The sequence below is a fragment of the Streptomyces sp. NPDC050416 genome, assembly GCF_044458845.1.
Taxonomy (GTDB): domain Bacteria; phylum Actinomycetota; class Actinomycetes; order Streptomycetales; family Streptomycetaceae; genus Streptomyces.
This window is the reverse complement of sequence record NZ_JBITII010000005.1, coordinates 396425-452554: the sequence shown is the minus strand read 5'-3', so window position 1 is coordinate 452554 and position 56130 is coordinate 396425. Positions and strand designations below refer to the sequence as shown.

The 56130-nt window shown below is 72.4% G+C and carries 50 protein-coding genes and 5 pseudogenes (2 of these 55 only partly in view); 33 read left to right on the top strand and 22 right to left on the bottom strand.

The genetic code is table 11. The features are described 5' to 3' along the window. The 4 genes and pseudogenes from ACIBL4_RS18720 to ACIBL4_RS18705 form a co-directional block, all read right to left on the bottom strand. On the bottom strand, positions 1–1466 hold the 5' portion of the coding sequence (locus ACIBL4_RS18720; RefSeq protein WP_399411290.1) for a tripartite tricarboxylate transporter permease. Its footprint begins 28 nt before the window's first position; the window shows 1466 of its 1494 coding nt (coding positions 1–1466); it begins with the start codon at positions 1464–1466; the stop codon falls past the left edge of the window. Position 1467: 1 nt separating this feature from the next. Further along, a complete protein-coding gene (locus tag ACIBL4_RS18715; RefSeq protein ID WP_399411288.1) occupies positions 1468–2007 on the bottom strand; it encodes a tripartite tricarboxylate transporter TctB family protein in 540 nt (179 codons plus the stop codon). After that, positions 2004–2987, bottom strand: a complete 984-nt coding sequence (locus ACIBL4_RS18710) for a Bug family tripartite tricarboxylate transporter substrate binding protein (RefSeq protein WP_399411585.1) — start codon at positions 2985–2987, stop codon at positions 2004–2006. Before ACIBL4_RS18710 ends, ACIBL4_RS18715 begins: the two co-directional genes overlap by 4 nt. 191 nt (positions 2988–3178) lie before the next feature. Further along, positions 3179–4803, bottom strand: a pseudogene (locus ACIBL4_RS18705) (alpha/beta hydrolase). A gap of 319 nt (positions 4804–5122) precedes the next feature. Here ACIBL4_RS18705 and ACIBL4_RS18700 point away from each other — a divergent pair. From ACIBL4_RS18700 to ACIBL4_RS18670, 7 genes are read left to right on the top strand one after another with little or no spacing between them, the layout of a single operon-like run. Next, positions 5123–6247, top strand: a complete 1125-nt coding sequence (locus tag ACIBL4_RS18700) for a Gfo/Idh/MocA family protein (RefSeq protein ID WP_399411286.1) — start codon at positions 5123–5125, stop codon at positions 6245–6247. Next, a complete protein-coding gene (locus ACIBL4_RS18695; protein ID WP_399411284.1) occupies positions 6244–7170 on the top strand; it encodes a PmoA family protein in 927 nt (308 codons plus the stop codon). Before ACIBL4_RS18700 ends, ACIBL4_RS18695 begins: the two co-directional genes overlap by 4 nt. After that, positions 7164–7925: a cupin domain-containing protein gene (locus ACIBL4_RS18690; RefSeq protein WP_399411282.1), complete on the top strand. Its 762-nt coding sequence runs from the start codon at positions 7164–7166 to the stop codon at positions 7923–7925. Before ACIBL4_RS18695 ends, ACIBL4_RS18690 begins: the two co-directional genes overlap by 7 nt. Before the next feature lie 57 nt (positions 7926–7982). Beyond that, the gene (locus ACIBL4_RS18685) at positions 7983–9266 is read left to right on the top strand and encodes an ABC transporter substrate-binding protein (protein WP_399411280.1); all 1284 of its coding nucleotides are present in this window, start codon (positions 7983–7985) and stop codon (positions 9264–9266) included. After that, positions 9263–10201: a carbohydrate ABC transporter permease gene (locus ACIBL4_RS18680; RefSeq protein WP_399411278.1), complete on the top strand. Its 939-nt coding sequence runs from the start codon at positions 9263–9265 to the stop codon at positions 10199–10201. Before ACIBL4_RS18685 ends, ACIBL4_RS18680 begins: the two co-directional genes overlap by 4 nt. Continuing rightward, positions 10198–11058, top strand: coding sequence for a carbohydrate ABC transporter permease (locus ACIBL4_RS18675; RefSeq protein ID WP_399411276.1), 861 nt, complete (start codon positions 10198–10200; stop codon positions 11056–11058). Before ACIBL4_RS18680 ends, ACIBL4_RS18675 begins: the two co-directional genes overlap by 4 nt. A 5-nt stretch (positions 11059–11063) precedes the next feature. Then, positions 11064–11657 (top strand): hypothetical protein, encoded by a 594-nt coding sequence (locus tag ACIBL4_RS18670; RefSeq protein WP_399411274.1) that lies wholly within the window; start codon positions 11064–11066, stop codon positions 11655–11657. Between the two features lie 39 nt (positions 11658–11696). On the opposite strand, the gene ACIBL4_RS18665 is transcribed toward ACIBL4_RS18670, so the two are convergent. Further along, the gene (locus ACIBL4_RS18665; protein WP_399411272.1) at positions 11697–12404 is read right to left on the bottom strand and encodes a phosphatase PAP2 family protein; all 708 of its coding nucleotides are present in this window, start codon (positions 12402–12404) and stop codon (positions 11697–11699) included. Positions 12405–12534: 130 nt separating this feature from the next. Here ACIBL4_RS18665 and ACIBL4_RS18660 point away from each other — a divergent pair. Both ACIBL4_RS18660 and ACIBL4_RS18655 read left to right on the top strand, forming a co-directional pair. After that, positions 12535–13192 (top strand): annotated as a pseudogene (locus ACIBL4_RS18660) (class I SAM-dependent methyltransferase). Positions 13193–13349: 157 nt separating this feature from the next. Beyond that, a complete protein-coding gene (locus ACIBL4_RS18655; protein ID WP_399411270.1) occupies positions 13350–14309 on the top strand; it encodes a hypothetical protein in 960 nt (319 codons plus the stop codon). A gap of 3 nt (positions 14310–14312) precedes the next feature. Here the strand turns inward: ACIBL4_RS18655 and ACIBL4_RS18650 are convergent, their stop codons facing one another. Then, positions 14313–16148 carry a glycoside hydrolase family 15 protein gene (locus tag ACIBL4_RS18650; protein WP_399411268.1) on the bottom strand — a complete coding sequence of 612 codons (1836 nt, stop codon included), beginning with the start codon at positions 16146–16148 and terminating at the stop codon, positions 14313–14315. A 144-nt stretch (positions 16149–16292) separates the two neighbouring features. Here ACIBL4_RS18650 and ACIBL4_RS18645 point away from each other — a divergent pair, with 144 nt between their 5' ends. Next, positions 16293–17174: an SIS domain-containing protein gene (locus ACIBL4_RS18645; RefSeq protein WP_399411266.1), complete on the top strand. Its 882-nt coding sequence runs from the start codon at positions 16293–16295 to the stop codon at positions 17172–17174. Between the two features lie 13 nt (positions 17175–17187). Next, entirely contained in the window at positions 17188–18048 is an 861-nt protein-coding gene (locus ACIBL4_RS18640; protein WP_399411264.1) for a ketose-bisphosphate aldolase, read from the top strand. On the opposite strand, the gene ACIBL4_RS18635 is transcribed toward ACIBL4_RS18640, so the two are convergent. Next, complete coding sequence (locus tag ACIBL4_RS18635; protein ID WP_399411583.1) at positions 18038–19171, bottom strand: methyltransferase; 1134 nt, start codon at positions 19169–19171, stop codon at positions 18038–18040. The genes ACIBL4_RS18640 and ACIBL4_RS18635 overlap by 11 nt on opposite strands. 88 nt (positions 19172–19259) lie before the next feature. Between ACIBL4_RS18635 and ACIBL4_RS18630 the strand changes: the two genes are divergently transcribed. The 5 genes from ACIBL4_RS18630 to ACIBL4_RS18610 all read left to right on the top strand — a co-directional run bounded on the left by ACIBL4_RS18630 (position 19260) and on the right by ACIBL4_RS18610 (position 22989). Further along, complete coding sequence (locus tag ACIBL4_RS18630; protein ID WP_399411262.1) at positions 19260–19901, top strand: alpha-ketoglutarate-dependent dioxygenase AlkB family protein; 642 nt, start codon at positions 19260–19262, stop codon at positions 19899–19901. A gap of 36 nt (positions 19902–19937) precedes the next feature. Next, the gene (locus ACIBL4_RS18625; RefSeq protein ID WP_399411260.1) at positions 19938–21179 is read left to right on the top strand and encodes an ROK family protein; all 1242 of its coding nucleotides are present in this window, start codon (positions 19938–19940) and stop codon (positions 21177–21179) included. A 158-nt stretch (positions 21180–21337) separates the two neighbouring features. After that, on the top strand, positions 21338–22228 hold the full coding sequence (locus tag ACIBL4_RS18620) for an NAD(P)-dependent oxidoreductase (RefSeq protein WP_399411258.1): 891 nt from the start codon (positions 21338–21340) through the stop codon (positions 22226–22228). A 19-nt stretch (positions 22229–22247) separates the two neighbouring features. Next, entirely contained in the window at positions 22248–22670 is a 423-nt protein-coding gene (locus ACIBL4_RS18615) for a PPOX class F420-dependent oxidoreductase (RefSeq protein ID WP_399411256.1), read from the top strand. A gap of 172 nt (positions 22671–22842) precedes the next feature. Continuing rightward, positions 22843–22989, top strand: a complete 147-nt coding sequence (locus tag ACIBL4_RS18610) for a hypothetical protein (protein ID WP_399411607.1) — start codon at positions 22843–22845, stop codon at positions 22987–22989. Positions 22990–23000: 11 nt separating this feature from the next. Here the strand turns inward: ACIBL4_RS18610 and ACIBL4_RS18605 are convergent. Together ACIBL4_RS18605 and ACIBL4_RS18600 are read right to left on the bottom strand one after the other, a co-directional pair. Beyond that, positions 23001–23102, bottom strand: a pseudogene (locus tag ACIBL4_RS18605) (hypothetical protein); the annotation flags it as partial. After that, a pseudogene (locus tag ACIBL4_RS18600) lies at positions 23059–23325 on the bottom strand (TetR/AcrR family transcriptional regulator); the annotation flags it as partial. The pseudogenes ACIBL4_RS18600 and ACIBL4_RS18605, both read right to left, overlap by 44 nt. Positions 23326–23481: 156 nt before the next feature. Here ACIBL4_RS18600 and ACIBL4_RS18595 point away from each other — a divergent pair. Genes ACIBL4_RS18595 through ACIBL4_RS18585 form a run of 3 tightly spaced genes read left to right on the top strand, consistent with a single transcriptional unit; the run spans position 23482 to position 27076 of the window. Then, positions 23482–23763, top strand: coding sequence for an SHOCT domain-containing protein (locus ACIBL4_RS18595; protein ID WP_399411254.1), 282 nt, complete (start codon positions 23482–23484; stop codon positions 23761–23763). Then, on the top strand, positions 23760–24518 hold the full coding sequence (locus tag ACIBL4_RS18590) for an ABC transporter ATP-binding protein (RefSeq protein ID WP_399411252.1): 759 nt from the start codon (positions 23760–23762) through the stop codon (positions 24516–24518). The genes ACIBL4_RS18595 and ACIBL4_RS18590 overlap by 4 nt, the downstream gene beginning before the upstream one ends. Further along, a complete protein-coding gene (locus tag ACIBL4_RS18585; protein WP_399411250.1) occupies positions 24515–27076 on the top strand; it encodes an ABC transporter permease in 2562 nt (853 codons plus the stop codon). The genes ACIBL4_RS18590 and ACIBL4_RS18585 overlap by 4 nt, the downstream gene beginning before the upstream one ends. Before the next feature lie 53 nt (positions 27077–27129). Here the strand turns inward: ACIBL4_RS18585 and ACIBL4_RS18580 are convergent, their stop codons facing one another. Both ACIBL4_RS18580 and ACIBL4_RS18575 read right to left on the bottom strand, forming a co-directional pair. Then, entirely contained in the window at positions 27130–27663 is a 534-nt protein-coding gene (locus ACIBL4_RS18580; RefSeq protein ID WP_243381631.1) for an ATP-binding protein, read from the bottom strand. A gap of 183 nt (positions 27664–27846) precedes the next feature. Then, positions 27847–28170, bottom strand: coding sequence for a hypothetical protein (locus tag ACIBL4_RS18575; protein WP_261682162.1), 324 nt, complete (start codon positions 28168–28170; stop codon positions 27847–27849). Positions 28171–28572: 402 nt separating this feature from the next. Between ACIBL4_RS18575 and ACIBL4_RS18570 the strand changes: the two genes are divergently transcribed. Beyond that, positions 28573–29697 (top strand): PLP-dependent cysteine synthase family protein, encoded by a 1125-nt coding sequence (locus tag ACIBL4_RS18570; RefSeq protein WP_399411247.1) that lies wholly within the window; start codon positions 28573–28575, stop codon positions 29695–29697. Positions 29698–29719: 22 nt separating this feature from the next. Here ACIBL4_RS18570 and ACIBL4_RS18565 read toward each other — a convergent pair whose 3' ends face one another. Together ACIBL4_RS18565 and ACIBL4_RS18560 are read right to left on the bottom strand one after the other, a co-directional pair. Further along, complete coding sequence (locus ACIBL4_RS18565; protein ID WP_399411245.1) at positions 29720–30187, bottom strand: SRPBCC family protein; 468 nt, start codon at positions 30185–30187, stop codon at positions 29720–29722. Between the two features lie 64 nt (positions 30188–30251). Continuing rightward, positions 30252–31082, bottom strand: a complete 831-nt coding sequence (locus ACIBL4_RS18560) for a DeoR/GlpR family DNA-binding transcription regulator (protein ID WP_399411243.1) — start codon at positions 31080–31082, stop codon at positions 30252–30254. 281 nt (positions 31083–31363) lie between these two features. On the opposite strand from ACIBL4_RS18560, the gene ACIBL4_RS18555 reads away from it, so the two are divergent. After that, positions 31364–33757, top strand: a complete 2394-nt coding sequence (locus ACIBL4_RS18555) for a hypothetical protein (RefSeq protein ID WP_399411241.1) — start codon at positions 31364–31366, stop codon at positions 33755–33757. On the opposite strand, the gene ACIBL4_RS18550 is transcribed toward ACIBL4_RS18555, so the two are convergent. The 4 genes from ACIBL4_RS18550 to ACIBL4_RS18535 all read right to left on the bottom strand — a co-directional run bounded on the left by ACIBL4_RS18550 (position 33727) and on the right by ACIBL4_RS18535 (position 38471). After that, positions 33727–36162 carry a right-handed parallel beta-helix repeat-containing protein gene (locus ACIBL4_RS18550; RefSeq protein WP_399411239.1) on the bottom strand — a complete coding sequence of 812 codons (2436 nt, stop codon included), beginning with the start codon at positions 36160–36162 and terminating at the stop codon, positions 33727–33729. The genes ACIBL4_RS18555 and ACIBL4_RS18550 overlap by 31 nt on opposite strands. A 227-nt stretch (positions 36163–36389) precedes the next feature. Then, positions 36390–36995: a hypothetical protein gene (locus ACIBL4_RS18545; protein ID WP_399411237.1), complete on the bottom strand. Its 606-nt coding sequence runs from the start codon at positions 36993–36995 to the stop codon at positions 36390–36392. A gap of 174 nt (positions 36996–37169) precedes the next feature. Then, positions 37170–37997 carry an MOSC domain-containing protein gene (locus ACIBL4_RS18540; RefSeq protein WP_399411235.1) on the bottom strand — a complete coding sequence of 276 codons (828 nt, stop codon included), beginning with the start codon at positions 37995–37997 and terminating at the stop codon, positions 37170–37172. 45 nt (positions 37998–38042) lie between these two features. After that, positions 38043–38471, bottom strand: coding sequence for a DUF6643 family protein (locus ACIBL4_RS18535; protein WP_356929377.1), 429 nt, complete (start codon positions 38469–38471; stop codon positions 38043–38045). Between the two features lie 296 nt (positions 38472–38767). Here ACIBL4_RS18535 and ACIBL4_RS18530 point away from each other — a divergent pair, with 296 nt between their 5' ends. Continuing rightward, positions 38768–40072 carry a TerD family protein gene (locus ACIBL4_RS18530; protein ID WP_399411581.1) on the top strand — a complete coding sequence of 435 codons (1305 nt, stop codon included), beginning with the start codon at positions 38768–38770 and terminating at the stop codon, positions 40070–40072. A gap of 35 nt (positions 40073–40107) precedes the next feature. Here ACIBL4_RS18530 and ACIBL4_RS18525 read toward each other — a convergent pair whose 3' ends face one another. Further along, a complete protein-coding gene (locus ACIBL4_RS18525) occupies positions 40108–41301 on the bottom strand; it encodes a glycosyltransferase (protein WP_399411233.1) in 1194 nt (397 codons plus the stop codon). Between the two features lie 39 nt (positions 41302–41340). On the opposite strand from ACIBL4_RS18525, the gene ACIBL4_RS18520 reads away from it, so the two are divergent. Both ACIBL4_RS18520 and ACIBL4_RS18515 read left to right on the top strand, forming a co-directional pair. Then, positions 41341–42126 (top strand): glutamate racemase, encoded by a 786-nt coding sequence (locus ACIBL4_RS18520; RefSeq protein ID WP_399411231.1) that lies wholly within the window; start codon positions 41341–41343, stop codon positions 42124–42126. A 73-nt stretch (positions 42127–42199) separates the two neighbouring features. Continuing rightward, entirely contained in the window at positions 42200–42754 is a 555-nt protein-coding gene (locus tag ACIBL4_RS18515) for a hypothetical protein (RefSeq protein WP_399411229.1), read from the top strand. 12 nt (positions 42755–42766) lie between these two features. Here ACIBL4_RS18515 and ACIBL4_RS18510 read toward each other — a convergent pair whose 3' ends face one another. Continuing rightward, positions 42767–43792, bottom strand: a complete 1026-nt coding sequence (locus ACIBL4_RS18510; protein WP_399411226.1) for an O-antigen ligase family protein — start codon at positions 43790–43792, stop codon at positions 42767–42769. 297 nt (positions 43793–44089) lie between these two features. Between ACIBL4_RS18510 and lnt the strand changes: the two genes are divergently transcribed. The 4 genes from lnt (at position 44090) to ACIBL4_RS18490 (ending at position 49122) form a co-directional block, all read left to right on the top strand. Continuing rightward, positions 44090–45706 (top strand): apolipoprotein N-acyltransferase, encoded by a 1617-nt coding sequence (lnt, locus tag ACIBL4_RS18505; protein ID WP_399411224.1) that lies wholly within the window; start codon positions 44090–44092, stop codon positions 45704–45706. A gap of 67 nt (positions 45707–45773) precedes the next feature. Further along, on the top strand, positions 45774–46253 hold the full coding sequence (locus ACIBL4_RS18500) for an NUDIX hydrolase (protein ID WP_399411222.1): 480 nt from the start codon (positions 45774–45776) through the stop codon (positions 46251–46253). A gap of 54 nt (positions 46254–46307) precedes the next feature. Continuing rightward, positions 46308–47108: a 3-hydroxybutyrate dehydrogenase gene (locus ACIBL4_RS18495; protein ID WP_399411220.1), complete on the top strand. Its 801-nt coding sequence runs from the start codon at positions 46308–46310 to the stop codon at positions 47106–47108. Between the two features lie 73 nt (positions 47109–47181). Continuing rightward, on the top strand, positions 47182–49122 hold the full coding sequence (locus tag ACIBL4_RS18490; protein ID WP_399411218.1) for a helix-turn-helix domain-containing protein: 1941 nt from the start codon (positions 47182–47184) through the stop codon (positions 49120–49122). Between the two features lie 60 nt (positions 49123–49182). Here ACIBL4_RS18490 and ACIBL4_RS18485 read toward each other — a convergent pair whose 3' ends face one another. Then, positions 49183–50568: an MFS transporter gene (locus ACIBL4_RS18485; protein ID WP_399411216.1), complete on the bottom strand. Its 1386-nt coding sequence runs from the start codon at positions 50566–50568 to the stop codon at positions 49183–49185. Between the two features lie 1075 nt (positions 50569–51643). On the opposite strand from ACIBL4_RS18485, the gene ACIBL4_RS18480 reads away from it, so the two are divergent. Continuing rightward, on the top strand, positions 51644–52159 hold the full coding sequence (locus ACIBL4_RS18480) for a hypothetical protein (RefSeq protein WP_399411214.1): 516 nt from the start codon (positions 51644–51646) through the stop codon (positions 52157–52159). A 479-nt stretch (positions 52160–52638) separates the two neighbouring features. Here the strand turns inward: ACIBL4_RS18480 and ACIBL4_RS18475 are convergent, their stop codons facing one another. Beyond that, positions 52639–53073 (bottom strand): hypothetical protein, encoded by a 435-nt coding sequence (locus ACIBL4_RS18475; RefSeq protein ID WP_399411212.1) that lies wholly within the window; start codon positions 53071–53073, stop codon positions 52639–52641. Positions 53074–53250: 177 nt separating this feature from the next. Here ACIBL4_RS18475 and ACIBL4_RS18470 point away from each other — a divergent pair. Then, positions 53251–53790 (top strand): annotated as a pseudogene (locus ACIBL4_RS18470) (cytochrome P450); the annotation flags it as partial. A gap of 32 nt (positions 53791–53822) precedes the next feature. Further along, positions 53823–54521 carry a cytochrome P450 gene (locus tag ACIBL4_RS18465; RefSeq protein ID WP_399411579.1) on the top strand — a complete coding sequence of 233 codons (699 nt, stop codon included), beginning with the start codon at positions 53823–53825 and terminating at the stop codon, positions 54519–54521. A 49-nt stretch (positions 54522–54570) separates the two neighbouring features. On the opposite strand, the gene ACIBL4_RS18460 is transcribed toward ACIBL4_RS18465, so the two are convergent. Further along, positions 54571–55386: a hypothetical protein gene (locus ACIBL4_RS18460; RefSeq protein ID WP_399411210.1), complete on the bottom strand. Its 816-nt coding sequence runs from the start codon at positions 55384–55386 to the stop codon at positions 54571–54573. Between ACIBL4_RS18460 and ACIBL4_RS18455 the strand changes: the two genes are divergently transcribed. Next, positions 55367–55540 (top strand): hypothetical protein, encoded by a 174-nt coding sequence (locus tag ACIBL4_RS18455; protein WP_399411208.1) that lies wholly within the window; start codon positions 55367–55369, stop codon positions 55538–55540. The genes ACIBL4_RS18460 and ACIBL4_RS18455 overlap by 20 nt on opposite strands. 129 nt (positions 55541–55669) lie before the next feature. Beyond that, on the top strand, positions 55670–56130 hold the 5' end (the start) of the coding sequence (locus ACIBL4_RS18450) for an amino acid permease (RefSeq protein WP_399411206.1). 1138 nt of this gene lie beyond the right edge of the window; only the first 461 of its 1599 coding nucleotides appear in the window; its start codon is at positions 55670–55672; its stop codon lies beyond the right edge, outside the window.

Below are 56130 nucleotides of genomic sequence, written 5' to 3'. Positions count from 1 at the left end.
GCCTTCCTCAGCAGCGGCCAGGCCAGCAGCAGCACGATCACCGCGTACACCGTCACCGCGAACGGCGTGTTGAACAGCCCCGTCACACTGCCGTCGCTGATCTGCAGCGCGCGCCGCAACTGCTGCTCGGCGTTCGGGCCGAGGATCACGCCGATGACGGCGGGCAGCACCGGCAGGCCGTAGCGGCGCATGCCGAAGCCGATCAGGCCGATGATCAGCAGGATCACCAGGTCGATCACCTCACCGCCGACCGCGTAGGCGCCGACCGCCGCGAAGAACATGATCCCGGCGTACAGGTACGGCCGCGGAATGCGCAGCAGCTTCGCCCACACCGGCGCCAGCGGCAGGTTGAGCGCGAGCAGCAGCACCATGCCGACGAAGAGCGAGGCGATCAGGCCCCAGACCAGGTCGGGTTCGCGCTCGAAGAGCAGCGGGCCGGGCTGGATGCCGTACTGCTGGAAGGCCGCCAGCATCACGGCCGCGACCGCCGTGGTCGGCAGGCCCAGGGTCAGCATGGACACCAGCGTGCCCGCCGCCGAGGCCGACGCCGCCGACTCCGGACCGGCCACGCCCTCGATGGCCCCCTTGCCCCACTCGTCCTTGTGCTTCGACAGGCGCTTCTCCGTCACGTACGACAGGAAGGTCGGGATCTCCGCGCCGCCCGCCGGGATCGCGCCGAACGGGAAGCCGATGAACGGGCCGCGCAGCCACGACTTCCAGGTCCGGTTCACATCCCCGCGCCCCAGCCACGGACGCCCCACGGGGATCGGCTCCGGCGGGCTGCGCCGCAGGTGCGCCGCCACCCACAGGGCCTCGCCGATCGCGAACAGACCGACCGCGACGATCACCACGTCGATGCCGTCGGCCAGTTGCAGCGAACCGAAGGTCAGACGCTGCTGGCCGGTCATCTGGTCCAGGCCCACCAAGCCCAGAGTGAGACCGATGAGCAGGGAGGCGAGGCCCCGGACGCGGGACGAGCCCAGCACCGACGTCACCGCGATGAACGCCAGCACCATGATCGCGAAGTAGTCCGGCGCGCCGATGTCCACGGCCAGTTCGGCGACCGTCGGGGCGAGCGCCACCAGCAGGATCGTGCCGATCAGACCGCCCGCGAAGTGTCCTACGGCGGCCGCCGCGAGAGCCTGCGCGCCGCGCCCGGACTTGGCCATGGGGTTGCCCTCCATGGCCGCCACCACCGCCGCGCTCTCGCCGGGCGTGTTGAGCAGGATGGAGGTGGTCGAGCCGCCGAACATCGCGCCGTAGTAGATGCCGGCGAACATGATGAACGCGCCGGTCGGCTCGAGCCCGTACGTCACCGGCAGCAGCAGCGCGACCGCCATCGCCGGGCCGATGCCGGGCAGCACGCCGATCGCCGTGCCGAGCAGCACTCCGATGACGGCCCACAGCAGGTTGACCGGAGTGAGGGCCGTACCGAAGCCGTCCAGAAGGGAGTTGAAGGCGTCCATGTCACAGCACTCCCATCAGCGGACCGCCGGGCAGGGGCACGCCGAGCAGGTTGTTGAAGACGACGTAGGTGACCAGGGACAGCCCGGCCGCGATGAGCGGATCGCGGTCGATCCTGCGGCTGCCGAGCGCGAACGCCGCACCCCAGAACAGCAGCGCGCCCGCGACGGGAAAGCCGAGCGGCTCGATCAGCACGGCCGAGCCGAGGAACACCCCGGCGAGCAGCAGCACCGTGCGCCAGTCGGCGGGTTCCGACAGGTCGACGTCCTCGCCGGTCTCGGCCTGGCCCCGGCCGCCGCGCAGCACGTCCACGGCGAGCAGGGCGGCGATCACCAGCAGGCCGGCGCCGACCACGACGGGCACGGTCTTCGGGCCGACCGGACCGCGCTGGGCGATGTCGACGTCCATGGTGAGCGCGTCCGTCAGGACGAGCACGCCCAGCACCAGCAGCAGCACGCACACGCCGAGTTCGGAGTGCTCCTGCAGCCACGAGCGCCGCTCTCTGCGCTCCGCGGGGGGTATGTCGGTGGTCTGCGTCGTCACAGTCCCAGCTCCTTCAGCACCGAAACCACGCGCTTGTCCTCGGCGTCGAGGAACGCGCCGAACTTCTCCCCGGTGAGGAAGGCGTCGTCCCAGCCGTTCTGCTCCAGGGACTTGCGCCATTCGTCCGAACCGTGCAGTTCCTCGAGCAGCCGCACGAGCTTGCCGCGCTCTCCGTCGGACAGGCCGGGTGGGGCGACGATGCCGCGCCAGTTGGTGAAATTCACGTCGTACCCGGCCTCCTTCAAGGTGGGCGCGTCCAGCCCCTCGACGCGCTCGGGGCCGGTGACCGCGAGGAGCCGCAGCTCGCCCGCCTTGATCTGGTCCAGGTACTCGCCGACGCCGGACACACCGAAGGCGACCTTGTTGCCGAGGATCGACGCGAGCAGCTCGCCGCCCCCGTCGAACGGGATGTAGTTGACCCGCTTCGGGGGGATCCCGGCGGCCCGGGCCATCAGCATCGGCGCGAGATGGTCGGGCCCGCCGGGCGAGGAGCCGCCGCCCACCGGGAGCTTGCCCGGGTTCTCCTTCCAGGCGCCGATGAGATCGTCGATCGTCTTGTACGGCGAGTCCTTGGCGACCACGACGACGTCCTGCTCCTCGGTGAGCCGGGCGATCGGCGTGGTGTCGCCCAGCGTCTTGGGCGCGTCGTTGGAGCGGACGGCGCCCACGACCCCGAGGCCCATGGACATGGCGAGCTTGCCGTTGCCGTGCTCGCTCACCAGTCGGCTCAGGCCCACGGTGCCGCCGGCGCCGGGCAGGTTGAACACCTCGATGTTGTGGGTCAGTTCGGCGTCCTCGGCGTTCTTCGCGGCCGTACGGGCCGTGATGTCGTAGCCGCCGCCGGGCGTGTTGGGGACCATGAAACGCAGGCCCGGGATCTGTGTGCCGGTCTCGGAGCCGCTGCCGGTGGTCAGCAGCGGCGGTCCGACGAGCACGAGCACGGCGGCCCCGAGCAGGGCGAGGGGGGTGCGCAGGCGCACGTGTGCCACCACCTGTCGGTACGTCGTTGCGGGTAGGGAAGGCCCTGTGGGGGAGGGTGACGTGGGCCACATGGTGCACCGGCGCCGACAGGCTGTCTCTCTTGCGGAACCAACGGAGGTTCTGGTCTTTGTGGTCACCGGACCGCGGAGGAGGCCGGGGGCTCGCGGCCCGGACCCCGTGAGCCCCCGGCTCAGCGGGCGGATGCCGTGAGCCCCCGGCTCAGCGGGCGGGCGGTGGCGCAGCTCACGTCCCGGGACGGCAGGCGCCCCGTGGCGAGGTACGCGTTGACCGTGTCGTCGACGCACGGCACGCCGTAGACGCCGTACACCGCGTGCTGGTCGGCGTCGGTCACGGTGATCAGCCGCGAGGAGGGCCACATGCCGCGGACCGCCCGGGCGCCGTCGTAGTCGGTGCGCGGGTCCCCGGTCGCGTTGACCAGCAGGGCCGGCAGGTCGTCCCGGATCGCGGTCGGACGCTCGCGCGGCCGGTCCCAGAACGTGCACGGGTTGAGGTTGTTGGTCACGGGCACGAACAGCGGGTCCTCGGCCCGGCTGCGCTGCACATCGCGCCAGTACACCTCCGGGTCGCGCGGAGCGGGGCCGTCGCCGCACAGGATCGCCGTCTGCACGCTGCCGTAGGGGGAGTCGGTGTCCGTGAGCACGAACTCGAGGACCCCGGCGAGCCACGGGGACGGCGTGACCCGCTGCCCCCGCGACGCCCGCAGCATGTCCCGGACGCCCTGCGCGAAGTCCCCGTAGGCGGCGTCGTTGTGCTGCGACAGGCCGTTGAAGGCGACGATCGGCATCACGTGCTCGTCCAGCCGGTAGTCGCCGAGCCGCAGCGGCGTACGGGCCGCGGCATCGCGGACGCGCTCCACGGCCGCCAGCACCTCGCCCCGGGTACGCCCCGGCCCGTACGTCGCCTCGCGGGCGGCGGCCCAGGACGCCCAGCCCTCCAGCGCGCGGCGGTTGGCCCGTTCGACGCCCCGGAGCAGCCTCGGTCCGTACCGGTCCGGGTCGATCACACCGTCCAGGACGACCCGGTCGGTCTGGCCGGGGAACATCGTGGTGTACACCTCGCCGAGGTAACTGCCGTACGAATAGCCCAGGTAGGAGATCCGCCGCTCGCCGAGCGCGGCCCGGACGACGTCCACGTCGCGGGCGGTGTTACGGGTGGTGGCGTGGGGGAGGACATCGCCCGCGTGGGTGCGGCAGCGCTCGGCGAGGTCTTTCGAGAAGGCGGCCACGCGGTCGAAGCCCGCCCGGTCCTCACCCGCCCCGCGCCAGGCCGAGTCGGCCAGCGGCAGTCCAGCGGTGTGCTGCGGCCGACGAAACGGGGATTCACGCCGACCACGTCGTACCGGGCGGCGACGTCCTTCATCGCCTTGCGCACCCACGGCGGGTCGCCGAGGGTCTGCCCGCCGGGGCCGCCGCCGTTGAGCAGCAGCGGACCGACGCGGCGGCCGGTGTCGGTGGCGCGGATGCGGGATATCGCGACGGTGATCGTGCGGCCGCCGGGGTCCGAGTAGTCCAGCGGTACGGTCACGTCGGCGCAGCGGGCGCCCGCCTGCTCCAGTTCCTTGCCGGTCGTGTCGTCCGGTCCGAGCACGCAGCTCTTCCAGGTGAGGCGCTGGTGGTGGTAGCGGGCGAGGGGGTCGGAGCCGGGACTCGCCCCTGCCGTGGCGGGCAGTGCGGTCAGGGCGAGGGCGGCGGCCGTCAGAGCCAGGGCCGGCCTTGTCGCGGTTCCCGGGAAGCGGGATATCACGGGTGGATGTCCTTCCTGTCGCCGATGCCCCCTCGGGACGGGCAGGGACATGCCGGAGAGGAGGGCTCGGTGCGACAGAACGCTAGGGACGGGCCGCGGTTCGATCACACCGGCTGGCAGCCCGGTTCCCGGTGGGGTCAGCACCAGCGTCCATGGTGGTGACAACAACCCGAATCTCATCCCCGAGCTGGGAGAACGCCCGGGAAGACCTTGTGCAGGTCGCTGCAGGGGGGTTGTCCAGACATTCGCTCACGCCTAGGGTCGGCTACCGGGTGCAAGCGCTTTCCAAGGCGCTTTCCAAGGTGCTGTCCCCAGTGCTTTCGAAAGTGCTTCCCCAGCGTGTGTCCGCCGGCCGTCCGAGGAGCGCCGCATGTCCGTGTCCCCAGGGTCTCCCACCCGCCGCCGCGTGGCCGTCGTCGGCACCGGAGCGATCGTCATCGGCAGTCATCTGCCGGCGCTGCGGGCCCACTCCGACCGGGTGGAACTGGTCGCCGCCGTCGACGTCGACCAGGAGCGCCTCGACGCCTTCCGCGAGCTGGCCGGAGACCAGGTCGCCGGGTACACCTCGGTGGACGCGATGCTGGACGCCGTCCGTCCCGATCTGGTCCTCATCGGGACGCCGCCCTCCCTGCACCGCGACCAGACTGTGGCCGCGCTCAAGGCCGGGGCCTGGGTGCTGTGCGAGAAGCCGCTCACCCTGTCGCTCGCCGAGTACGACGAGATCGCCGCCGCCGAGGAGGCCTCCGGGGCGTACGCGGCGGTCGTCTTCCAGCACCGCTACGGCTCCGGCGCGGTGCACGCCCGCGAGCTGATCACCAGCGGCGAGCTGGGCGCTCCGCTGGTGGCGCACTGCCAGACCACCTGGCACCGGGACGCCGCCTACTACGCCGTGCCGTGGCGCGGCAAGTGGGCCAGCGAGGGCGGCGGCCCCACCATGGGCCACGGCATCCACCAGTACGACCTGATGCTGCACCTGCTCGGCGAGTGGGAGGAGATCCGCGCCATGGCCGCCCGGCTCGTCCACGACACCGAGAGCGAGGACGTCTCCACCGCGCTGGTCCGGTTCAGGAGCGGCGCCCTCGCCACCGTCGTCAACAGTGTGCTGTCCCCGGACGAGGTGAGCCGTATCCGCATCGACTGCGCGGACGCCACCGTCGAACTCACCCACCTGTACGGCCACTCCAACGACAGCTGGGTCTACACCCCGGCCCCGCACGTCGCCTCCGACCGCGCCATCGCCTGGCGGACCCCCTCGAACGACGTGCCCAGCTCGCACACCGCCCAGCTGGGCGCCCTCCTCGACGCCTACGACAACGGCACACGGCCACCGGGCAGCGGCAAGGACGCCCGCGCCACCCTGGAGTTCGCCGCCGCCCTGTACAAGGCGGCGTTCACCGGCCGCTCCGTCCACGCGGGCGAGATCGGACCCGGCGACCCCTTCTACGAGGCCATGCACGGCGAGTACCCCGACTGGGCCCCCAAGGAGCGCGCATGAGCATCCGCGTCACCCACACCCACGGCGAGGACATCGCCGTCAGGGCGGCGAACGGCACGGAGATCCTCCGCTACGTCTACCGCCCCGACCCGGATCCCTTCGAGTCCCGCAAGCCGTACGCCCACCCGGTGCGCACCCTGTCCGGCCGGACGGTCACCGGCTACCGGCCGAACGACCACCGCTGGCACAAGGGCCTGCAGATGACCGCGAGCCATCTGTCCGGCCAGAACTTCTGGGGCGGCAACTGCTACGTCCACGGCCAGGGCTATCTGCGCCTGCCCGAGCGCGTCGGCTCGATGCGGCACGACGGCTTCGCGGAGTTCACGGTCGAGGACGACCGCCTCGCCTTCACCGAGGAGCTCACCTGGGTCGAGAACGGCGGCGAGGAGTGGGCGCGCGAGGTGCGGGGGCTGACCGTCCATTCGGTGGACGAGGAGGCCGGCGCCTGGGCCCTGGACTGGTCGATCCGCCTCACCAACGTCCGTTCCGAGCCGCTGGCCTTCGGCTCCCCGACCACCGCCGGTCGTGAGATGGCCGGCTACACCGGACTCCAGTGGCGCGGCCCGCGCGACTTCACCGGCGGCACGGTCTTCGCCCCGGACACCGACGCCGACGCGGGCAAGCTGATGGGCACCCAGGGCCCCTGGCTCGCCTTCACCACCGAGCACGACGACGTCGACGGCCACTCCACCCTCGTCTTCGCGCACGCGCCCGAGAACCTCGACGAGACGTCCGCGATCCATGAGTCGCACTGGTTCGTCCGCTCCGAGCCCTTTCCGACGGTCGCCTTCTCCTGGGCGTTCTTCGAGGAGTTCGAACTCCCGCCGGGCGAGTCCTTCGCCTTCCGGTACCGGCTCGTCGTCGCCGACGGCGCCTGGGACCGCGACCGGGTCGGCACGCACCTGGAGGGCCTGCCGTGGTGAACGACGCCAAGCCCGCCCTGCCGCACCCGTTGCCCGGCGCGATCGGCCTGTCCCATCTGAGCGCCTACGACTGGGAGGCCGCCGACGGCGTCTGCGGCGGCAGCCCGCATCTGCACCTGGTGTGCACCGAGGCGTACGTCGTCACCGGCGGCCGGGGCGCGGTCCAGACGCTGAGTCCCGACGGCTACCGGGACATCCCCCTCGCGCCCGGCTCCCTCGCCTGGTTCACGCCGGGCACCGTCCACCGCATGGTGCAGGGCGGCGATCTGCGCATCACCGTGCTGATGCAGAACAGCGGCTTGCCCGAGGCCGGGGACGCCGTGTTCACCTTCCCGCCCGAGGTGCTCGCCGACCCGGAGAAGTATGCCGCCGCGGCGACCCTGCCGCCCGGCACGGGGCCGGAGACGGCGGCGGCCGCCCAGCGCCGCCGGGACCTCGCCGTGCAGGGCTACCTCGCGCTGCGCGAGGCGCTCGTCGCCGGCGACGACGGCCCGTACCTGGAGTTCCAGCGGGCCGCAGCCCGGATCGTGCGCGACAAGGTGCCCACCTGGCGCGCCCTGTGGCGGGCGGGCGCCCTGGCCACCGCCGAACGCACCGGCGCCCAGCTCGACGCGCTGGCCGACGGCGAACCGGCCTACCTCGGCGAGGCCACCGCCTACGAGGCCGCGCCCACCCGGCTCGGCGGCTTCGGCATGTGCGGCCGGCGCGACGAGTACAACCTGCCCGGGACGACGCTGCCGTACCAGGGGGAGTAACCGCACCGACGAGGGGGGCCTCAACCGAACTCCGAGGAGAAGAGAGGTGACCTCGGCATGCCCGCACACAGGACAAAGGGGTTCTGCGCGTCGGCCGCCGTACTGGCACTGTGTGCCGTGCTGGCGGGCTGCGGAGGATCCGGGGAATCGGCCGGCGGCGGCAAGGTCGTGCTGCGCTACACGTGGTGGGGCAACCCCGACCGCGCGGAACGCACCGAGCAGGCCGTCACACTGTTCGAGAAACAGCATCCGGGCGTCGACGTGACGACGTCGTTCTCCGGCTACGACGCCTACAAACAGAAGCTCGCCACCCAGGCCGCCGGCGGTGACGCCCCGGACGTCATGCAACTGGACTACCGCCAGATCGACCAGTACGCCTCCGGCGGCGTCCTGCTCGACCTGGCGAAGCAGAAAGCCGTCCTGCGCACCTCCGAGATCGACCAGGGCCTGCTCGCCACCGGCCGCGTGGACGACGTCCAGTACGCGATCCCGCAGGGCCGCGGCACCGAGACCGTCGCCTACGACGTCGGGACCTGGAAGAGGTCGGGCGTGCCCCTCCCCGGCAAGAGCTGGACCTGGAGCCAGTGGGCCGACACCATGCGCGCCCTGGCCAAGAAGACCGGCAAGCCCGGGGCGACCGACCCCGGACAGAGCGAGGACGCCTTCGAGGTCTGGCTGCGCGGGCAGGGCAAGGCCCTCTACACGGAGGACGGCCGTCTCGGCTTCACCGCCGACGACCTCACCCGCTGGTGGACCTTCACCGACAAGCTGCGCCGCGAGGGCGCCGTCTCGCCCGCCGAGCAGACCACCCAGCTCGACGGCTCCGTCGAGAACACCCCGCTGGGGCGCGGCACGTCCGTCACCGACGCCAACTGGGACGCCCCGGCCAGCGGCTTCCTCGCCCTCGTCAAGGGCGGCGTCGCCCTCGCGCCCATGCCGTCGGGTGAGGACGGCACCCCCGGCCAGTACTTCAAGCCCTCCATGTTCGTCGGAGTCTCCGCCAACACGGCCCACCCGAAGGAGGCGGCACAGCTCGTCGACTTCCTGGTCAACGACCGGCAGGCCGCGAAGATCCTCGGCGCGAGCCGCGGCATCCCCGTCAACGAGACCGTCCGCGACGAAATCGGCCCGCAGCTCAAGGACTTCGACAAGACCATCGCCGACTTCCAGGCATCCCTGGAGGGCAAGCTCAAGGACCCGCCCCAGGCACCGCCGACGGGCGACAACGCCCTCCAGAGCACCTTCCAGCGCGACTACGACCAGGTGTCCTACGAGCGCATGTCACCCCGCGAGGCGGCCGAGAACTACATCACCGAGGCGAAGGCGGAGCTGAGGTCATGACCACCACCGCGATCCCCACGGAGACGAAACGCGTCCCCGCCACCGCCCCGAAGCGCCGCCCCAAACGCGAACGCGAGGGCGCCGCCTGGGTGTTCCTCTCGCCCTGGGTCCTCGGCGCGGTCGTCCTGACCCTGCTGCCGATGGCCGTGTCGCTGTACCTGTCGTTCACCGACTACGACCTGTTCAACCCGCCGAAGTGGGTGGGCCTGCGCAACTACGTCCAGATGTTCACCGAGGACCCGCGCTACTGGCGCTCGGTAGTGACGACGGTGACGTACGTCGTCATCGCCGTACCCCTGCAACTCGCGCTGGCCCTCGTCGTGGCGCTCGCGCTCAAGGGCATGAAACGCGGCAAGGCCTTTTACCGCTCCGCCTTCTACGCGCCCTCGCTGCTCGGCGCGTCGATGTCCATCGCCCTGGTCTGGCGGGCGGTCTTCAACGACGGCGGCACGGTGGACAACCTGCTCGGCACCGGCGGCTGGGTCAACAAGCCCGGCTGGTCGCTGCTGGCCGTGGCCCTGCTGACGGTGTGGCAGTTCGGCGCGCCGATGGTCATCTTCCTCGCCGGGCTCCAGCAGATACCGGCCGAGCTGTACGAGGCGGCGGCGGTCGACGGGGCCGGGAAATGGCGGCAGTTCCTGTCCGTCACCGTGCCGATGCTGTCCCCGGTGCTGTTCTTCAACCTGGTCCTGCAGACCATCCAGGCCTTCCAGGTGTTCACGCCCGCCTTCGCGGTCAGCGCCGGCAAGGGCGGGCCGGCCGACTCGACCCTCGTCTACACCATGTACCTCTACGACCGCGGCTTCGTCGCCTCCCACATGGGCTACGCCTCCGCCATGGCCTGGGTGCTGCTCCTCGTGATCGGTGTGGTCACGGCGGTGCTGTTCCGCACCTCCCGCTCCTGGGTCTTCTACGCCTCCGAGGGGGACCGATGACCTCGACCGCCGTTACCCACAAGCCCGTCCGCTGGGGGCGGGTCGCCATCCACCTGGGCTGCCTGGCCGCCCTGCTGGTCATGCTGTACCCGCTGGCGTGGCTGCTGGCGACCTCACTCAAGCCCGCCGACGAGGTCATCGCCAGCCTCGACCTGCTGCCCAGCCACCTGGAGTGGTCGAACTACTCCACCGCCATGGAGGGCGTCAACGACGTCTCCATCTGGCGGCTGCTCGGCAACTCCCTGCTGATCGCCGGCGGCGCGGTCCTCGGCAACGTCATCAGCTGCTCGCTCGCCGCCTACGCCTTCGCCCGCCTCAGGTTCCGGCTGCGCGGGCCGCTGTTCGCCTTCATGATCGCAACGATCATGCTGCCGCACCACGCGGTGCTGATCCCGCAGTACATCATCTTCAACCAGCTCGGCCTGGTGAACACCTACTGGCCGCTGATCCTGCCGAAGTTCCTCGCCACCGAGGCGTTCTTCGTCTTCCTCATCGTGCAGTTCATGCGCGGCCTGCCGCGCGAACTGGAGGAGGCGGCCCGGATCGACGGCTGCGGGCCCTTCCGCAGCTTCTTCCAGGTCGTGCTTCCCCTCACCCGGCCGGCCCTGATCACCACCGCCATCTTCACCTTCATCTGGACCTGGAACGACTTCTTCACCCAGCTCATCTACCTGTTCGACCCGGACAAGTTCACGCTGACCCTCGCGCTGCGGTCCTTCGTGGACGCCTCCAGCACCTCCGCGTTCGGCCCGATGTTCGCGATGTCGGTGATCGCGCTGCTGCCGATCGTGCTGTTCTTCCTCGCCTTCCAGCGGTTCCTGGTGGAGGGCATGGCCAGCTCCGGACTGAAAGGGTGAGCGGGATGCGGACACGCGAGCCCGGTGAGGTGTTCGGGCCGCGCATGACGCTGTTCGCGGACGTGCTGAGCGTCGGCCTCGCCACGTCGGTGGCCTGCCTGCCGCTGGTGACCGCACCGGCCGCGCTGTCGACGGCGTGCGCCGTACTCCGAGGCGCCGGACAGGACCGACCCGTCACGGCCGGGCGGTACCTGATCCTGCTGCGGCAACGACTGCGAGCCGGTGACCTGCTGGCGGGGGCCGTCGCCCTGGCGGGTCTGCTGCTGCTCGCGGCCGATTTGGCGCTGGCCGGGGCGGGGCTGCCCGGCGCGCCGCTGTTCGCCGTGATCGCCGCCGCCCTCGGCGCCTGCGCGGCGGTCGTCGGCCTGCGGGCCTGCGCCCGCCCCGAGTCGCTCACCGACTGGCGTGCGGCGGTGCGCGGGGCCGCCCGGGACGCCGTGGCGGACGCGGGCGGCAGCGGACTGGTCCTGCTCGCCGTGGCGACGGCCGCGCTGTGCGCCTGGATGCTGCTGCCCCTGGCCTTCCTGGCCCCGGGACCGCTCGCCCTGGCACTCACGGCCGTCGACGTACGCCGGTCCGCCGCTGTTGCCCTGCGATAGCCAACGCCTGCGACAGCACTGCGTGGACGTACTGCGGCCTCACTCCCGCAGGGCAGCGCCGATGCTGATCCGCGGCCACGAACGGGCCGCCGTGAGAAGCGCCTGCGTCCTGGCCGACGGAGTGGCCGCCGCCGCTGCCGCCGCCAGGGCCGCCGCTGCGCTCGCGATGCCGAGGACCGCGCCCGCGGCCACGTCGCCCGGATAGTGCACGCCCGTGTGGATACGGGAGTAGCCGACGGCGCTCGCGAGCGCCCCGAGCGGCACCGCGGCGGGCGGCAGGACCACGCCGACGGCGGTGGCGAACGCGACCGCCGATGCCGTGTGCCCCGACGGGAACGAGGCCGACGTCGGCATCGGAACGTGCCGGTCCACCGTCACGCGGGCCGCCTCCCGGTCCGGCCGGGCCCGGCGCACCAGGCGCTTGCCGAGCAGATTCGCGGAGGCCGAGGCCACGGCGATCGCCCCGACGCCGGCGAACGCGGCCCTCCTCGGCCGCTTCCCGCCCAGCGCCAGGGCCGCGGCGATGGCGAACGAGATCTTTGAGTGGTCGGCCGCGTGCGACAGATGGCGCAGCGTCCGGTCGAGCGTGGGCGTGGGAGTGGCGGCCACCGCCGCGTACAGGGCGCCGTCCACGGCCCTGAGATCGCCCATGACGGCGCCCAGGAGCCGGCCGGGCCCGCCCGAGGGCTTCCCGTCCGCCGGGAGCGGACGAAGGGCGTCCTCGCCTGTGGTCGTCGGATCGGTCATGTGCTTCTCCCCGCAGTGGCCTTCCCAGCAAGGTACCGGCTCACGCCGGGCGCACACTCGGCGCCCCTGCGAGCCGGTACCTCCCGAGTGCCCACGTCGGGCGACCGAACCCGTCTGCTGAACTGAGGGCATGACGTCCCTGCCGCACCGGGTTCTGGGCGCCCTCGAACGATTCCACGCCGCCCGTCCCTGGGATCACAACGCCCACTTCCACCGCTGGATCCCGCGGCAGCTCCCCAGGCGGGTCGGGAGCGTCCTGGACGTGGGGTGCGGCAGCGGCGATCTCGCCCGGCTGCTGGCCGGCCGGGCCGAGCGGGTGCACGGGGTCGACGCCGACCCGGTGATCATCGCCCGGGCGCGGGAGCTGACCCCCCGGGGCGGTCCCGGTGACGTACACGGTGGCCGACGCGCCGGCCGGGCTGCCCGCCGGTCCGTACGACGTCATCACCTGTGTCGCCGTGGTCCACCACCTGCCGTTCAGCCAGGCGCTCCAGGCCTTCCGTGACCGTCTGGCCCCCGGCGGCACCCTGGTGATCGTCGGTGTCTCCCGGGAGCGGACACCCGTCGACCACCTCCTCGGCGTCGCGTCGATCCCGCTCAACATCGTCATGGCCCTGCTCAAGAACCGGGGCCGCCCGGTGTCTCGCCCCGTCTCCATGACGGCCCGCACGCGACCGGCGGCCATGACCTTCCCGGAGATCGTCCGCGAGGCCCGGACCGTCCTGCCCGGCGCCCGCCTGCGCCGCCGCCTGCTCTGGCGCCACACGCTGGTGTGGCACCGCCCCTGACCCGCCACGGGCGGCAGCGCCGCATGCGCGGTGACGGTGACATGCCCCCTCTTGCAAGCGCGATCGACGCTTGACTTCATACCCCCTGGGGGTATGCTGAGCTGTATGGAGGCCCCGCATAGGAGCGGGAGGCCCCGTTCTGAAGGAGATGCCGGCCATGAACACCGGACTGAAGATCACGACCTTCGCCGCCGTTCTCGCGGCGACCTTCGGCACGGCCTACGGCGTCGGCCAGGGCATCGACCCCGTTGTCGCCGACAGCCCGCCGCGACACAAGGACGAGCACAGCCGGCCGTCACCCCCGCCGGAACAGGCCGACGGCCACGCCGGGCATGAAACGCCCCCGGCCGGCGGGCTCCAGATCTCCGAGGACGGCTACACCCTCGACCTCCAGACCCCGAGCGTCACCGCCGGGCAGCGGGCCGACCTGCGCTTCACGGTCAGGGACGGCGGCGGTCGCGCCGTCACCGCCTATCAGCGCGAGCATGACAAGGAACTCCACCTCATCGTGGCCTCACGCGACCTGGTCACCTACCGCCATCTGCACCCCACCCGGGCCGCCGACGGCACCTGGAGTACCCCCGTCGACCTGCCCCGCGCGGGCGGTTACCGCGTCTTCGCCGACTTCACCCCGGCGAAGAAGGGCGCCCGGAACCTCACCCTCGGCGCGGACCTCGCCGCCTCCGGCCCGTACCAGCCGGAGGAACTGCCCGCGCCGACCGCCACGGCCAGGACCAACGGCTACGAGGTGAAGCTGTCCGGCGCTCTGCGCCCCGGCGAGGCGGGCGAACTGAAGCTCGAGGTCTCCCGCGCCGGCCGGCCGGTCACCGACCTCCAGCCGTACCTCGGCGCGTACGGCCACCTCGTCGCCCTGCGCTCCGGCGACCTCGCCTACCTCCACGTCCACCCGAACGGCGAACCCGGCGACGGAAAGACCAGGCCCGGCCCGGACATCTCCTTCAAGGTCACGGCCCCCAGCGCCGGTTCCTACCGCCTGTTCCTCGACTTCAAGCACGACGGCAAGGTCCACACGGCGGCGTTCACCGTCAGGGCCGGGGGAGCGGCGGCCGGATCCGGTACCCCGGAGGGGCATGCGGACGACGGTCACGGGCACTGAGCGTCAGCCGAGCGCCCGGTCCAGATTGAAGGCGGCGCTGATCAGCGCGAGATGTGTGAACGCCTGCGGGAAGTTGCCCTGCTGCTCCCCGGTGTGGCTGATCTCCTCGGCGTACAGGCCGAGATGGTTGGCGTACGTCAGCATCTTCTCGAAGGCGAGGCGCGCCTCGTCGATACGGCCCGCGTGCACCATGGCCTCGACGTACCAGAACGAGCAGATGGAGAACGTGCCTTCGTCGCCGCGCAGCCCGTCCGGGCTGGACTGCGGGTCGTAGCGGTAGACCAGCGAGTCGGAGACCAGCTCCTCGGTGAGCGCGTCCAGCGTCGACAGCCACTTCGGATCGGTCGGGGCGATGAACTTCGTCAGCGGCATCATCAGCACGGCCGCGTCCAGCACGTCACCGTCCTCGTGCTGGACGAAGGCCCCGCGCGCCTCGGACCAGCCCCGGCTCATGATCCGCCGGTAGATCGTGTCGCGGCACCCCCGCCAGTGCAGCAGATCGGCGGGCAGGCCGCGCCGGGTGGCCATCCGGATGGCCCGCTCGATCGCCACCCAGCACATCAGCCGCGAGTACAGGAAGTTCTTGCGCCCGCCCCGCGTCTCCCAGATCCCCTCGTCGGGCTGGTCCCAGTTCTCGCACACCCAGTCCACCAGCGCGCACACGTCGTCCCACTGGCCACTGGAGATGGGCTTGGCCCACTTGTCGTAGAGGTAGATGGAGTCGATCAGCGCGCCGTAGATGTCGAGCTGGAGCTGGTCGGCCGCCGCGTTGCCGACCCGTACCGGCGCGGAACCCTCGTGGCCCTCCAGATGGCCGAGTGCCGTCTCGGGCAGCTCGGCGCGCCCGTCGATGCCGTACATGATCTGCAAGGGGCCGGAGGGCTTGCCGTCGCCCGGGCTGATGTGTCGGGTCACGAAGTCCATGAACTTCTCGGCCTCGCCGGTGAAGCCCAGCCGCAGCAGGGCGTAGACGCAGAAGGCCGCGTCGCGCACCCACACGTACCGGTAGTCCCAGTTGCGTTCGCCGCCGAGCCGCTCGGGCAGACTCGTGGTCGGCGCGGCCACGATCGCCCCGGTCGGCGCGTACGTCAGCAGCTTCAGCGTCAGCGCCGAGCGGTGCACCATCTCCCGCCAGCGGCCCCGGTACTTGGAGGCGGACAGCCAGCGCCGCCAGTACGCCACCGTCGCCGCGAACTGCTCCTCCGCCTCCGTGCGGGCACACCGGCGGGGCGCCACGTCGCCGCCCACCTTGTCCAGCGCGAACACCGCCGACTCGCCCTCGGAGAGCTTGAAGTCGCCGCGCACGTCCGGCCCGTCCGTCTCCAGCGGCACGGTCGCGGTCAGCGCGAGCGCCAGCCTCTCGGACTCGAAGAGCGCCGTGTCACCGGTCAGCCGGACGGTGTGCGGCCGGGTGCCGTAGTCGAACCGGGGAGCGACGCGGGTACGGAACGGGATCGAGCCGCGTACGCACACCACCCGGCGGATCAGCCGGTGCCGTTCCACCTCGGCGGGCTCGCCGTCGAGCGGCATGAAGTCCTGCACCTCGCCGACGCCGTCCTCGGTGAAGAACCGGGTGATCAGGACGTTGGTGTCGGGGAAGTAGAACTGCTTGGTCCGCGCCGGCACCGCCGCCGCCAGTTCGAAGCAGCCGCCGCGCTCCGCGTCCAGGATCGAGGCGAAGACGCTCGGCGCGTCGAAGGCCGGGCAGCAGTACCAGTCGATGGTGCCGTCCGTCCCCACCAGGGCCACGCTGCGCAGGTCGCCGATCAGCCCGTGCTCGGCGATCGGCAGATACCGCCGGCCGCCCGGCACGTCGTGGTCGCGCGCTGGTCCGCCCATGACGCCTCCTTGGCCCGGCATGCGCCTCAGCCCCAGCTTAGGCGGGCGGCCTGCCGGACGGGCGAGGAACGATTCGCCCTCATGCTTGATATTGCTCGAAATTCGGCGATACCTTGCAGGAACAAACAGAGCGGAGGATGCGGCATGACGCATGTCGAGGACGAGCTCACCAGCCAGCCCGAGTGCTGGGCAGGCGCCGCGTCACGGGCGGCCGGGTCCGCGGAGGTGCTGCCGGCGCCGGGGGAGCGGGTCGCGATCGTCGGCTGCGGCACCTCGTACTTCATGGCGCAGGCGGCCGCCGCCCTGCGCGAGGGCTCGGGCCAGGGCGAGACCGACGCGTTCGCCGCCTCCGAGTTCCCGTACGGCCGCGCCTACGACCGGGTCGTCGCCCTCACCCGCTCCGGCACCACGACCGAGGTCCTCGATCTGCTGGGCAGGCTGAAGGGCCGCACCCGCACCACCGCGATCACCGCCGACCCGGACGCGCCCGTGCGGACGGCAGCCGGCGACCTCGCCGTCCTCGACTTCGCGGACGAACGCTCCGTCGTGCAGACCCGGTTCGCCACCACGGCCCTCACCCTCCTGCGGGCCCACCTCGGCCTGCACTCCGACTCCGCCGTCACCGACGCGCGCACGGCCCTGACGGAGCCCCTGCCCGAAGGCCTCGTCGACTGCGCCCAGTTCACCTTCCTGGGACGTGGCTGGACCGTCGGCCTGGCCAACGAGGCCGCGCTGAAGATGCGCGAGGCGTCGCTGTCCTGGGCCGAGGCCTACCCGGCGATGGAATACCGGCACGGGCCCATCAGCGTCACCACGAGCGGCACCGCGACCTGGATGTTCGGCGAGGCACCCGAGGGGCTGGCGGACCAGGTGCGCTCCACCGGCGGACTGTGGATCGAGGGCCGGCTCGACCCCCTCGCCGAACTCGTCCGCGCCCAGCGCCTCGCGGTCGCCGTCGCCGCCGCCCGCGGCCTCGACCCGGACCGGCCCCGCCACCTCACCCGCTCGGTGATCCTCGCCCACTGACCCTGGAGGCACCGTGCCCCTGACCACCACCGGCGAGCTCGTCACCCGCGCCGCCGCGGCCCGTTCGGCCGTCGCCTCCTTCAACGTCATCACGCTGGAACACGTCGAGGCCGTCCTCGCGGGCGCCGAGTCCGTGCCCGCCCCCGTCGTGCTCCAGGTCAGCGAGAACGCGGTCAAGTTCCACGGCGGGCAGCTGTTCCCGCTCGCCCGCGCGGCCGTCGCCGCGGCCGAACGGGCCGTCGTACCCGTCGCGTTGCACCTCGACCACGTACAGAGCGAGACCCTGCTGCACCAGGCCGCGGAGGCCGGCTTCAGCTCCGTGATGTACGACGCGGCCCGGCTGCCCTACGCGGAGAACCTGGCCGCGACCCGGGCGGCGGTCGACCGGGCGCACGGACAAGGTCTGTGGATCGAGGCTGAGTTGGGGCAGATCGGGGGCAAGAACGGCAGACCCCCGCTGGACGCGCACGCCCCGGGCGCGCGCACCGACCCCGACGAGGCCCGGGCCTTCGTCGCCGACTCGGGCGTGGACGCCCTGGCCGTCGCCATCGGCAGCGCCCACGCCATGACGACCCGCACCGCCACCCTCGACCACGCCCTGCTCAAACAACTGTCGGCCGCGCTGGACGTCCCGCTCGTCCTGCACGGCTCCTCCGGCGTCCCGGACGGCGAACTCACGGCGGCGGTCGCCGGCGGCATCGCCAAGGTCAACATCGGCACGGCCCTGAACATCGCGCTGACCGGCGCGATCCGGGAGTTCCTCGCCGACCGGCCCGAGGCGGTCGACCCGCGCGGCTACCTGACGGTCGCCCGGGAGGCCATGACCCGGACGGTGGCGCGGACCCTCCAGACTCTCGGCGCGGCTACCGCTTGACGGCCTTCAGCACCACGAACTTCGGATCGCTCGCCACCAGCCGGCTGTTGCCGAACAGCTTCCGCAGCTTGACGTGGTAGCCCAGATGCCGGTTGCCGATCACCCACAGCTCACCGCCCGGCCGCAGCGCACGCCGCGCCCCCGTGAACATCCGCCAGGCCGTGGCGTCCGTCGTCGCCTGATGGGAGTGGAACGGCGGGTTGTTCAGGACCAGATCGACACTGCCGGACGGCACGCCCGCCAGCCCGTCCCCGACCCGGAACTCGGCGTGCCCCGGCACCCCGTTCGCCTTGTACGTCGCCTCCGCCGAGGCCACGGCCTGGAACGACTCGTCCACGAACAGCACCTCGGCCGCCGGGTCGGCCAGCGCCACCGCCGTACCGACCACGCCGTTGCCGCACCCCAGGTCCACCACGCGCCGGCCGCCCCCGCCGCTCGGCAGATGCTCCAGGAAGAACCGGGTGCCGATGTCGAGCCGGTCGGCGCAGAAGACACCCGCGTGGTTCACGACCGTGCGCCCCGACGCGGGTCCGATGCCGTCCGGGAGCGTGTAGACGTACGGCCACGGACTGGCGGGCCGCTCCAGGGCGGGATCGGGCGTACAGAAGATCAGCCGGGCCTTCTTCTCGGCGAGCGAGGTGCGGGTCGGGCCGAGGATCCGCTCGAACAACCGCAGCGTCGAGGTGTGGATCTCCTTCACCATGCCCGCGCCCACGACGACCGTCCCCGCGTGCACCGCCGGCGCCAGCCGCAGCAACTGGTCCTCCAGCAGCGCCAGGCTCTTCGGCACCCGCACGAGCAGCACGTCGACCTGGCCGGGCGGCGGATCCTGCGTGGTGAGCAGCCGGACCGCGCCGGGCTCGACGCCGTGCCGCGCGAGATTGGCCCGGGTCGCCTCCTGGGTCAGATGGGAATCCGTGATCTGCGCCGGCCGGTGCTCCGCGAGCGCCGTGACCAGGGCACCCCAGCGGTCCCCGACGACCACGACCGTGCCCGAGAGCGGAATCCCCTCCTGCGCCAGATACCTCAGCAGGTACTCGTCGGAGGCGTCCCAGGCGCGCAGCCTGTCGCGCGGGTCCTCGGGGAAACGGGTCAGCGCGAACTCGCCCCAGGGCGTCGTCATACGGTCGTTCATCGTGCGTCCAGGCTAGCCGAGCCGCAGCTCAGCCCAGGTCGGGGAGGAGAGGCGCGGAGAGGAGAGGATGGGAGGCATGGACGGCGAACTGTTCCCCCGGGCCCGTACGCGGGTGGCGCCGGGCGCGGTGCACGTGCCGGACTGGCTGGATCCCGAGGAGCAGCGCGAGCTGCTGGAGGCCTGCCGCGACTGGGCGCGCCCACCGGCCGGGCTGCGCACCGTCCGCACCCCCGGCGGCGGCACCATGACCGCCCGGCAGGTCTGCCTCGGCCGGCACTGGTACCCGTACGGCTACGCCGGTACGGTCGTCGACGGCGACGGCGCCCCGGTGAAGCCGTTCCCCGCATGGCTGGGCGACCTGGGCCGCCGGGCGGTCCGCGACACGCTCCAGGGACCGGCACCGGCCTACGACATCGCCCTGATCAACTTCTACGACGCCGACGCCCGGATGGGCATGCACCGCGACAGCGACGAGAAGTCGGACGCGCCGGTGGTGTCGCTGAGCCTCGGTGACACCTGCGTGTTCCGCTTCGGCAACACCGAGACCCGCACCCGGCCCTGGACCGACGTCGAGCTGCGCAGCGGCGACCTGTTCGTCTTCGGCGGCCCGTCCCGCCTCGCCTACCACGGAGTCCCCCGGGTACACGGAGGCACGGCACCGCCCGGTCTCGGCCTGACCGGACGGCTCAACATCACGCTCCGGGTCAGCGGCCTGTAGGCCGCGGGCCCTGCGGATCATGGGAGACTCGCCCTCATGAGCGGGAAGGCGGACCCCCGGCCGGCGGGGGATGGGACCACCTCGACGAGGACGCGGCTGGACCGGGGGCGCGCAGCGCTCGGACCCGCGCTGGAGCTCGTGCACACCGGACGCGCGCCGACCCGGGCCGTACTCACCGCCGAGCTCGGGGTGACACGGGCCACGGCCGGAGCGGTCGCCGCCGAACTGGAGGCGCTCGGGCTGATCCGGGTCGACGCCCGGCCCGGCGCGGCAGCGGGCTCGCAGGGCAGGCCCTCGCACAAGCTGGCCGTCGCCGAGGACGGGCCCGTCGCGCTCGCCGCGCAGGTGCACGCCGACGGGTTCCGGGCGGCGCTGGTCGGGCTGGGCGGCCGGATCGTGGCCACCGCGCCGGGCTGCGAGGTCGTCGACGCCGACCCGGCGAAGGTGCTCGCCTCCGTCGTCACGGCGGGCGTCGAGCTGCTGCGGGAGACCGGGCGCCGGTGCGTGGGCGCGGGACTCGCCGTACCGTCCGCGGTCGCCGAACCCGAGGGCCTTGCCCTCAACCCGTTGCACCTGGCCTGGCCCGCTGGCGCGCCCGTCCGGGACATCTTCGCCGAGCAGGTGCGCGCGGCCGGCCTCGACGGACCGGCGTTCGCCGCGAACGACGTCAACCTCGCCGCGCTCGCCGAGCACCGGCACGGCGCCGGGCGCGGCGCCCGCGACCTGCTGTGCGTGGCCACCGGCCACCGGGGCGTCGGCGGCGCACTCGTCCTCGACGGCCGCCTGCACCGGGGCAGTTCGGGCCTCGCGCTGGAGGTCGGCCACCTCACCGTGCACCCCGAGGGCCGCCCCTGCCACTGCGGCAGCCGCGGCTGCCTGGACGTGGAGACCGACCCGCTGGCCTTCCTCACGGCGGCGGGACGCGAACCGGGCCCCGAGGTGTCCCTGCTCCAGCAGTCCATCGACCTCGTCCGCCACCACTACGACGACCCGGGCGTGCGCACCGCCGCCGAGACCCTCATCGACCGGCTCGGCCTCGGACTCGCCGGTCTCGTCAACATCCTCAACCCCGACCGCATCATCCTCGGTGGCCTGCACCGCACCCTCCTGGACGCCGACCCCGACCGTCTCCGCGCCGTCGTCGCCGACCGCAGCCTGTGGGGCCAGAGCGGCGGCGTCCCCATCCTGCCGTGCACCCTCGACCACAACAGCCTGGTCGGCGCCGCGGAACTGGCGTGGCAACCGGTCCTGGACGATCCCCTGGGAGCGCTGACGTAACGGGACGAGGAACAGAGCGTCCGGCTGGACGGGTTCATCGGCGATCAGGCACGGCTCGACCGGCTTGTCCGCGCCGCGACCGGGAAGGCTCGCGCCTGAGCGGGCAGGCTGGACCGCAGGCGGCTCGCCCGCACCGTACGAACGAGGAAGTTGACGTCATGACCGACAAGCTCACCGTGAGCGTCCTGGGCACCGGGATCATGGGCGCCGCGATGGCCCGCAACCTGGCCCGCGCCGGGCACGCCGTCCACGCCTGGAACCGCACCCGCGCCAAGGCCGAGCCGCTGGCCGCCGAGGGCGTGCACATCGCCGGCACCCCCGCGGAGGCGGTCCGGGACAGCGACGTCGTCCTGACCATGCTCCACGACGGCCCCGCCGCCCTGGAGACGATGCGGGAGGCCGCCCCCGCCCTGCGCCCGGGCGCCGCCTGGGTGCAGTCCACGACCGTCGGCGTCGAGGCCATCGGCGACCTCGCCGCCTTCGCCCGCGAGCACGGCCTGGTCTTCTACGACGCGCCCGTCCTGGGCACCCGCCAGCCCGCCGAGGCAGGGCAGCTGACCGTGCTCGCCGCCGGCCCCGTCGAGGGCCGGGACACGGTGACGCCCGTCTTCGACGCCGTCGGCGCCCGTACCGTGTGGGCCGGCGAGGACGGGGCGGCCGGCGGCGCCACCCGGCTGAAGCTGGTCGCCAACAGCTGGGTCCTCGCCGTGACGGCCGCCGCCGGTGAGGCCCTGGCACTGGCGAAGGCCCTCGACGTCGACCCGCGCGGTTTCCTCGACCTCATCGCCGGCGGCCCGCTCGACATGGGCTATCTGCACGCCAAGTCCGGCCTGATCCTCGAAGACCGGCTCACGCCGCCGCAGTTCGCGGTGACCACCGCCGCCAAGGACGCCCGCCTCATCGTCGAGGCCGGTGCGGGCCACGGCGTCCGCCTGGACGTGGCCGAAGCCGCCGCCGCGCGCATGGAGCGCGCCGCCGCCCAGGGCCACGGCGACGAGGACATGGCCGCCGCCTACTTCGCGAGTTTCGACGAAAACCCGTCCGCCTGATCATCCGGGAGGTTCCCCCATGTCCAAGCCGCCGCTGCCACCCGAGACCGAAGCCCTGCTGAGCCGGCCCAACCCGTGCGTCATGGCCACCGTGCGCTCCGACGGCGCACCGGTCTCCACCGCCACGTGGTACGCGTGGAAGGACGGCCGGGTGCTGATCAACCTCGACGCGGGCCGGGTCCGCCTGAAGCACCTGCGCCGCGACCCGCGCGTGACGCTCACCGTTCTCGCCGAGGACAACTGGTACACCCACATCACCCTCATCGGCCGCGTCACCGAGATGTACGACGACAAGGACCTGGCCGACATCGACCTGCTCTCCCGGCACTACGGCGGCAAGCCCTACCCGAACCGCGTCCGGCCCCGGGTCAGCGCCTGGATCGAGGTCGACCGCTGGCACGGCTGGGGAGAGATGAAGGACAACGACCAGGCCGCGGGCTGAAACCGGCAGTCCACGCCGTCGGCTACGGCATCCCGGGGCCGCCGCCCCACCGCGGCCGTCGTGATGTCCGCGCCCAGCAGCAGTTCCGCGGGCGGCACGTCTCGCGGGACCGCGCGGACCGCGCTCACCACCGGCGCCCTCGGGGCAGCCGGTCCCGGCCCGGTGCCGACAGGTGCAGCACCTCGAACAGATCGCCGTCGGCTTCCCGGCCAACGGCCCGGAGCCGGGACGAGTTGGCACCGCCGTCCGCGAACCGCGCGTGCGCACCGCCCCCTTCCTCGTACGCGAGCCGCGCAGACCGCGCTCGCGCGTCAGGTAGCCCTTGAAGCCGAGCCCGTCCCAGCCGTCGAGCAGATGCTCCCGGCGGGCGACACGGTTGCGGATGACCGATCCGCTCCCGGAGCCAGTCGAGCGTCTCGTCGACCGGGGCACGCAGCTCGGCGCTGGCGATCACGTCCGGGGCCATGGTCAGCCGGCCGATCGGGCAGCCCTACAGCACGTCCCGCCGGCGCCGTAGATACGCCTCGACGCGCTCGTACGGCGTTCCCGGGTCGTCGAGTACTCCCGCGTCGGTAGCTCACATCTCCTCGGCCGTCCGCCGGATCGCGGCCAGAGCGAGGTCCGGCCTGCCCTCCTGCCCGGCACCCGCGCGCTGCGAGGTGCTCATGGCCGCACCCGTGCCCCGCCCGTCTACTCCCCGCGAGGTACGCGCACTGCCTCTGGCCGTACGACGACCGGGGACCCCGCGCGGGGCGACGCTCGGAAGCGACAGACAGGACATCGCGGCAACGCTTCCGAGGAGTTGAACGACATGCAGACCCTGGCGAACTTCGGTGACGGCGGCCCCGGCCCCTGGATCCTGCTCTTCCCGGTGATCTGGGCCCTGGTCATCGGCGGCGGCATCGCGCTGCTGCGCCGCACGGTGTGGCGCGGCCGCCGCGGCGGTCCCTGGCGGCATCCCCCGGCCGGGAACGACTCGCCCATCACCGTGCTCGGACACCGCTTCGCCTCCGGCGAGATCGACGAGGACGAGTACTGGCGCCGGCTGTCCGTGCTGAACGAGGAGTTCGGCCGCAAGGGAGGTGAGGCATGACCACGACGACCGCCACGACGACCACGCGGCCCGCCGCCCGGGTCGTCGACGCGGTGAAGGTGTACGGCGGTGGCGACACCGCCGTACGCGCCCTCGACGGCGTGACCGTGAGCTTCCCGGCCGGCCGCTTCACCGCGATCATGGGGCCCTCGGGCTCCGGCAAGTCCACCCTGATGCACTGCGCGGCCGGCCTGGACACGCTCACCTCGGGCACCGCCCGCATCGGCGACACCGACCTGGGCGGCCTCGACGACCGCCGCCTCACGCTGCTGCGCCGCGACCGCGTGGGCTTCGTTTTCCAGGCGTACAACCTGGTGCCCACCCTCACCGTCGCGGAGAACATCAGGCTGCCCCTGGACCTGGCGGGCGGCCGGGGCGACCCGGAGTGGATCGACGCGCTGATCGACGTCGTCGGACTGCGTGACCGGCTCCACCACCGGCCCGCCGAACTCTCCGGCGGACAGCAGCAACGCGTGGCCGTGGCCCGGGCGTTCGCCGGCCGGCCGGACGTCGTCTTCGCCGACGAGCCGACCGGCAACCTCGACTCGCGCTCCGGCGAGGAGGTGCTCGGCCTGCTCGGCCGCGCCGTACGCCAGACAGGGCGCACGGTCGTCATGGTCACCCACGATCCCGTGGCCGCCGCGCACGCCGACGAGGTCGTCTTCCTCGCCGACGGACGCCTGGTCGACCGCATGGAATCCCCGACCGCCGACCGGGTCCTGGACCGGATGAAGGCCTTCGAGGTGCCCTCATGAACGCCTCCATACGCCTGAGCGTGTCCTCCCTGCGCGCCCACCGGCGGCGCTTCGCCGGTACGTTCCTCGCCGTGTTCCTGGGCGTGGCGTTCCTGGCCGGGACGCTCGTCATGGGCGACACACTGCGCGCCGGTTTCGACTCGCTGTTCGGCAAAGCGACCAGCGGCACCGACGCCGTGGTCCGCAGCGCCGACGCCATCACCACGCCCGGCGAGAGCCAGGGCGTACGGCAGCCGGTCGCCACCGGCCTGGTCAGGACCGTCGAGAACGTCCCGGGCGTCGCGGCCGCCGTGCCGAACATCCAGGGCGCCGGGCAGCTCGTGGGCGCGAACGGCGACCCGATCGGCGGCCAGGGCCCGCCCACCCTCGCCGGCAACTGGATCACCGACCCGCAGCTCAATCCGTACCGGCTGGCCGAGGGGCGCGCCCCGCGGAAGTCCGGCGAGGTCGTCGTCAACCGCGGCACCGCCGAGAAGGGCGGCCTGAAGATCGGCGACACGACCGTCCTGCGCACCCCCGACCCGGTCCGGGTGACCGTCGTCGGCCTCGCCACCTTCGGCGGTGAGGACGGCATGGCACAGGTGACCTTCACCGGGATGACCGTGGCCGACGCGGAGAAGTACCTCACGGCCAGGCCGGGCGAGGCGGCGAGCATCCAGGTGCGCGCCGGACCCGGCGTCAGCCAGGAGGAACTCGTCGAGCGGCTGACGCCCGCGCTGCCCAAGGGCGTCGAGGCCATCACCGGCCAGGAGTCGGCCGAGGAGAACACCGAGATGATCTCCAGTCAGTTCCTGGACGTCTTCACGCTCTTCCTGCTGGTGTTCTCCGGCGTCGCCCTGCTGGTGGCGACCTTCTCCATCCACAACACCTTCGCCATCGTCGTCGCCCAACGCACCCGCGAGAACGCCCTGTTGCGGGCGCTGGGTGCCTCCCGCCGTCAGGTCACCGTCACCACCCTGGTGGAGGCCACCGCCGTGGCCGTGACCGCGTCCCTGGCCGGCCTGGCGGGCGGCATCGGCATCGCGGCCGGGCTCCAGGCCCTGTTCCCGGCCATCGGCTTCCCGTTCCCCGAGGACGACCTGGTGGTCAAGGGCCTCTCCCTGGGGCTGCCGTTGGCCGTCGGCATCGTGGTCTGCCTGGGCTCCGCCCTGCTGCCCGCCGTACGCGCCGGCCGCACCGCACCGCTCGCCGCCCTGCGCGAGACGGCCGTCGACGCCTCCGGCGCGTCCCGCCTGCGGGCGGTCACCGGCATGGGCCTGATCGCGCTGGCCGTCGCCCTCACCCTGGCCGGCGTCCTCGTGTCACCGTCCGTCTGGCTGGCGGGTTCCGGCGCCGTACTGGCCCTGGTCGCGTTCGTGGTGCTCGGCCCGGTCGCCTCCACCGCCGCCGTCCGGATCGTCGGCAGCCCGCTCGGCCGGCTGCGCGGCGTCAGCGGCGCGCTGGCCCGGCGCAATGCCTTGCGCAGCCCGAAGCGCACCGCGGCCACCGCCAGTGCCCTGATGATCGGCGTGGCCGTCGTGTCGCTGTTCACGGTGTTCGGTGCCTCGCTGAAGGCCACCATGGACCAGACCGTGTCCCGGTCCTTCGCGGGCGGCGTCGCCGTCAGCGCCCCGTCGTTCGGCGCGGGCGGCAGCGGACTGAGCCCGAGGCTGGCCGGCGCGGTCCAGGAGCTGCCCGAGGTGGACACGGCGGTCGGACTCGGCCGGGGTGTCGCCGAGGTCGACGGCGAGGGCCGGGCCCTCACGGTCACCGACCCGGCCGCCCTGGAGCGCACCTTCGACCTCGGCAGGATCGACGGCTCGATGCGCGGCCTCGGCACCGACGGCATCGCCGTCACCGAGAAGGAAGCCGCCAGGCAGCACCTCGCCACCGGCGGAAAGGCCCAGCTCACCTTCACCGACGGCAGGAAGGAGACGTTCACCGTCCGCGCGGTCTACGGGCAGTCCGAACTCGCCGGCGACTACGTCATCACCCGCGCCGCCTGGGCCCCGCACCGCACCCAGGACTCCGACACCCTCGTCGCCGTCACGTTCGAGGACGGCGTGAGCACGGACGAGGGCAAGGCGGCCGTGGAGAAAGCCGCCGCCCGGTACGGCAACCCGGAGGTCCAGACCCGCGACGAGTACGCGCAGTCCTCGGCCGGCGGCATCGACATGATGCTCACCCTGGTCTACGCCCTGCTCGCCCTCGCCGTGGTCATCGCGCTCCTCGGCATCGCCAACACCCTGACCCTGGCGATCCACGAACGCACCCGTGAACTCGGCCTGCTGCGGGCCGTCGGCCAGACCCGCTCCCAGCTGCGGGCCATGGTCCGCTGGGAGTCGGTCCTGGTCGCCGCCTTCGGCACGGTCGGCGGGCTCGCCCTCGGCGCCTTCCTCGGCTGGGTCCTCGTCAGGGCCTCGGACGGCAGCAGCGACAGCGACTTCGCCTTCGCCGTGCCGTCCGCCCAGCTCGCGGTCGTGGCCCTCGCGGGTCTCGCGGCCGGCGCCCTCGCGGGGCTGCGCCCGGCCCGGCGCGCGGCACGCCTGGACGTGCTGCACGCCATCGCCACCGAGTGACCCTGGAGGTGCCCGCCGACGCGACCTCCGTGTGAACGGTGGTCACCGCCCGGTCAACCGGCAACGGCGGACCGGGCGGGAGCATGTTCGGGCAGCAGCCCGTCGGCGGCGTGCCCGACCTCCGCGAACCTGCGCGCGGGTTTCTCCAGGACCGTGCGCCGTGCCCGGCGCGACGGCGCCGCGACCGCGGCAGAGGACGTCGGGAGGGTGAACCAGACGACCTTGCCGGACTCGCCGTCCGGCCGGACGCCCCAGCTCTCGCTCATGGCGGCCACCATCGCCAGCCCGCGCCCGCAGGTCGCCAGCGGCTCGGCGTCGTCGACCACGGGCATCCGCGGGTCGTGGTCGCGCACCGACACCGTGAGCCGGTCGAGCAGCAGCTCTATCTCCACGGTGCACGTCTTGTCGGGCTGGGCATGCCGGTGGACGTTGGACAGCAGCTCCGTCACCCCGAGCGAGGCCCGGTCGATCAGAGCGTCCAGATGCCAGTAGCGCAACTGCGCAGAGACGATTCTGCGGACCTGGCCGATCCGCGACGGCAGGGCTTGGAGCTCCACCGTGCAGTGCCTGCTTGGGTAGCTGATCACGGCTGCGACTCCCCGACGTGAGGTCCGGAAGAACACGGAGTTCGGATCCAGCAGGGCGCCTTCGTGACGCTGTCGCCCGCTGTCATGGCCGGCGGGCTGGTTCGCAGCGTTATCGCCGGTAAACCCAGAGTGACGTGAGACCACAGTGACGCAGGGGGTGGGGTACCGCAACTCGCGGACATCTCAGTCGCCGCGCCCCGCCGCCCGGCGCACGGCCTCGATGAAGCGCCGTGCGGCCGGCGGCCCCGGCTCGCCCGGAGCGGGGTCGTGATCGCCCAGGGTGAGCAGGTACCGGTTGCCGTTGAGATCCGCCGTGGCCCGGTCATCGGGGCCGAACCAGGGCTTGGAGGCGCGCACCGCCTGCACCGGCGCGCTGTCGATCTCACTGCCGTAGCTGGTCAGCAGCTCGAGCCGGCCGTCGCTGATCCGGACCTGGCCGGCCCGGGTGAGCGAACGCAGCCGCTTCCCGATCCGCACGCCCGTGGCCCTGAACTCCGGCTCCGCCATGCCACCCGCCCCCTTGTGTGCGTCGGTGTACCGGCCCGCCCTCTGCGCGGTACCCGGCACAGGCTCGTGTCCTGATCCAGTGTGCCCCCGTCCGGAGACTTGCTCCGGTGGTGCGCCGTACCCCTGCCGGTACCCCGTCCGGGGCTCCGGTCCCGCGGTGAAGTCTGCCCCCACCCGGCGTCGAGCACCAGTACAGCGGACCCCCTCTGCAGGGGGCGCCCGGAGCACACACGCAAGTGCGCCCCCTGGAGTGCGCGCCCCCTTGCACCGGCTCTGCCCCAGGGGGCGCTTTGGGGGGCTCAAAGGTGCGTTTATGCAGGTGAGAAGCGTGTGTCAGGTGCTTATGATCGGGGGTGTCGGCCGCGCGACGCGTCGTCGGCGCGCAGCGTTAGGAGCCCCCTCGTGAGCACCCCCCAGCAGACCCGGACCGGCGTCACCCTCGACGTCGACCACAGCGACACCGCCTACCGCGCATGGCTGAAGGAAGCCGTCCGCAGAGTCCAGGCCGACGCCAACCGCTCGGCCGACACGCACCTCCTCCAGTTCCCCCTGCCCGAGCGGTGGGGCGTCGACCTGTACCTGAAGGACGAGTCCACCCACCCCACCGGCAGCCTCAAGCACCGGCTCGCCCGCTCCCTCTTCCTCTACGGCCTCTGCAACGGCTGGATCCGGCCGGGCCGCCCGGTGATCGAGGCCTCCAGCGGCTCGACGGCCGTTTCCGAGGCGTACTTCGCGAAGCTCGTCGGGGTGCCCTTCATCGCCGTCATGCCGCGCACGACGAGCGCCGAGAAGATCCGCCTCATCGAGTTCCACTCCGGCCGGTGCCACTTCGTGGACGACCCCCGCACGATGTACGAGGAGTCCGCACGCCTCGCGGCAGAGACCGGCGGTCACTACATGGACCAGTTCACCTACGCCGAACGGGCCACGGACTGGCGCGGCAACAACAACATCGCCGAGTCCATCTTCCGGCAGCTGCGGATGGAGCGGTTCCCCGAGCCGGCGTGGATCGTCGCCACGGCGGGCACGGGCGGCACCTCGGCGACCCTCGCGCGCTACGTGCACTACATGCAGTACGACACCCGCGTCTGCGTGGCCGACCCCGAGAACTCGTGCTTCTTCGAGGGCTGGACCACCGGCGATCCGGACGTCACCTGCGACTGCGGCTCCCGCATCGAGGGCATCGGCCGGCCCCGGATGGAACCGAGCTTCGTGCCCGGCGCGATCGACCGGATGATGAAGGTGCCCGATGCGGCCAGCGTCGCCGCGGTACGGGCACTGGAGCGCGCCATCGGCCGCAAGGCGGGCGGCTCGACCGGTACGGGCCTGTGGAGCGCCCTGAAGATCGTCGCGGAGATGGTGTCCGAGGGACGGCAGGGGAGCGTCGTGACGCTGCTGTGCGACCCGGGGGACCGGTATCTCGACAAGTACTACTCCGACACCTGGCTGGCCGCCCAGGGGCTGGACATCGAGCCGTACACGGCCGCGATCGACTCGCTCCTGGAGACGGGCGTCTGGCCCGGCTGAGAGGACGCCCGGGCTGGTGGCGCTACGCCGTCAGCCTCCGGTCCAGCGCCGTCACGGCGTCCCGGAAGGCTTTGGCCTGAGCCGCCCGCACCGGCTTCATGGCGAGCCGGTACGCCGCAGTCCCGTCGGTCGCGAACGTCCACCGCACCCGGGTCCCCGTACCGGCCGGGGCGAGCCGCCACTCCTCGGCGATCGCGCGCACCCCGGGCACGTTGGTGACGTCGACGCGATAGGCGTACACCTCGGGTTCCGTCGCCGCGATGATCGACTCCCGGAACCGGACGCCTCCCATGAGCCGGATGTCGCGCCCCCTCCCACCGTCGACCGGACGGGCGGCCGTCACCTGGGGAAACCAGTCGGCCCAGCCGGGCACGTCCTCCAGAGCCCGGTAGACCGCCTCCACCGGAGCGGAGATCTCCCGCTCGGAGACATGCCGTACGGGCGCGGCCCGGACGAAGTCGAGCCCCACGGGGCGCAGACGGTGAGCCATGGACGAAGCCCTCCTGGCAGGGGAGCGGGCGATGACCGGCAGCGTCACAGTAGCTGGCGACCCGTCAGCTGTCTGCCTCTTCTTCGGGCTCCCCGGCCACCACCAGCCGTCGCAGATGCTCCACGACCACACCGCGCGCCTCGTCCGGCAGGCCGGAGTCCGTCACGAGGGTGTCGATCCGCTCCAGCGAGGCGAACGAACTCAGGCCCACCTTGCCCCACTTGGTGTGGTCGGCGACCACCACGACACGCCGGGCCGACTGCACGAGCCGCCGGTTCGTCTCCGCCTCAGCGAGGTTCGGCGTCGACAGGCCCGCCTCGACCGATATGCCGTGAACCCCGAGGAACAGCAGGTCGAAGTGGAGCGCCGCGATCGCCTGGTCGGCGACCGGCCCGACCAGCGAGTCGGACGGGGTGCGCACACCGCCGGTCAGCACCACCGTCGCCGCGCCCTGCCGCGGGCCGGAGGTGCGCTGCGCCGCGTGGAAGACGTCGGCCACCCGCACCGAGTTGGTGACCACCGTCAGGTCCGGCACGTCCAGCAGGTGCTGCGCCAGCGCGTACGTCGTCGTGCCGCCGGACAGGGCGATCGCCGCGCCCGGCGCGACCAGCTTGGCCGCCGCCCGCGCGATGTCCTCCTTGGCGGTCAGCTCCAGCCCCGACTTCGCCTCGAAGCCCGGTTCGTGCGTACTCGCCTCGACCACCGGGACCGCGCCGCCGTGGACCTTCTCCAGCATGCCCTGGCGGGCGAGCGCGTCGAGGTCGCGGCGCACCGTCATGTCCGACACGCCGAGCTTGCGGGTCAGCTCGTTGACCCGGACACCGCCCCGGCGGCGGACCTCGTCGAGGATCAGGGATCGCCGCTGCTCCGCGAGGAGGTTCTGATTCTCGCTCACGTACGCTCCGGTCCTTTCGCCTCAATGCCGTCCGTCAGGCCCAGCACACCTGCCCCAACCAGGACATTCTCCCCCGGCTCCGGTGCGCGGACGCCTCATCCTCGCATGTCGCGGGGCCGGTGGCGCCACCGCCCATTCGCCGCGCCCATGTCACCTACAGCTTTCCGCATGGTCACGGATCGGGGAGATTCCGTGACAGCAGGTGTGCGGCGCCGCGGAACCGGAGATCCTGTGCCCGCACGGACAGAGCCGACGGCGTGTCACGGGGGAAGTGCGAATCAGTGGAACGTGCGCAGGAACAGGCCTCGACCGGCGGGCCGGACCAGCCCGCCCGGCGGCCCGGTGAGACGGGGACCGCTCTGGAACTCCTGGTCCACGGCGTGGGCGGCACCACGCCGCAGGAGATGCTCGACGACCCGCGCACGGTGCGGATCACCGGCGACGGCATCGCGGCCGTCTTCCGGCGCGCCGACGACGTCGACGCGGAGACCAGCCCCGACGGCCGCCGCCGCGACAAACCGGTGCCCGAGGCCTACGTCTGGTGCAACCTCACCTCCGGCAACGGCACACGCGCCCTGTGGCTGTTGCTGCTGCCGTTCATGGTCGTCAACCTCGCCCACTGGATGCGCCCCAGCGCCCGCGGCCGCCGCCGTACCGTGCGCCTGTACGGCCTGCTGGTGCGGCTCACGGGGCTCACCCTGACGGTGCTGCTCGTCGCGGCGGCCTGCGAGGTCGCCCTCGACCTGGCGGCCTGGCAGTGCGCGGGCACGCGCGCGTGCGCCGACCGGCACTCCTGGCTCGGCTTCCTCTCGCCCACCGTCTCGGACGGCGGCTGGTGGAGCAGCCCCGGCCGCAGGCTCGCCCTGGCGTCCTTCGTCCCGACCGCCCTGACCGGTCTGCTGTGGTACCTGTCCCGGCGCACCTGGAGCGACTACGAGTCCCAGCAGCCGCCGGCCCGTGACCCCGAGCCCGACGAGGACGGCGACGGCCCGACCGCGCTGGGCCGGCCCGGCTTCTGGTACGGACGCCGGCTGGTGGCCCGGCTGCGCGCCGCGCACACCGCCGCCGGACTGGTCACGGTCGCGGCCGCGGTCGCCGGCGCCGCCGCCCGGCACGACCGGGAGCCCGGCGGCCCCGCCGCACTGAACATCCTGGGCCTGCTGCTGGAGGCGGCCCTCGCGGCCTGCGCCGTCGCCGTGGTGTGGGTGGTGTGCCGCCGGGGCCGCAGCGAGAGACGCATCGACCGGGAACTCGACGAGCGCTTCGTACGGCGCCTGCCGCTCGCCGCCCTTGTCCTGCTCGCCCTCGCCCTGCTGTACGCGGGCTGGGATCGACCCGGCTGGGAGTCGGCCGGCCGGCTGCCGGGTGATGCCACCTTCGGCGGTCTCGCCCTGGTCCAGGGCCTGCTCGTGATCGTCCTCGCCGGCGTGGCGTACGCACTGCACCGCACCGACCCCGACCGGCGGGCCGTGCTGCGGGGCCTCGGCGGACCGGCCGTCGCGATGCTGGCCTGCGCCCTGGGCGGGGTGATGTCCGGCGGCGTGTCGCAGCGCGTGTCCGACTGGCTGGACGGCACCGGGACGTCGATCGACGGCCCGCCGGTCCTGCTGACCTGGCAGGCGTCCGTGATCCCGCCCCTGATCGTGGTGCTCCTGGTGCTCGTCGGCTGGCTGGCGCACCGCGCCTGGCAGCTGGCCCGCGCCGAACGCGAGGCGGTGGCCCGCGACTACCCGGACGAGGCCCAGGACCGCGCCCGCACCCGCCGCATCGCCTACACGCGCGCGATGGCCTCCCTCACCGACCGGGGACCCCGCATCGTCGCCGTCACCTCCGGTGTCACCCTGCTGCTCGGTGCCGCAGCTCTCGTGGGCGCCCTGACCACCGACGAGACACCGGGCGAGGCGGCACAGGGCACCTACCCCGTCGTCCACGGCGCCGCAGAGACCGCCCAGGCCCTCGGCTCCTGGCTGATCGGCCTCGGCTTCGTACTGTTCGTCACCTGGGGCAGACGCGCCTACAAGGACGCCGCCGCCCGCCGCACCATCGGCATCCTGTGGGACGTCGGCACCTTCTGGCCGCGCGCCGCCCACCCCTTCGCCCCGCCCTGCTACGCCGAGCGCGCGGTGCCCGACCTGACCTGGCGGATCGCGACCTGGACCCGCGCCACCGGCGGACGGCTGGTCATCTCCGGGCACTCACAGGGCAGTGTGCTCGCCGCCGCCGCGGCCTGGCAGCTCTCCCCGTCCACCCGCCGACGCGTCGCGCTGCTGACGTACGGCTCCCCGCAGGAGCGGCTCTACGGCCGCTGGTTCCCGGCGCACTTCGGCCCCGCCGCGCTCAGCTCCCTGCACCGGGAGGTCGACTGCTGGCGCAACCTGTACCGGCTCACCGACCCCATCGGCGGCCCGGTGCGCCTGCCCGGCAACCACGACCTCGGGGTCGACCACGTGCCGCTGATGGACCCCCTCTCCTACGGCCGCACCGACCTGCACCCGCTGCCGGCCCCGATCCTCGGCCACTCCGACTACCAGGCGGACCCGGAGTTCGCCGAGGAGCGCCGCAAGCTGCTCGACCGGCTGCGGCCGAGCCTGCCTGCACCCCGTCACACGGCCGAGCAGCCCTGCCCGGATCCGGATGCGGATCCTCAGAGCAGCTCGGGCAGGTCCTCGGCGTAGAGCAGTGTCAGGTCGTCCTTGCTCGGCTCGGGGAGCTGGGCGACCCGGCTCGCGTGCCGCTCCACCATCGCCTCGAAGGTCTGCCGTGCCGTACGGCCGTTGCCGAACGCCGGGCCCTTCGGGAGCTCCGCGAAGTACGTGCGCAGGGCCCGCGCCGCGCCCTCCGCCAGCCGGTACTCGTGCTCCTCGGCCTGCTGCTCCACGATCCGCAGCAGGTCCTCGGGGCCGTAGTCGCTGAAGGTGATGGTCCGTGAGAACCGGGATGCCACCCCGGGGTTGACCGACAGGAAGCGCTCCATCTCGGCCGTGTAGCCCGCGACGATCACCACGACCGCGTCCCGGTGGTCCTCCATCAGCTTCACCAGCGTGTCGATGGCCTCCTTGCCGAAGTCGCGGCCCGCGTCCTCCGGGGACAGCGCGTACGCCTCGTCGATGAACAGCACACCGCCGCGCGCCTTCTCGAAGGCCTCCTGCGTGCGGATCGCCGTCGAGCCGATGTGCTCGCCCACCAGGTCGACCCGGGACACCTCGACCAGGTGGCCCTTCTCCAGCACACCGAGGGACGCGAGGATCTCGCCGTACAGCCGCGCGACCGTCGTCTTGCCCGTGCCGGGGGAGCCGGTGAAGACCAGGTGCCGTTTGACCGACGCCGCCTTCAGGCCCGCCTGCTGCCGGCGCCGGCCCACCTCGATCATGTCGGTGAGGGCGCGCACCTCGCGCTTGACGCTCTCCAGGCCGACCAGCGCGTCCAGTTCACCGAGGACGTCCTTGGAGCTCCGGGCCGACTGCTCGGGCTCCGCGACCGGGGCCGGGGGCTCCGGTTCGGTGCGCTGACCCGGGACCGCGCCCAGCAGGCCGGGGGAGTGGCTCACCGTCTGCACGGCGGTCTCCCGCGCCGCCGGTGCCCGCAGCCCCGCGCTCTCGTCGCTGGTGCAGTCCTCGACGAGGGGGCCCGACCCGGACGAGGCGTCAGCGCCGCTGTCCGCGAACTCGTAACCACCGCGCGCGCACCGCTCCGTGCGGCACTTCCGCAAGCTCGTACGGCTGCCGTCGATCACATGGAAGCCGTAGCCGCCGCTGCCCGTCACCCGGCAGTTGTGGAAGCTGCCCCGGCCCCCGGCCGAGACGTACACCCCCGCCTCCGCCGGTGAGTCGATCGTGCAGCGCTCCACCGTGGGGTCGGCGCCCTTGGTGACGATGACGCCGGTCTGGGTGCCGTCCAGCGTGCAGTTGCTGAGGGTGCCGCCGCTGCCGTGGTCGCGGAACCAGGCGCCCGTCGCCGCGTCCCGGATCCGGCAGTCGTCGAGCTGCGCGGTCGCCCCGTCGCTCACCGACACGGCCGTGTTGCGCACCTGCGACAGGTCGCTGTCGACGACGTCGGCGCGCGAGCCGCGGTCGAGGACGAACAGGGCGTCCGGCACGTCGTGCACCCGGCACGAGTCCAGTACGGCGGTGGCGCCGTCGCTCACCCACACCGCCGGATAGTCGCCCGTGCTGTCGAAGATCTCGCACTGGTTGGCGTCCACGCGCGTGCCCGGGTCCCACACCGACAGGCCGTTGCGCCCGAACTGCCGCACCGTGGTGCGGGTCAGCGTGAGGACGGAACGGGACCGCAGGTCGACCGCGTTCTCCGGGATGTCGTGGATACGGCAGTCGGCGAGCGTCAGCACCGCGTCCGTGTCGAGCGTGACCCCGTCGGCCGTCGTGCGGTGCACATCGCAGTCGGTGAGGTGTGCGGTGGCCCGGCCGGTGATCTGCACACCGCTGCCCCGGACCTCGTAGATCTCGCAGCCCACCGCCTCCAGCGCCGAGTTCTCCCCGGTCGCCGACAGGCCCGAGCCCGAGGTGTGGTGCACCCGGCAGCGCTCAAGCCGGGGGTGGGCGCCGCCCCGCACCGCCACACCCGCCTGGCCGGCCGCGACGACCTCGCACTCCTCGAACACCCCGCCCGCGCCGTCGAGTACGGCGATGCCGATGCCCGCCGGGTTGTCGACCGCGCAGCGCCGGACCGTGGGCCGGGCGCTGCCGCGCACCTCGATCCCGGCCGCCGACCGCGTGACCACCCGTACGTTGCTCAGCTCCGGCGTGCCCTCCTCCACCAGCACCGCCGGGGCGGCCGCGTCCTGGCCCTCCACATGCAGGTCCTGGACCACCGCCGAGGCGCGCACGGTCAGCGGCACGCCGTCCAGGGGCGCGATCCGCACCGAGCCGGGGGAGCCCTCGGGACCGCGCAGCGTCACCGCGCGCTGCACGACGAGGTTCTCCCGGTAGGTGCCGGGGGCCACCGTGAGGACGTCTCCGTCGGCCGCGGCCTCCAGGGCAGCGGCGAGCGATGCGTACTCACCTGTGCGGCGCCGCCACCGCGACGTGCCGGTGTGCGTCACCTGGACCGTGCCCTGTGCCATGGTGTAGCTGTGCCCCCACCTCGGTCGTACTGATGGCTCGTTCGCCTTCGGGACGCTCCCGCCGGTGTCGGGACCACGCCCGGCCGGGCCCGTGGGGCCTGTGCGCGCACGCGGCATCGAGACCGGCGCGCCCCTCCTGCTCGCTCGCGCGCGGGTTGTGCCGAACGGTTCGGCCGGACCACCGTAGCGTGCGCGCGGGTGGTGGGTTGACCAGAGCCGGAAGGCTGTCAGCTGCCGGTGCCCGTCCTGCCCCAGTCCGGGCCTGCCTTGTCCCATGCCTGGTCCCAACGGGCGTACCGGCGGCGGACCATGCGCCAGACGATCAGCCGTCTGCCGCCCTCTATGAGACCGCCGGCCGCCAGGGCCGCGCCGAAGCCGGCGAGGACCGCGTGCGTCGACGCCGTCGCGGAGTCGAGGGGGCGGGCCACCATCCGGCCGTGCCGGTCGGTCCATATCCGGAACTCGTCGCCCTGCTGCGGGTCCTTGAGGCTCGCCAGCACCGGGCCCTGATGTGAGGTGCCGTCCGGTGCCGTCCAGTCGGCGAGGACGCGGGTGCGCAGATCCCGGCCCGTGGAGGTCTCGGGGTCGGCGTCCAGCGGGGAGGGATCGAGCTTGCGGACCACTGTGGCCGTTACCAGGTGCCGTGTGTGGTGCTGCTCGCGGACGGAGCGCTGAAGGGCGTCCTGGGCGGCGCCACTGACGAGGGAACCGGCCACCGGGGCGGCCAGCAGAATCAGCACCAGGGCGGCCAGCGCCACCCAGGCCTCGGCCAGATCCGTGGCGCGGCACAGCGGGTTGCGCCGCCAACGCCAGAGTCCGCTGATCGCTCGCACCGCCTGCACCCCCTTCCCGCTCCGTGATAATCCCCTGCGGAGCCCTCCACGCGCCGACCGGGCGAAGAGAGAGCGAAATCACCTCTCACCGGCGACTCTCATGAACTTCTCACACAGGCCCAACGCCCGGGCGTCTGGGGCGGTTCCCGCCCGGGGCGGCGACCGCCGGCCCGGCTATTCGAGGACGCTGACCGGATCGCCGACCCGGATCGTGCCCCGGGACAGGGGCACCAGGTTCTGCCCGAAGACCAGCTTGCCGCCGAGCCGCCGATGACGTCCCAGGCTGTACAGGGGCTCCCGGCCGCGCTCGCCCGTGCCCTGGTCGGTGGTGGTCACCACGCACCGGCCGCAGGTCTTGGCGACGCGGAAGGACACCTCCCCGATGGCGAGACGCGACCAGCCGTCCTCGGCCCAGGCGGCGGTGCCCGCCACGACCACGCTCGGCCGGAAACGGTTCATGGGCAGCGGGCCCTCGTCCGCGTGGTCACCCTGCGCGACAAGGGCGTTGAGGGCGTCGAGGGAGGCCGTGGTGGTGAGCAGCAGCGGAAAGCCGTCGGCGAAGGAGACGGTCTCGCCGGGATGCGCGTACTCCGGGTCGAGGGGCCGGCGCGTGGCCGGGTCGTCCATGTATGCGAGGCGCGCGTCGATGCCGAGATAGGCGCTGCACCAGGCGTGCGCGGCCTCGTCCTCGGCGGGGAGCGCGTCGACCTTGTCGCGGAAGATCTCCACCGGCACTGTGCCCGACGGCCGCGGGACGCTCACCGTCAGGGGCTCCATGCCAGGTGCGGACAGCCGGACGCCGCCGTCCGGCAGAAGCTCGGCGGCGGCCAGTGCGAGGCGCGGCTCCCGACGCTGTGTGAGGACCTTTCCCCCGTCGTCGATCAGCACCCAGCGCCGGTCTCCGGCCAGCCCCCAGGGCTCCACGGCGGCCTCCCGGGGCGCGAGGCCCCGGACCGCCTTGACCGGATGGACGTGGATCGAGTGCAGATGTGCGTTCCCCATGGGGCCATCGTGCCAGCCGGCACCGACAGCCCCCGGGCGGGCGGATCAGTAGCCGCGGTACTGCTGGTTGTTGTACGGGTCCTGATAGGGAGCCTGGGCGGGCCGGGGAGCCGCGGGGCGCATCGCCTCGTAGCCCGCGGGTGCCGCCGGGCGCGGCTGCTGCGGCTGGGGGCCGGGGTAGCCGCGCGGTGCGGTGGCCTGCTGCGGGATGTACGCCGCGGGCGCCTGCTGGAGCGGGGCGGGTTGCTGCGCCTGCGGATAACCGTAGGCGGGCTGGGACGGGGCTGCCGGGAGAGCGGGCAGCGCCGACGGGAGGGCGGGCAGGCTGCCGCCCGGCGTGTCGTACTGAGCGGGGACCCGGATCGGGGCGATCTGCGGGGTGCCCCGCTCGGCGACGAGCTTGTCGTAGATCGGGGTGTCCGGGAAGGAGGCGGAGTAGTAGCCGCCGCCATAGGTGGAGCGGGGGGAGGTCATGGCACATAAGTTAAGCCCACGATGTGCTGGTTGGGGAGACCGATAAGAGGGTTGTTTTCCGCGTCCGCAGTGACTCGGTATCCCCAATGCGAGCGAACTCGGCAAAAAGGGGCACCGGACAAGGCTCCGATCGTATAAAGGCCGAGTTCCGGGCGGGTTACCAGGGGTTGGCCATCGGTCTTCCGGTGGCGGTGCATGGGAGTTCGCCGCGGGGAGGAATAGGTTGTGCGGACGGAACTCGACGGACGGCCGGGATGTGCCTGGCGCGGCGACACGCAATGGGGGCGGACATGCAAATGCTGAAAGGTTCAAATACTCCGGTGCCCACCTCGCCGCTGCGCGTGGAATTGGGCTGGCGGGCCGGCCCGGGGGTGCCCGACGCCGACGCCTCCGCTTTGCTGCTGGTAAGCGGAAAGGTCCGCTCGGACGCGGACTTCGTCTTCTACAACCAGCCCGCGCACTCCTCCGGCGCGATCCGGCACGAGGGCAAGCGGACCGCCGACGGCCGGGTGACCGACACGCTCCTCGTCGACCTCACGCGCGTGGAGCCCGGGATCGAGACGATCGTCCTGGCCGCATCCTCCGACGGCGGGGCGTTCGGGCAGGTCCCGGGGCTGTACATCGAGGTCCAGGACACCACGCGGGGAACGCCGGTCGCCCGCTTCGACAACCCGGGCGCCACCACTGAAACCGCTTTCGTGCTCGGCGAGTTCTACCGCCGCCAGGGCGCCTGGAAGTTCCGCGCCGTCGGCCAGGGCTACAGCAGCGGACTCGAAGGACTGGCCACGGACTACGGCATCACGGTCGACGAACCGCAGCAGGCGGGCCCGGCACCGGCGCCGACTCCGGCCCCGGCTCCCGTGCCGCTCGTGGCCGCCCCCTCGGCGTACACGCCCCCGCCGCCCACCCGCCCGGCGGCCCCGCCGCCACCGTCCGCGCCCCCGGCGGCAGCGCCCGCACCCGTCCGTCTCACCAAGGTGACGCTCACCAAGGCCGCCCCCTCCGTGTCGCTCACCAAGCAGGGCGGCACCTCCGGCGCCCTGCACGTGAACCTCAACTGGCAGGTGCGCAAGCAGTTCTCGGGCTGGAGCAGCAAGTTCGGCCGCCCGGCCGCGATGCACTCCGACCTCGACCTCGACCTGTGCGCGCTGTACGAACTCACCGACGGCAGCAAGGGCGTCGTACAGGCCCTCGGCAACGCCTTCGGGGCGCTGCACCAGCCCCCGTACATCCACCTCGACGGCGATGACCGCACCGGCGCCGTGTCGACCGGTGAGAACCTCACCGTAAATCTCGACCACAAGAACGCCTTCCGGCGCATCCTCGTCTTCGTCACCATCTACGAAGGCGCCCGCTCGTTCGCCGACCTGAACGCCACCGTCACCCTCCGGCCGCAGCACGGCGCCCCCGTCGAGTTCTTCCTCGACGAGTGCACCGTCCCCTCGCCGGTGTGCGCGCTCGCCCTGATCACCAACACGGGCACCGACCTCGTCGTACAGCGCGAGGCGCGCTATCTCGTGCCCGAGCGGGGGGTGAGCCCGCAGCGGACCGTCGACTACGCCTACGGGTGGGGCATGAACTGGACCCCCGGCAGGAAGTGACTGCTGCCCTCCGGGTGTGGCCGTGAGCGCGGCGGTCAGCCCTCGTCGGGCACGGCGTCCGGACGGGCGTAGGTGCGGCCCTTCCAGGCCGCGCCGCGTCCCCGGTAGTGCCGCACCGCCGAGTCGACCGTCATGAGGAGATAGAGGAACGCGGTGAACGGCAGCAGGGGCGCGAGCCACAGCGGCTGCCGGTAGCAGCGGAGCATCGGGACGTACGTCCCCGTCATCACGAGCCACGCCGACGCTCCGGTGACCGCTGCCGCCGCGTTCCCCGTCGCCAGGCCGGCCACGACCGCCACGGGCGGCACCAGATACACCAGCGCCAGCCCGGCGACCGTCCCGGCCAGCAGCAGGGGGTTGTGCCGCAGCTGGGCATAGGCGCTGCGCGACACCATCCGCCACAGGTCGCCCAGCCGCGGATACGGCCGGACACTGTCCACCCGGTCGGCCAGCCCCAGCCAGACACGGCCGCCGCTGCCCTTCACCGCCCGCGCGAGGGCCACGTCGTCGATCACGGCGTGCCGGATCGCGTCCGGGATCCGCGCCCGTTCGGCGGCCTCCGCCCGCAGCAGGACGCAGCCACCGGCCGCGGCCGCCGTCCGGGTCCCCTCCCTGCCGATCCGGCGGAAGGGGTAGAGCTGCGCGAAGAAGTAGACGAAGGCCGGCACGACCAGCCGCTCCCACGTGCTCTCCACCCGCAGCCGGGCCATCTGCGAGACGACGTCGAACCCACCCGTACGAGCTGCCGCCACCAGCTCCCGCAGGCTGTCCGGCGCGTGCGCGATGTCGGCGTCCGTCAGCAGCAGGTACTCGGGGTCACGCGCGCGTGCCAGGCCGATGCCGTGCCGCACCGCCCACAGCTTGCCGGTCCAGCCCGCGGGCGGCTCGCCCGGCGAGCCCACCGTCAGCGGCAGCCCGCCGTGCCGGCGCGCCAGTTCACGCGCCAGATCACCGGTGCCGTCCGTACTGCCGTCGTCGACGAGGAAGATCTCCGCCCGCCCCGGATAGTCCTGCCCGAGCAGCGACGGCAGCGCGTCGGGCAGCACCGCCGCCTCGTCGCGGGCCGGGACGACGACGCATACGGACGGCCAGGCGTCCGGTTCCCGGCGCGATGGCAGTCGCACATCCGTGCGCCAGAAGAAGCCCTGACAGAGCAGCAGCCACAGCCAGGCGAGAAGCGATCCAGCGGCAGTCCACACAATGGCGCTCACGCGCGCAGTCTCCCCCACCCGAACGGCCCGGTACCGCTCATCGTCTATCGTGATCGGGTGAAGATCGCGCTCATGGACTCCGGAATCGGTCTGCTGGCGGCCACCGCCGCGGTACGGCGGCTGCGCCCCGACGCCGATCTCGTACTCTCCCTGGACCCCGACGGCATGCCATGGGGCCCGCGGACTTCGGAGGACCTGACCGAGCGCGCCCTGGCCGTCGCCGAGGCGGCCGCGGCGCGCCGCCCCGACGCCCTGATCGTCGGCTGCAACACCGCGACCGTGCACGCGCTCACCGCCCTGCGCGCCCGCCTCGAGCCGGGACTTCCGGTCATCGGCACCGTCCCTGCGATCAAGCCGGCCGCGGCCGGCGGCGGACACCTCGCCATCTGGGCCACCCCGGCCACCACCGGCAGCACGTACCAGCGGACCCTGATCCGGGACTTCGCCGACGGGGTCCCCGTCACCGAGGTGCCCTGCTGGGGCCTCGCCGAGGCCGTCGAACGCGCGGACGAGGCCGCGATCGACGCCGCCGTGTCCGCGGCCGCCGCACTGACCCCCGACGAGGTGACCACCGTCGTCCTGGGCTGCACCCACTACGAGCTGGTCGCCGAGCGCATCCGGACCGCCGTCCAGCGCCCGGGCCGGCCGCCCCTCGTGCTGCACGGCTCCGCGGGTGCCGTGGCCGCGCAGGCCCTGCGCCGGCTCGGTGAGCAGCCCGCGCCGGGGGCCGCGCCCCACGGCACCCTGACCGTCCTGCTGAGCGGACGCGAGGGCGCACTGCCCGCACCCGCCCTTGCCTACGCCGAAGGGCGGCTGCTGCAGGCGGTCACACCGGCCGGCTGACCACCGCCCGGCCGGCGCAGTAACGCTCCGCCACGAGGTACCAGCGGAGCGAAACCTGAGTAACCTCATAGGCATGAGGGACCACCGCCACGGCGAGAACGCTCCCCACGCGCACACCGACGTCTGGACCGGCCGGGCCACCAACCGCGTCCAGTGGCTGCTCGCGCTCATCGGCGCCGCCTGCATGGCGCTCGGCATCGAACTGGCCGTCGACTCGGCCTGGACGTCCGGCATCGCCCCGCTCGCCATGGCCGTGGTCGGCTGCATCGCCGCCGGGCTGCTGGTCCTGTTCGGAACACTCGCCTTCGTGCACGTCGCCCTGCGGGTCGACGAGAAGCACCTGGAGGTGCGCTGCGGACACATCGGCGTGCCCCGCCGCCGCATCCCGCTCTCCCAGGTGGCGGGCGCCACGTACATCTCGCATGTCACTCCCCGCCACTGGGGCGGCTGGGGCTATCGATGGCGGCCGGAGAAGGGCACCGCGGTGGTCGTGCGGCGGGGTGAGGGCGTCGTGCTGGAGCTGTGGGACGGACACACCTTCACGGTCACCGTGGACGACGCGGAGGCGGCCGTACAGGTGATCAAGGCGCGGCTGGGGCGGACCCAGCCGGGCGCCCCCGCGCACTGAGAGGGCGTCCGGTCACCACGCCGGGGTACGTCCGGCGGCCCGGGAACGCGCGTCCGGCGTGCGGCTCGAAGGTTCGTCGGTGAGCGGCCGGGCCGTGGCCATCCCCGCCAGCAGCCCCGCCCCCACCGACACCGCGGTGAAGCTGAGCGCGTTGCCGAACGCGGCGATGACCGCGAGCGCCGTCAGGGCCGCGCCCGCGGTGAGCGCCACCGGGGTCGGGCGCGGGCTGCGCCAGAGCGCGTACAGCACCCAGCCGAACGCCGCCGCCAGCAGGGCCACACCCACGATCCCCTGTTCGGCTGCCTGCTGAAGGGGCGCCGAGTGGGGCTTGCCGTCGGACAGCAGTGACTGCGCGGACGTCGCGCTCAGCTCCCCGAAGCGCCCCGGGCCGACGCCCAGGGCGATGTCGTCGCGCAGCAGATGCCAGGCGTTCCGCCAGAGCCGCACCCGGTGCGGTGTCAGCCGCTCTTCGGAGGCGGCCACCAGCCCGCCCGGTACGGCCCGCGCCGCGACCGCCCACGTCAGACCGGTCACCAGGACGGCGACCGCGCCCAATGCCGCGAGGCCCGCACCGCGGCGACGGGTGCGGCCGGCGGCCAGCGAGCACAGCAGCACCGCGACACAGGCGACGCATCCGGTGCCCGAGCCGAGCACGGCCGCCAGCACCGCGGCCCCGGCGGCCTGCAGTCGCAGGGCGAACCGCACGGCCGGAACGCGAGCGGCCCAGGCCGCGCAGCACGCGGCACCGGCCGACAGCGTCAGCACCGCAGCCGTCGCCCCGGCGTGCCCCAGAGGTGTGGTGATCTGCGGGCCCGGCGCGAGGTGCGGAACCGCGACGGTCAGTCCGATACCGGCCAGGGCCCCTGCGCAGGGCGCGCCGACCGGCAGCAACGCCCCGCCGATCCGCCCGGCGGCGTACCCGGCCGCCACCGCCAGCACCGCGAGCAGTACACCCTCCGGGCGGCCGTCGTGCAGCGCGGCCGTGACCAGGGACCAGCCGGCGCAGGCCCCCAGCACCACGACGCCGGTCCCGTCCACAACGATTCGTCTCTCACCGTCCGCGTCCTGCCCGGACGCGGACGTCAGCCCACTGGAACCCACCCCGCCCCGCCCCCCGCGCCACGTCGCCCCCGACCTGTGAAGACCCCGGTCGCACGGGCCGCCACCGGCCGCACGACTGAGGCTTCGGCACACCGTAGCCGCTGGTGGACGGTTTGTGGATGTGTCGTGACGAAATGAGCAGGAACGTTGCGGCAGATACCCGGCGAGGCGGTGACGCGGCCGCCTCGCGGACCGCGCTGTCGGTGTCAAGGCCGCTCGCCTTACACTCCGGGAGTGACCGTCACCGCAACCTCCGTCGGCGAGTCGGACCAGCTGGAGCCGCGGATCGCGCCAGGAGCGCGGACCTGGCCCCGGCGTCTGGTGCGTCTCCTCCCGGCCGCCGTAGCCGCGCTCTCCGGCCTGCTCCTCTACGTCAGCTTCCCGCCCCGCACCCTGTGGTGGCTGGCCCTGCCGGCCTTCGCGATCTCCGGCTGGGTGCTGCGCGGCCGCGGTTGGAAGGCGGGGTTCGGCCTCGGCTACCTCTTCGGTCTCGGCTTCCTGCTGCCGCTGCTGGTGTGGACCGGAGTGGAGGTCGGTCCGGGCCCCTGGCTCGCCCTCGTGGCGATCGAGGCGATCTTCGTCGCGCTGGTCGGTGCCGGTGTCGCCGCCGTGTCGAAGCTGCCCGGATGGCCGGTGTGGGCGGCCGCTGTGTGGATCGCCGGTGAGGCGGCACGCGCGCGCGTGCCGTTCGAGGGCTTCCCCTGGGGAAAGATCGCGTTCGGGCAGGCGGACGGTGTGTTCCTGCCGCTCGCCGCGGTGGGCGGCACCCCGGTGCTCGGCTTCGCGGTCGTGCTGTGCGGCTTCGGGCTGTACGAGGTCGTCCGCCTGGCCGGGATGTGGCGGCGCACCGGCACCGTGCGCCGGGCCGCGGCGGCCGTGGGGCTGGTGAGCCTGGCCGTCCCGGTCGTGGCGGCCGTAGCGGCCCGGCCGCTGGTCAGCGACGAGGCCGAGGACGGCAGCGTCACCGTCGGCGTGATCCAGGGCAATGTGCCGCGGGCGGGTCTCGGCTTCAACTCCCAGCGGCGGGCCGTCCTGGACTACCACGCGCGCGAGACCGAACGCCTGGCCGCGGAGGTCAAAGCCGGCAAGGTCGCGAGGCCCGACTTCGTGCTGTGGCCGGAGAACTCCTCCGACATCGACCCCTTCGCCAACCCCGACGCCCGCGCCGTGATCGACACGGCGGCCAAGGCCGTCGGCGTGCCCATCTCGGTCGGCGGCGTCGTCGAACGGGACGGCAAGCTCTACAACGAGCAGATCCTGTGGGATCCGGCGAAGGGCCCCGTCGACACCTACGACAAGCGCCAGATACAGCCGTTCGGCGAGTACCTGCCGCTGCGCTCGCTCATCGGCGCGATCAACAAGAACTGGACGGCGATGGTGCGCCAGGACTTCAGCCGGGGCACAAAGCCGGGCGTGTTCACCATGGACGGCGCCAAGGTCGGTCTCGTCACCTGCTACGAGGCCGCCTTCGACTGGACCGTGCGCTCCGAGGTCACCGACGGCGCCCAGATGATCTCCGTGCCGAGCAACAACGCCACGTTCGACCGCAGTGAGATGACCTACCAGCAGCTCGCCATGTCCCGGGTCCGCGCGGTGGAGCACAGCCGGACCGTGACGGTGCCGGTGACCAGCGGCGTCAGCGCGATCATCATGCCGGACGGGAAGATCACGCAGAAGACCGGCTTGTTCGTCGCCGACTCACTGGTGCAGAAGGTGCCGCTGCGTTCCTCGCAGACGCCCGCCACACAGCTGGGCATCCTGCCGGAGATCGCCCTCGTGCTGGTCGCGGTCGGCGGACTGGGCTGGGCCGTCGGCGCCGGTCGGCGCGGGCGACGCACCGGTGACGTGTAGCCGTACGCCGGTCGCACACCTCCTGAAACCCGCCGGGGCGCCGTAACCCGCCTATTAGGGTCGGGCCATGGCTACTCCCGACTTCATCCGCACCCTGCGCGCCTCGGCCGGTCACCAGCTGCTCTGGCTCCCCGGAGTCACCGCCCTCGTCTTCGACGACGAGGGCAGAGTGCTGCTGAACCGCAGGGCCGACACCCGCAAGTGGTCGGTGATCGGAGGCATCCCGGACCCGGGGGAGCAGCCGGCGGCCTGCGCCGTGCGGGAGGTGTACGAGGAGACGGCCGTGCGCTGTGTCGCCGAACGGGTCGTCCTCGTCCAGGCCCTGGATCCCGTCACCTACGACAACGGCGATACTTGCCAGTACATGGACATCACCTTCCGCTGCCGGGCCGTCGGCGGAGAGGCGCGAGTCAATGACGACGAGTCGCTGGACGTGGCCTGGTTCGACGTCGACGCCCTGCCCGAGCTGAACGAGTTCGGGCTGTTGCGGATCAAGCAGGCCCTGTCGGACGCACCCACATGGTTCGACCCCACTGCATCGGGCTGAACTGTAGGGCGTGACCACATGGGGCGCGGCAGTCGTGCTGCCTAGGGTCGAGGCATGACCGCGCCCCCTCTCCTTCCGGCTCCCCACGCCCTGCCGCTCGACCTCGGCGGCCGCACCGCGCTCGTCACCGGCGCCGCCGGCGGCATCGGCCGCGCCTGCGCGCTGCGGCTCGCGGCCGCCGGGGCGAAGGTGAGAGCGGTCGACCGGGACGCCGCGGGACTGGAGGCCCTCGCCGGACAGGGCCGCGACCTCGCGGGCGCCGTGGAACCGCACGTCCTCGACCTCACCGACCTGGACGCCGCCGAACTCGCCGCCGCGGGCACCGACGTCCTCGTCAACAACGCCGGGCTCCAACTCGTGCGCCCCATCGAGGAGTTTCCGCCCGACGTCTTCCACACGGTGCTCACCGTGATGCTGGAGGCACCCTTCCGGCTCATCCGCGGCGCCCTGCCCCACATGTACGGACAGGGCTGGGGCCGCATCGTGAACGTGTCGTCCGTCCATGGACTGCGCGCCTCGGCCTACAAGTCGGCCTATGTGGCCGCCAAACACGGGCTGGAGGGACTCTCCAAGACCACCGCCCTCGAAGGCGCGTCCCACGGAGTCACCTCGAACTGTGTGAACCCCGCCTATGTGCGCACCCCACTGTTTGAGAAACAGCTCACCGACCAGGCCCGGGCACACGGCATCCCCGAGGAGCGCGTCCTGTCCGAGGTGCTGCTCCAGGACAGTGCCGTCAAGCGGCTCATCGAGCCGGAGGAGGTCGCCGAGGCCGTGGCGTATCTGTGCGGTCCGCAGGCGTCCTTCGTGACCGGTACCTCACTCGTGCTCGACGGCGGCTGGACCGCCCACTGAGCCCGTGGCCTCGTCGGTCCGGAGTTGTCCACAGGGCTGACGGGACGGCCCGGTCATGGTGAATCCTGTGAGCATGCCCAGCGATCACGTGCAGCCGGCCGAGCGCTCCGCCGGCCTCGCCGAACCGCCACCGGCCGCCGCGGAGACGCCGTATCTCGAGCTCCTGGCCCGCGGCGCGTCCGCCGACGCCTACGAGCAGCCGGTGCTGCTCGCCCGCGCCGAAGGCCGCCCGGCGGAGTGGATCGCCGCACTCCAGCAGGCCAAGCCGCTCGCCCTGCGCGTGCGTGAGGAACTGGAGGGACGGCGCCGCCGCGAGGCCGAGCTGTCCGCCCTGTTCGAGACCGCCCACGACCTCGCCGGGCTGCGCGACCTCGACGCCGTACTCCAGGCGATCGTGCAGCGCGCCCGCTCGCTGCTGGGCACCGACGTCGCCTACCTCAGCCTGAACGACCCGGCGCGGGGCGACACCTACATGCGGGTCACCGAGGGCTCGGTCGCGGCCCGGTTCCAGCAGCTGCGGCTCGGCATGGGGGAGGGGCTCGGCGGCCTGGTCGCACAGACCGCACGCCCTTATGTCACCGACGACTACTTCAAGGACGACCGGTTCCAGCACACCCTCACCATCGACGCCGGCGTGCGGGACGAGGGGCTCGTGGCCATCCTCGGCGTGCCGCTCACACTCGGGCACCACGTCATCGGCGTGCTGTTCGCCGCGGACCGCCGGGCCCGGGTCTTCGAGCGGGAGCAGATCGCCCTGCTCGGCTCCTTCGCCGCCCTCGCCGCGGCCGCCATTGACACGGCCAACCTGCTCGCCGAGACCCGGTCGGCCCTCGCCGGTCTGGAGCGGGCCAACGAGATCATCCAGGACCGCAGCGGCGTCATCGAGCGCGCCTCCGACGTGCACGACCGGCTCGCCGAGCTCGTCCTGCGCGGCGGCGGGGTCCACGACGTGGCCGCCGCCGTCTCCGAAGTCCTCGACGGCACGGTCGAGTTCACCGAAGCCGCCGCGGCCCCGGGGCAGGCCCTGGAGGCGTCCCGCGCGGAGGGCCACGCGGTGCGGCACGAGGACGACTGGATCGCGGCCGTCGCCGCCGGCGGAGAACTGCTCGGCGCACTCGTGCTGCGCGGCCACCCGGGGCTCGACCCCGTCGACCAGCGCACCCTGGAGCGCGCCGCCATGGTCACCTCCCTGCTGCTCCTGGCCCGCCGGTCCGCCGCCGAGGCCGAACAACGCGTCCGCGGCGAGCTCCTGGACGACCTGCTCGACGCCCGCGACCGCGACCCGCGCCTGCTGCGCGAGCGCGCGGCCCGCCTCGAGGCCGACCTCGACGCGGTCCATGTCGTGCTGGCCGCGCGACTGGAGGGCGACGCGCCCGACGCCGACCAGGAGGCGGACGCCCGCAGACGCCTGGCCGCCGCCGCGTCCCACCTCGCCGCCACCCGGCAGGGCCTGGCCGCCGCACGCGACGGCGGCACGGTCCTGCTGCTGCCCCTCGGCCCCGGCGACACCGCCACCGAATTGGCCCGCCGTGCCGCCCGGCATCTGGGGACAGCGGTCCACGCACCGGTCACCGTCGGCGCCTCCGCACCCGCGGAGGACCTCGCCACCCGACCGGACTCCGTGGCCACGGCCTACGCCGAGGCCCGGCGCTGCCTCGACGCCCTGCGGCTCCTCGGCCGCTCCGGGGACGGGGCCGCCGCCGAGGACTTCGGCTTCCTCGGGCTGCTCCTGGCCGGAGACCGGGACATCCCCGGCTTCGTCGACCGCACCATCGGCCAGGTCGTCGCCTACGACCGGCGGCGCGGCACGGAGCTGCTGCGCACCCTCGACGCGTACTTCGCCTGCGGTATGAGCCCGGCCCGCACCAAGGACGAACTGCACGTCCATGTGAACACGGTCGCCCAGCGCCTGGAGCGCGTCGGCCGCCTCCTGGGTGACGACTGGCAGAGCCCGGCCCGCGCCCTGGAGATCCAACTCGCCCTGCGGCTGCACCGGTTGTCGGCGCGGCACTGACACCCGTGGGCGGGCCCCCGTACGCGGTGAGGAACGCACGGGGGCCGGTGCCGGGACGGCTCAGAGAGTGCGGGCGTCGGCCGCCGGTGCCGTCGTCCGGTCGGCGCCGACGGGAGGAGTGACGTCGGCCAGGTCCCGGTGCCGGGTCTCCTTGGCCGCCGCCACCGCGATCACCGTGAGCACGGCTGCGGCGATGACGTACAGGGCGATCGGCGTGGAACTGCCGTAGTCGGACAGCAGCGCGGTGGCGATCAGCGGCGCGGGCGCACCGGCCGCGACCGAGGCGAACTGGGCGCCGATGGACGCGCCGGAGTAGCGCATCCGCGTCGCGAACATCTCGGAGAAGAAGGCGGCCTGGGGCGCGTACATCGCCCCGTGCAGCACCAGCCCCACCGTGACGGCGAGGATCAGGTTGCCGAAGCCGCCGGTGTCGATCAGCGAGAAGAACGGGAACATCCACAGCCCGACCCCGATCGCACCCATCAGATACACGGGCCGGCGTCCGATCCGGTCGGAGAGCGCGCCCCACGCCGGGATGGCGGCGAAGTGCACGGCCGAGGCGATCAGTACGGCGTTGAGCGCGGTCTGCTTGGAGACGCCGGCCGAGGTGGTGGCGTAGACGAGGATGAACGCCGTGATGACGTAGTAGCTGATGTTCTCCGCCATGCGCGCCCCCATCGCGACCAGCACGTCACGCCAGTGATGCCGCAGCACGGCGACCAGCGGCAGCTTCTCGGCCTCCGCGGCCCGGTCCGCCTTGCGCGCCTCGGCCTGCGCCAACGCCTGCTTGAAGACGGGCGATTCATCGACAGACAGACGAATCCACAAACCGACGATCACCAGCACGCCGGAGAGCAGGAACGGGATCCGCCACCCCCAGCTGCCGAACGCGGCGTCCGACAGCACGGCGGTCAGCACGGACAGCACACCCGTGGCGAGGAGTTGCCCCGCCGGCGCGCCGGTCTGCGGCCACGAGGCCCAGAATCCGCGCCGCCGCGCGTCCCCGTGCTCCGACACCAGCAGCACGGCACCGCCCCACTCGCCGCCGAGCGCGAACCCCTGGACCAGCCGGAGCACGGTGAGCAGGACCGGCGCGGCCGTGCCGATGGTGGCGTGCGTGGGCAGCAGCCCGATCGCGAAGGTCGCCCCGCCCATCAGCAGCAGACTCAGCACCAGCAGCTTCTTGCGCCCCAGCCGGTCACCGTAGTGCCCGAACACCAGCGCACCGAGCGGCCGGGCGGCGAACCCGACCGCGTACGTCAGGAACGACAGCAGCGTGCCGACGAGCGGGTCGGAGCCGGGGAAGAACAGCTTGTTGAACACGAGCGCGGCGGCGGAGCCGTACAGGAAGAAGTCGTACCACTCGATGGTGGTGCCGATGAGGCTGGCCGTGACGATGCGTTTGAGGCTGGCGGGGGGTGGTGGAGCGGTGGGTGCGGAGGCCATGTGCGCCACTTCCTCGTGTGCGGTGGGGATGGGTACGTGTCGGCACACGGTAGAAACATGCAGGTCAGGCGCACATGTGGCGGGACAACATAGTTCGAGGGTTGGCTATGCCTGCAGCCACCATGCCGGCTCGCGGAAGGGTGGTTCAGGGGGGCGGAGGTGGGCGGAACGTGTGCCGTCCGGGACGCGTGGTTCGGGGTGATTTGACGGTGCGGTGCTGACTCCCGTGCTGGTTTGGTGCTGACTAATAGCCCACGTCATGACCCGTCTGGTGGCAGTGACGTCCAACGTCGAGGCCGACCTGGTCGGTGGGAGGGGTGCCGCCGGCACCCGTCTACGACACCATTGCGTCTACGGCGTCGTACCGGGCCAGCAGGAGCGTGGTCGGCGAGGCCAGTGAGCCGGTGACGCCGCCGATCACCCCTTCTGTCGTGGTGCAGGAGCACTGGTGGACTGTCGGTATTCGAGGGTTGCAGTATTCGCCGTAGAGCGAGCAGTTCCGTACGCGGCTCGGTCACGTCAGCGGTGACAAGGTCGTCCGCAGCGTCGGGTACTCCCTGGGCAGCGCGATAGGCGGCCTGGTCCTGGCCGCCGGCACCGACACCGGTCATCTCTTCCCGAACGACCACGCCTACACCACCGCAGCACTCGTCGGCATCGCCGCGATGGCGGTCACCGCCCTGACCGCTACCGCTCTCGCCCGCCAACGCCCGCCCGAGATCAACCCCACCGCGGCCACGGCCAGCGTGCCGAGTCAGGGCCGGTCGAGCCGATGACCGGCTCGCCGGAAGGGAGGCGGCCCCGTCGCCCTGGTCGGCGCCGAGGAGACATATCGCCGATCGCCGGCGCCGATGGCCTGCTGAGACGAGAGAAACAGGTGGACCACGACTCGGCCGGCAGCGTGCGCGGCCTTGCCTCGACCATGCCGGAACGAACCACAGAGGCATGGCACTGCGGACCATCATCGGCGCGATTGGCGGAGCTGGAAATGAGGGCTTCCGCCTGCGTTTCGGACACGGCTACGCTCGGCGCGATGTCTCCGCCGCGGTCTGCTGAACCGTCGACGGGGAGAGGGGTGGCGGTGGGGACGAGCGGCGCGGTGTCCGCGGACGATTCGGATTGGGACCCGGACGAGCACGTGCGGTTTGCTCGCTACCGAAGGATGTTCCACGAGGTGATCCCGGCGGATGCAGCTGCCCTCACCGCCCAAGTGCTCACCGATCCGGACAAAGGGATGGCGAACAGTGCCGTTTGCGAGTACCTCGACAGACGAGCCGCCGAACTGCTCACGGATCCCGACTATCCCGCCTGGCGCCTGGAGATGACTGGCCATGTTGGAGTGGACGACTTCTCCACACGGCGCCTCAATGAGTGGACATTGCTGCGGGCGATGACCTTGAACGAGCCGTGGGACGCCGAGAACCTACTCGTGGCCTCCAACTGGCTACAACTTCGCACAGCCGAAGAGTCCTCAGTCACCACCGCTCTGGAAGTTCTGGCTGAGAGTGGCCGCACACGGCGCATCCGCAACATTGCCGGGTCTCGGCTGCCCGCCGCCCAGCGGTCGATGTCAGCCGGACCGGAGCTCTGAGCCCCTGTCCCTTCGCCGCGACCCGGCGCAACAGGTCCGAACTCAACGACGACGGGCAGGGCGACCAGCGCCGCGTGCGCATCGAACTGCACGTGCCCAGAACCACGAAACGAACGAGGGCCGACGGCAAGCCGTCGGTCCTCTGGTCAGCTATCCCACAGCACAGCACGCCCCTGCAGCTCATCAGCCGCCGAGAGTCCCCATGCACGTCATGCACCGGCTCGTCGCCTGCAGCTGCGCGTTCCCCCCAGTGGCGATGGCTGGGCTGCTTGGGTGCGCTGATACGGTCCCAAACTCCGGGGGACGGATCGAGGATCCAACCCCGCTTCGGGGGCCGCACCTCGTCTTCTGTCATGTGATCGCAGGCGCCTGGAACGTGCGCCTTACCATTCTGTTTGATCAAGATGGCGTTGCCGGGGAACCGCCGCCACTCCTGTCGGACACGCCTTTCCTCCGGGTGTGCCTTGGGCACGCTGCTATCAGGAGGGCAGGCGCACCCCATGCCAATGATGGTGTCGCATCGCTCGCAGCGCACTTCTTTCATGTGACCAAGTGCCACATCCGAGAGTGCGCAGCTCGGCTGGATGGAAAAGCGGCCGGCTTCGCTGACGTAGGGTCTCGCGCTTCGCTGCATGCGCCGAGACGCGGAGACCGATCTCGACCTTGCGGCCGAGCCGGATTACCGCGCTCTGGTGCTGCCACCACCAGGAGTCGGTGCGGTAGTGCCAGACGGAGAAGTCCTCGTACCGGGGGTCGGTGTCCGCGACCTCGTTGAGCAGGGCAATCATCGGTTGCCGGACCAGGCGTTCGCGGTCCGTGCGGTAGCGCTCGCGGGTCGCGTGGGTCGGTTCGCCCTGGAGGTGCCACAACACGTCCATGGCCTGCTCCGGCCAGCCGGTGAACTGTCCGCGCATGCGCAGAGATAGCTCAGGCGTGATCCGCGCGCGGGGAGAGTGAGACGAGCGGGGAGACGTTAGACATGGGGCGGAGCGGTATGTGACGCACCGATCGTCGTCTCGGTGCATCGAGGGAAGCTGTCATGGGCATGTATTTGGGCGTTTGCCCCCTCCCCCACGAGGAGTGAGCGCCTGATGGGCGCCCCCACCACGGCACCCATCCCCACCCCCACGGCCCCCGGCGGACTGCCGCTGATCGGGCACGGACTCCGCCTCGTCCGCGACCCCCTGCCGTTCATCACCTCGCTGCGCGAATACGGCAGTGTGGTGCGCATACGCATCGGCCCCACATCCGCCTACGTGGTCACGGACCCCGCACTGACCCGCCAGGTCCTGGTGACCGACGCCGCCCACTTCCCCAAGGGCGGCAGGTACTACGACGCGTTGCGGGTCTTCCTCGGTGATGGAGTCGCGACCGTCGCCGACGGCGACATTCATCTGCGCAACCGCCGTCTGATGCAGCCCATGTTCAGCAGGGCGCATATCGCCGAGCGCGGCAACGCCATGATCGATCAGGTGCGGACGATGGTCGGCGCCTGGCCCGCGGCCGAGCCGCGCGACATGTTCGCCGGCATGAACGAGATCACCCTGGCCACGTTCCTCGTCGCCGTGTTCGGCGCGGCCCTGCCCGCACACCTGGAGGGCGAGTTCACCGCCCTCATGCCCGAAATCATGAAAGGAACGATTCGGCAGGTCATTCTTCCGCCCTGGAACATGCGGCTGCCGCTGCCCGCCTGGTCGAGACTCTGCTCGGTGTTGAAGACCAACTCGGCCGCCGGCAAGTCCAGGACGAGGCCGTCACCCTCCTGGCCGGCGCGATCGAGACCACCGGCACCACACTCGCCTGGGCGCTGTACGAGATCGCCGGCAATCCCGCCGTCGAACGACGCCTGCGCGAGGAGCTGGCCTCGGTGTGCCAGGACCGGCCGCTGCGCTACGACGACATCGACCAACTCCCGTACGCCCGACGGGTTCTGCAGGAGGCCATCAGAAAGTACGGACCGTCCTGGATGGTGACGCGGACCGCAGCCCGCGACATCGTCCTCGGCGGACACCTCATACCCGAGGGCGCCGATGTCGTGTGGAGTCCCTATCTGCACCAGCACGACTCCTCCTTCTTCCCCGACCCGGTCCTGGTGTCCAGAGTGCTGGGCGCGCTGATGGCACACGACGCCGAGCACGGTACCGAGTACCTGCATACGTTCCGGGTCGCCCTGCGCAGCAACCGGTCGTGGCGGCTGGCCGCCGACGAACTGCACATCCACAAACAGACCCTCGGCTACCGACTGCGCAAGATCGAGCAGTTGACCGGCCGCGGGGTCACGCAGACCGATCACATAGCGGAGCTGTGGTTCGCCGTGCGGGCCCACGACCTGGTCCACAGCCGCGGTCCGGTGCGCGGCTGAAGCCGATGGCCGGGCACGCGGGAAGGGCCGCCCGACCGTCAAGTACCAGCTAAACCGAGATGGAGGAAAGGACGTCGAGGCGCCCCTCGGCCGCGGTGACCTCCCAACGGCGGGCGTACGGGGAACCTCCCGGACCGGTGTCACCGAGCAGCAGCCCAGCGGATCCGACCAGGCCGGGGGCGAGGGTCCGGCCCACGCGGTGCGGCAGGGTCGAGCGGTGCAGCGTCCAGCGGTGGCCCACGACCCGGCCGAGTGACACCTCGCAGTCGAGCATCTGCCGGGCCCGGCCGAGGTCTCCGGCTCCCGCCACCAGTTCCGTCAGCGGGGCGTGGGCCGGCAGCGGCTCGGGGCGGCTGCGGGCGTAGCCGAACCACGTTCCGGTCCGCACCAGCAGGGCGACGGCGCCGGAGTCCGGATCCGCCAACTCCACGGCCGCGCAGGGCAGGCCGGCGCCCGCGCCGGGAAGCCAGTGTTCGGTGTACGGAGCGTGCAGGCCTGTCTCCACCAGCATCGGTCCTCGCCAGGTCAGCACCCCGGCGTCCGGAACGGATGTGGGCGCGAAGTCGACGGCGCGGTTCCAGCGGAAGGCGCCGTCGGCGTGGTGCAACCGCCCGGCGAACCCCTCCTGCCGCGCCAGGTCGAGCAGCTGTCCGAAGGTGAGGTCACCGAGGCTCCGACTGCCTTGGGGATGCGGCCGGTCAGCGGCCTGACGCAGGTCGGCGTAACGGGTGGGCCCCTGGAGCCAGGTGACGGTGCTGGTGACATCGCGGCTGCCGTCGCCCTCGACAAGAAGGGAGCGATGCCACGGCTCCCAGAACGGCCAGATCAACGACCTGAACGTCGCGATGCGCCGGGCGGTGGTCAACGCGCTGGACTTCCTCCAGGACGACCTCGGCATGGACCGGGCGGTCGCCTACGCCTACCTGTCCGCGGCGGCCGACTTCGAGATCTCGCAGGTCGTCGACCGCACCGTGGGCGTGCACGGGGTCATCCGCAGGGACCACTTCACCGCCCAGTAGGACGAGACGCCCCAAGTGTCACCCGGATACACGAAGTTAACTTCTGGGACGCGGGCGTGAGACCCGTCCACCCCACCATCGCAATACCTGTCACTCGACAGGTATCCCTGATCGATCGGAGGTGCCGCGATGGGCCGGCCTGAACTCGTCCCTGAGCAGGGCCCCGACGGTGGCGTCACGAGCAGTCCCGCTCCCGTCGGCTACCAGCAGGAACTTCGCCGGGGGGTGGGCAGCTTCGCGTCGTTCGCCGCGGGCTTCTCCTTCGTGTCGATCCTCACCACTGTCTTCCAGCTGTTCGGCCTCGGCTTCGGCCTCGGTGGGGCGGCGTTCTTCTGGACCTGGCCGCTGGTCTTCGCGGGCCAGTTGCTGGTCGCTCTCTGTTTCGCCGAACTGGCGGCACGCTGGCCCATCTCCGGGGCGATCTACCAGTGGTCGAGCCGGCTGGCGGGCACCACGGCGGGCTGGTTCGTCGGCTGGATCATGATCATCGGTCAGATCCTCACCGTCGCGGCGGCCGCGATCGCGGCGCAGGCGGTGCTGCCGGGCATCTGGTCCGGCTTCCAGATCGCCGGCGGGTCGGGCGCCGATCC

What these genes read in the sequence shown, in the direction of transcription:
- ACIBL4_RS18700 (WP_399411286.1), top strand. Translation starts at nt 5,123, where the DNA reads ATGTCCGTGTCCCCAGGGTCTCCCACCCGCCGCCGCGTGGCCGTCGTC.
- ACIBL4_RS18695 (WP_399411284.1), top strand. Translation starts at nt 6,244, where the DNA reads ATGAGCATCCGCGTCACCCACACCCACGGCGAGGACATCGCCGTCAGG.
- ACIBL4_RS18685 (WP_399411280.1), top strand. Translation starts at nt 7,983, where the DNA reads ATGCCCGCACACAGGACAAAGGGGTTCTGCGCGTCGGCCGCCGTACTG.
- ACIBL4_RS18680 (WP_399411278.1), top strand. Translation starts at nt 9,263, where the DNA reads ATGACCACCACCGCGATCCCCACGGAGACGAAACGCGTCCCCGCCACC.
- ACIBL4_RS18675 (WP_399411276.1), top strand. Translation starts at nt 10,198, where the DNA reads ATGACCTCGACCGCCGTTACCCACAAGCCCGTCCGCTGGGGGCGGGTC.
- ACIBL4_RS18670 (WP_399411274.1), top strand. Translation starts at nt 11,064, where the DNA reads ATGCGGACACGCGAGCCCGGTGAGGTGTTCGGGCCGCGCATGACGCTG.
- ACIBL4_RS18665 (WP_399411272.1), bottom strand. Translation starts at nt 12,404, where the DNA reads ATGACCGATCCGACGACCACAGGCGAGGACGCCCTTCGTCCGCTCCCG.
- ACIBL4_RS18655 (WP_399411270.1), top strand. Translation starts at nt 13,350, where the DNA reads ATGAACACCGGACTGAAGATCACGACCTTCGCCGCCGTTCTCGCGGCG.
- ACIBL4_RS18650 (WP_399411268.1), bottom strand. Translation starts at nt 16,148, where the DNA reads ATGGGCGGACCAGCGCGCGACCACGACGTGCCGGGCGGCCGGCGGTAT.
- ACIBL4_RS18645 (WP_399411266.1), top strand. Translation starts at nt 16,293, where the DNA reads ATGACGCATGTCGAGGACGAGCTCACCAGCCAGCCCGAGTGCTGGGCA.
- ACIBL4_RS18635 (WP_399411583.1), bottom strand. Translation starts at nt 19,171, where the DNA reads ATGACGACGCCCTGGGGCGAGTTCGCGCTGACCCGTTTCCCCGAGGAC.
- ACIBL4_RS18630 (WP_399411262.1), top strand. Translation starts at nt 19,260, where the DNA reads ATGGACGGCGAACTGTTCCCCCGGGCCCGTACGCGGGTGGCGCCGGGC.
- ACIBL4_RS18625 (WP_399411260.1), top strand. Translation starts at nt 19,938, where the DNA reads ATGAGCGGGAAGGCGGACCCCCGGCCGGCGGGGGATGGGACCACCTCG.
- ACIBL4_RS18620 (WP_399411258.1), top strand. Translation starts at nt 21,338, where the DNA reads ATGACCGACAAGCTCACCGTGAGCGTCCTGGGCACCGGGATCATGGGC.
- ACIBL4_RS18615 (WP_399411256.1), top strand. Translation starts at nt 22,248, where the DNA reads ATGTCCAAGCCGCCGCTGCCACCCGAGACCGAAGCCCTGCTGAGCCGG.
- ACIBL4_RS18595 (WP_399411254.1), top strand. Translation starts at nt 23,482, where the DNA reads ATGCAGACCCTGGCGAACTTCGGTGACGGCGGCCCCGGCCCCTGGATC.
- ACIBL4_RS18590 (WP_399411252.1), top strand. Translation starts at nt 23,760, where the DNA reads ATGACCACGACGACCGCCACGACGACCACGCGGCCCGCCGCCCGGGTC.
- ACIBL4_RS18585 (WP_399411250.1), top strand. Translation starts at nt 24,515, where the DNA reads ATGAACGCCTCCATACGCCTGAGCGTGTCCTCCCTGCGCGCCCACCGG.
- ACIBL4_RS18575 (WP_261682162.1), bottom strand. Translation starts at nt 28,170, where the DNA reads ATGGCGGAGCCGGAGTTCAGGGCCACGGGCGTGCGGATCGGGAAGCGG.
- ACIBL4_RS18565 (WP_399411245.1), bottom strand. Translation starts at nt 30,187, where the DNA reads ATGGCTCACCGTCTGCGCCCCGTGGGGCTCGACTTCGTCCGGGCCGCG.
- ACIBL4_RS18550 (WP_399411239.1), bottom strand. Translation starts at nt 36,162, where the DNA reads ATGGCACAGGGCACGGTCCAGGTGACGCACACCGGCACGTCGCGGTGG.
- ACIBL4_RS18540 (WP_399411235.1), bottom strand. Translation starts at nt 37,997, where the DNA reads ATGGGGAACGCACATCTGCACTCGATCCACGTCCATCCGGTCAAGGCG.
- ACIBL4_RS18535 (WP_356929377.1), bottom strand. Translation starts at nt 38,471, where the DNA reads ATGACCTCCCCCCGCTCCACCTATGGCGGCGGCTACTACTCCGCCTCC.
- ACIBL4_RS18530 (WP_399411581.1), top strand. Translation starts at nt 38,768, where the DNA reads ATGCTGAAAGGTTCAAATACTCCGGTGCCCACCTCGCCGCTGCGCGTG.
- ACIBL4_RS18515 (WP_399411229.1), top strand. Translation starts at nt 42,200, where the DNA reads ATGAGGGACCACCGCCACGGCGAGAACGCTCCCCACGCGCACACCGAC.
- ACIBL4_RS18500 (WP_399411222.1), top strand. Translation starts at nt 45,774, where the DNA reads ATGGCTACTCCCGACTTCATCCGCACCCTGCGCGCCTCGGCCGGTCAC.
- ACIBL4_RS18495 (WP_399411220.1), top strand. Translation starts at nt 46,308, where the DNA reads ATGACCGCGCCCCCTCTCCTTCCGGCTCCCCACGCCCTGCCGCTCGAC.
- ACIBL4_RS18490 (WP_399411218.1), top strand. Translation starts at nt 47,182, where the DNA reads ATGCCCAGCGATCACGTGCAGCCGGCCGAGCGCTCCGCCGGCCTCGCC.
- ACIBL4_RS18485 (WP_399411216.1), bottom strand. Translation starts at nt 50,568, where the DNA reads ATGGCCTCCGCACCCACCGCTCCACCACCCCCCGCCAGCCTCAAACGC.
- ACIBL4_RS18475 (WP_399411212.1), bottom strand. Translation starts at nt 53,073, where the DNA reads ATGCGCGGACAGTTCACCGGCTGGCCGGAGCAGGCCATGGACGTGTTG.
- ACIBL4_RS18455 (WP_399411208.1), top strand. Translation starts at nt 55,367, where the DNA reads ATGCGCCGGGCGGTGGTCAACGCGCTGGACTTCCTCCAGGACGACCTC.